Origin of the sequence: Treponema primitia (assembly GCF_046533075.1) — a bacterium.
Lineage (GTDB): Bacteria > Spirochaetota > Spirochaetia > Treponematales > Breznakiellaceae > Termitinema > Termitinema primitia_B.
On the sequence record NZ_JAJQRB010000083.1, the window covers coordinates 1 to 57,671 of the forward strand.

Below are 57,671 nucleotides of genomic sequence, written 5' to 3' on the forward strand. Positions count from 1 at the left end.
CCCTCCATACGTTTCCTTCCTGACACCCCACTCCGTACTAATTGTAGGTGTGCTTCCGTGCCTCGGGGGCGCATGGCTTCACCGGGCCGATGCGCAAAATGAAGCTTCTAACCAAACGCCAAACTGGGATTAACATGAAAACTGTACGACACAAAGGAGCGTAGCGATGATTGATAAAACGGATCAGTATCAGGCACACATTTGCATTCTCTAAATATCAATTGTATGCTGTGAAGTAATAATTTGTACCTTCTTTTTTATTGATAATATAATAAGGTGATACATAGGCTCCACAATATTTACAGTTCAATTCAGTCATTTTGTTTTTCACATTTTGACTTAACCCTGTATTTAGCACCCAAGAAGCATTTATTATTGGGGGGTTAAACAATGAAGGATTTACACCATTGTTTCTCAATGCTTGCTCAAGCCCCTCTACAGTGTTTGAAAAGTAATAATGATACATAAACCCAGTTTCCAAAGCAATATCTACTTCTTGATATTCAGGATCAGGATCAGCCTCCGTCTTACACCCAATAAGTACCATTCCCAATGCTAGTACCATGCCGAACATTCCTAAGTATTTTCTGTAACTTTTCATAAAAAGCTCCAAGTATTAAAAATAGACTCTAAATATAGAGTTGTTTCAAATGTATATCCACTCTAGTTTTAGAGTCAAGGGAAATGGAGCAAGAAACTGAGAAAATTTTAGAAAATATCCGCAAAAAACGGACCGATAAGGAGATTTCTATTATAAATCTGGCAAATGAAGTAGGCATTTCACATAGCCATCTCTATTACATAGAAAGCAAACGGGTCATTCCATCCATTGATGTAGTTATAAAAATTGCCAAATCCCTCAATTTAGCCTTAAAAGACTTTTTGGACTAAAGTCTGTGTGTATCAAAATGACCCAATTAAATAATTATATCATTTAAATTCAAAAGTTTATAATTATGGAAAAGCAAATATTTCTTGGCGCCATGGAGAGCGCTCGCTCTCTTCTTGGGACAAAAAAATTTCGTTTGACGCTATATATGCGCCAAAGACCAAGACCCCAACCCCTAAGTTTGGTGAGCCGCAGAAAAGAATATACCCCCCCTTGTACCACCGGTCCTGCGAACCGGCAGAAAAGAATAGGCCCCTATTACGTTATCGGGGGTGGTGGTGTAAAAAATATCAGGGGGACCCTTTGGGGGTTCCTGATATTTTTTGCAGCCACCAGGACCCCAAACAAAGTATCCAGGGCCTATTCTTTTCTGTATACCTACCTTGTAAATTTTATGAATTCCTTTTATAGTAACCATAGACAAACGGGGGACCATCACAGTGAATGAATTTGTCATTACGGCTACCCGATCAATGCGGAAATACGCCGCCCGGGTGGTTGGGGATCTGACAAAGTTTCCCAGTTTTTCCGCCCAGGCGGATTCTATTAACGGAGTCGAGGCGCTAAAAACCGACCGTTTTGCCGATGGTGAAATGGAGGTAGCGGTTAAGGAATCCCTACGGGGAAAGGACGTGATCCTCTTTACCAGCTGTGCGAGAAATGAAGCGGGTATCAGTGTTGAGGAAGCGAAGATTGAGCTATACCATACAATAGACGCCCTGAAACGTTCCCAGGCGGAACGGATCACCGTCTTTGAACCCTTCGTTTCCTGCTCCCGATCCGATAGGACTACCCGGCGCAGCTCTGTGGGGCTCTGGGTGCACTTCAAGTTCCTTTCAACCATGGGAACCAACCACATTGTTACCTACCAGCTTCATTCGGATAAATCCAAGTCCATGCTGGACCCTACGGTCTGTCTTATCGACGATATACCCGCCCTGACCCTCCTTAAAAAGTACCTTTGCGACACCTATATCCGGGACCTCAAAACCCTGGAAAAGGTAGTGCGCCCTAACTGGGCCTTCTGTTCGGTGGATGCGGGGGGCGAAAAACTGACCAGACAGTTTGCCAATGCCTTTATGGCGCCCCTGGTGGTAGCCCATAAGCAGCGGGATTATTCAAAGTCCAATACCATAGAATCCATCAATATACTTTCCGCAGAGCCCATCGCGGGGAAGGTCCTCTGGGTAGTGGACGATATGATAGACACCGCAGGGTCCGTGGCCAGCCTTATCCGGGCTTTGACGCCCTTCAAACCGGCGGAAATCAATATCATCTCCACCCATGCCCCGTTCTCGCCGCCCGCGGAGGAACGGCTTTCCCAGCTTTCCGCAGAGGGACTCCTCAACCGCATCATCGTTACGGATACGGTGTACTGTTCCTGTGGGGCAGCGCTGAATATCCCCAACCTGGAAGTAGTACCCTCGGCGGGCCTTTCCGCTAAAGTTGTCCGCACCATCGTTACCAATAGTTCCGTGAACCAGCTGATGAAGCCATTTAATGCGGAAGCTTATTTTAAAGAGCCCTACTTATTTAACCAAAACTAAAACAGAAAAAAATATGCCCCTAAATACATTGTTTGGGGTCCTGTCGGCTGGAAAAAAACCGCAAGGTCGCAGAAGGCGAAGAACTACCGGGAAACAGAGGAAACCCCATGCTTTCCCCTTTTTCGCCTTCTGCGACTTCGCGGTTAGAAATTTCTTCATAGGTCGAAGACGGTGTAGTATAAATTTATCATTTTGATATATTATCTATATTTGAATGAAAAAACCTGCTCAATTTGCAATGTATTTCCTTCTGTCCGCAGCCCTGATCGGCGCCGTGCTTTTCTTTGCAAGGCCGAATAATCCCGTGGAAAGCCCCTTCAGGGTAGAGCTGTCCGACTGCCCTATTTATGCAAAAAAAGGCTTTAACTTTCAGGATATAATCCGGGAATTTTCTCCCCATGACTGGGAGGCGGCGGTGCTGCCCAGCCAGGGAAAGCCCTCGCTTATTATTAAGGACATCCTGGGCCTCAAAAGCGGCCGTTCTTACCTTTCTCCATGGGCAGACGCCGATCAGGAATTCACCATAGCCATCCCTTTTGAAGTCGATAACGAAGCGATAAGCGCCCTGAGAAGTTCGCCGCCGGTAACACCGGGCATTTATTTGGCGGGCATTGGGGATAACTGGGAAGTATACCTCAACGGGTTTTTAGTCCATTCAGAAATCTATCTGGACTCAAAGGGCCAAATAACCGAGCACAGAACGCGGCGGGGCGCGGGTATTCCGGTGTACCGGGATATTTTTCATATAGGCACGAACATTCTTGCCATTAGGATCATAAGCCCTCCCGGTTTCGATTATGGCGGGCTTTTTTACAACGCCCCGCATTTTATTGACGATTACCGCATCGTGATGAGATACCGCGCCGACCAAATGACATTGATTTTTTGTACCGTGTATATTTTTGTCGGCCTCTATCATCTTTTGCTTTTCTTCCTGATGCGGAGAGCGGAAAAGTACAATTTCTATTACGGTATCTTTTCGATTATGACGGGGATTTATTTTATTGCGCGGAGCCCTATCATCTATGACCTTATCAGCAATTCCTCAATCACCCAAAAAATTGAATATTCGGCGCTCTATATTCTGGTGTTCTTCCTGGCGTCTTTTATCGAACAGCTCAACTTTAACCGCATTTTATTGCCTTCAAGGATTTACGGCCTTTTCTGTTCCGTCCTGATTGTCCTGCAGTCGTTTTTCTCCCTTGAATTTTCTGACAATGCATTAAATATTTGGCGGGTAGTCTGCATGTTCATGCTGATCTTTGTTTTGGGCCATGATGTAATTTTTACCTTCTGCAAAGACATTCACCGCCAATGGAAAAAACATACCTATGCCAAATGGAATCTCCTGAAAGAGATACGGAATTGCCTTACCAAGACCCTGTTCGGAAATATCGTTACGGTTATTATCTTTTTGAGCCTGACCGCCGTAGTTGACACACTGGACGCAGCATTCATCCATACCGGTATTTTTCTGACCCGCTACAGTTTCTTTTTTGTGACCACCGGTATGACCATCGCTTTGGCAAAACATCTGGCCGATTCGTATAACCAGGTACATCAGCAAAAAGCGGAGCTTGAAATTCTGGTTGGGGAAAGAACCCGGGAACTTGCCGAACAGGTACAGATTGCCGAATCTGCGTCCAGGGCAAAAAGCGAATTCCTGGCGACCATGAGCCACGAAATACGCACGCCCCTAAACGCCATCATAGGCCTTTCAAACATTGTGCTGGAAAAACCCCTGCCCGAAGCCGCCCACAGCAGCATTGAAAAAATCAGCCTTTCGGGAGTTACCCTGCTGGGAATCATAAATGACATTCTGGATATTTCAAAAATTGAAGCGGGCAATTTTGAAATAATCCCGGTAGAATACAGTACCGCTTCCCTGATAAGCGAATCGGTGCGCCTCAATATGGTACGTTTAGGCGAAAAACCGATAACCTTTGAACTTTCAGTGAGCTTCGATTTACCGGAAACTCTTTTTGGCGATGAATTGCGGATTAAGCAGATTCTTAACAACATCCTGTCCAATGCGATTAAATATACCAAGGCCGGAAAGGTGCGGCTTGAAATAACCCACGAGCCTTTTGAAAACGGAATACTTTTGATACTGAAGGTTTCCGACACCGGGGTCGGGATCAGGCAGGAAGACAGGGGAAAACTTTTTTCCGAATACAGCCAGCTTGACACCAAGGCAAACCGGAAAATCGAAGGCACCGGCCTTGGGCTTTCGATCACCAAAAAACTTTTGACCCTTATGAACGGCGCTATCAGCGTGGAAAGCGAATATGGAAAGGGCAGTACTTTTACCATGACACTCCCGCAAAAAACAACGGGAACTGCCGTAATAGGAAAAGAAAAAGCGGAGATGTTCGCGGCCCTTCGCTTTATAGAAAAATACCATAACCCCTCCAGGGATTTGAAAAGAGCCTGGATGCCCTACGGCAGGGTGCTCGTCGTCGATGATGTGGCCATAAACCTTGAAGTAGCCCAGGGCCTGCTTGAACCTTACGGGCTTACGGTTGAATGTGTCTCAAGCGGCAAAAAAGCCATAGAAATGATTAAAGACGAAAAGCACCCCTACGATCTGGTGCTCATGGATCACATGATGCCCGAAATGGACGGCATAGAAGCGGTGCGTCTCATCAGAAATGAAATCGGCACCGAATACGCAAAAAATATCCCGATTACGGCCCTTACCGCCAATGCCCTTACGGGCAACGCAGAGATGTTTCTTGCAAATGGTTTTAACGGCTTTGTGTCAAAACCCATAGACATGATGGAACTTGACGCGACGCTCAATAAATGGGTAAGGACTAAACAGAGCGCCGAAACTTTGGCGCGGGCAGAAAAAGAAAGACCCGGTGCAGACGCTGCGGCGGCTGAAAAAAATGAACCTGAAAAATCCGTACCGGGTTTGGATATGGCAGGGGGTATTAAACGCTACAACAGTGAAAAAATATACAAGCGCATCCTGACGGCTTTCGGTAAAAGCGCCCCGGCAATGCTCGACACAATCCGCGAACCAAACGAAAAAAATCTTTCCGATTATATGATCACGGTTCACGGCCTGAAAGGGGCAATCCGGGGCATTAATGCCGCAGAAATAGGCGACATGGCCGAAGAACTGGAATTCGCCGCCAAGGCAAGCGACTTTCAGAAAGTAGCGGAAAAAAATGGCGCCTTCATAGGGGCAGTAGAAAAATTAATCAGCGATATTCGTATTTACCTGGATAGCCTACAAACAGAATAATCCACTGTTTACACGATTTTCCATAAAATGGTATAATCGTCAATATTATATGCTCAAGGATAAGGAAATTATGTTTAAAAATTTAAGTCTGAGATTTAAAATCTTCTTTCTGGTTTCGGCGGTTGTCATCGTTTCGTTTCTGACCCTTACCATAATCGTTTCCAACAGGTCCATCGGGATGGCGCAAAAAGACGCTTTCAGCCTGGCCCAGGAAACGGCCGATAAATACAAAAATGCAATTATAGCGGAATTGCAGGGCGCCCGGATAACCGCGGAAACATTTTCAACGGTTTTTGAAACCCTAAAGGATTATAACCTTACCGACCGGGATATGATGAATGATATACTCAAGAATGCCCTGGCGAACAAGGAATACATCACCGCTTTTTGCATCGCCTATGACCCAGACGCCCTGGACGGAAAGGACGCCCAATATGCGGGGCTGGGGCCGGCCTATGACGAGACCGGTCGTTATGCCCCCTATTGGAACAAACTGGGGGGCAATATCGACGTTGAATTTCTGCCCGACATTGACAGCGAAGACTGGTATATCGTTCCCAAGGCTGAACGCCATGAATATATCACCGACCCCTACCCGTATGGGCTTCAGGGAAGAACAGTTATGCTGGCCAGTCTGATTTTTCCGATTATTCATAGCGATAAATTTATCGGCATCATCTCTTCCGACATCGTCCTGGACAAGCTCCAGGAAATGGTCGACAAGGTAAACCCCCACGGGCAGGAAGGGTATACGGAAATTATTTCACATTCAGGCGCCGTTATAGCCCATCCCAATAAAGATTATTTAGGAAAGGATTTAGCGGAAACTCTGGTGGAAGGCCAGAGCCGGCTTCAACATATTGATGAGATCAAAAGCGCCATAAAGAGCGGCGAAATGTATATTTCACAGGGCAAAAATTTTTATACCGTATATATGCCTATCCAATTCAGCAAAGTTACGAATCCCTGGTCGGTTGCGGTCAGTATTCCCATGGCAAAAATTATGACCAATGCCGACAGTATTCGTAATTACGTTATCTTGGTTTCAATTATCGCAATATGCGTAATCGGATTTGTTTTATACTTTATTGTAAGAAGCGTTACAAAACCCATACTTATACTCTCGGAAACGGCCAAAACCCTTGGGGAAGGCCATTTTGATACGGAAGTCCCCCTTATAAAGAGCAATGATGAAATCGGAGCGCTGTCAAGGGCATTCAAGTTTATGGTGGAAAAACTGAACGGCGCCATGACAGAAGCCGTGGATGCGAATAAGGCGAAAGGCCTCTTTATGGCTAACATTAGCCATGAGATTCGCACACCCCTGAATGCCGTTATGGGGCTGAATGATCTCCTGCTTAAAACCAATGTGGATGATAAACAGCGGGACTACATCGAAAAAATAAAAGGCGCTTCTGCAACCCTGCTCGGCCTTGTCAACGATATCCTCGATTTTTCCGAAGCCGAAGAAGGGCACATGAAACTGGAAAACGCCCCCTTTGATATCCGGAAAATGTTTGATGAACTTTCGGTATTTTTCCGGGAGAAGAACAAAAGCTCTCCCCTGGAGCTGCGTTTTGAACTGGATTCCGCCCTTCCTGCTTCCATTATGGGTGATGAGCGGCGGCTAAGGCAGATCTTTACCAACCTTACCGGTAACGCATACAAGTTTACCGAAAAAGGTTCCATCACGGTTCGTGTTGCCGTATCCAGTCGTACCAGTAATAGTGTGGCCCTTGACTTTGCGGTATGCGATACGGGTATAGGTATGAGCCGGGAACAGATGGATAAGTTATTCGCCGCTTTTGACCAGGCGGACAATTCCGCAACCCGCAAATACGGCGGGGCAGGCCTCGGGCTTGCGGTCACCCGTGAAATAGTGGAGCTCATGGGCGGGAAGATTTCCGTTACCAGTGAACTGAAAAACGGAACAACATTCATGTTTTCCTGCGCCTTCCCGCTTGTGGAGGAAAAAACCGCGATCCGGGATACGGCGCCTGCGAATATTGAAAATGCCGTATTGCATGGGGTACGCGTTTTACTGGTAGAAGACAATGAAATTAACGCCATGATCGTTCAGGAACTCCTCAGTGCGGTTGGTATGAATGTTACTACGGCACAAAACGGTCAAGACGCTTTGGATATTCTCGCAGATAAAGCTAAATCGCGGCTTCCGCCCTTTGACCTGGTACTGATGGATCTCCAAATGCCGGTTATGGACGGTTACGAGGCTACCCGGCTCATCAAGGAAACCCCCGAATACAAGGGTATGCCGGTTTATGCACTGACAGCCCATGCGTTCCCCGAGGAACGGGAACGCTGCCTTGCGCTGGGCATGGAAGACCACCTGACCAAACCTATTGATGTTGATACGTTTTACGGCGCCCTGCGGCATGCGGCGGCCTCGAAAAAGTAACCGATCAACGCAAGGGGGCCTTTTTATTTTTGGGAGGCTAAAATACGGGTATGCAGCTTATTGATATTGGGATTAACCTGATGCACCGGTCCTTTGACCGGGACCGGGAAGGGGTGATACTCGCCGCGGAAAATGCAGGGGTATCCCCGCTCATCATTACCGGGGCCAGTGAGCAGGACAGCCAAGCTGCGGCCCGGTTTGCCGCCCAATACGGGGTAAAAAACCCGGGAAAGATCTATACCACCGCCGGGGTACACCCCCATGGGGCAAAAAACTGGACCGCCTCTACGGCGGACACGCTGAGGAAATTAGCCGCCGAGGATGCGCTTGTGGCTATCGGGGAGTGCGGCCTGGATTACAACCGGGACTTTTCCCCCCGGCCGGTCCAGCGGAGTTGTTTTGAAGCCCAGGTTAGCCTGGCGGCGGAGCTGGGGATGCCCCTGTTTCTCCACTGCCGGGACGCCTTTGATGATTTTGCCGCTATTTTGCGGAATTCCGGCGCCCCGGTGAAAAACAAGGTGGTCCACTGTTTCACCGGGACCGCTGATGAACTCGCGACCTACCTCGAACTGGGCTGCTTTATCGGCATCACCGGCTGGATCTGCGATGAGCGCCGGGGCAGGCATTTGGCGGATCTGGTAAAGATGATCCCCCCGGACCGTCTTATGGTAGAAACCGACGCCCCCTTCCTCATGCCCCGGGACCTTCCCGCCGACAAATCCGATAGCCGTTTCAGCCGTAACGAGAGCAAATATCTGGTCCACATACTCCGAGCCATCGCCGGCCACCTCGGCCGGGACCCCGAACAACTTGCCCGGGAAACCTACGCCAACACGGTAGCATTTTTCAATCTGCCAAAGCGGTAAACCGGGCTTACTTGCCTAAAAAGGCGGCTTGGTGTAGGGCAATTCCTTCCAGGCGGATGCCATCTTCTCCCGCTGCCGAGGAGATCGGGATTACCTTGGCTAGGACTTCCAGGGGGCGTTCCAGGTTGACGGGAACGGAAAAGTCAAAGACTACCTGGACTATGCCTTCCAGGGTGCTGCGGGTGTCGTAGCCCACCAGGAAATCGAAGGATGTGCTGTCTTGGTCTTCCTTAAGATTCGTAGCCATTCCACGCCAGATGATATAACAGTCCCGGTATAAGAGGGGGTCCTGTTTGACCTCCGCGTAGGGGAAACGATCCTTCAGGGTATCAAAGCCCGGAACTTCCATGTAGGAGATGATGAGCCGGGCCTTGTTTTTAACCGGATCCGAAGCATTGGATTCAATAAGCCGGTTCAGGGAAACTTTGGCGGCCTCATCCCGGTATTCCATAAAGAGTTTGCGGGCGGCTTCATAGATCTCCAAAACCTGGTTCCGGGTGAGGATGTACCGGAAAGTCCCGCCGGTCTGGACCGGTGTTTCCCGGTCTTCCCGTTCCAGGGCAAGACCCGCAAGGCCCCCCCTTTCCGACGAAACCGTCTTGCCCAGGGGAATTACCCCAAGCTTAACCAAAATACCCCCGGCCAGGGCTAAGGCCAGGAGCACCCCAATAGCGGGAAGGAGAATTCGCTCCGCCGTAAGGGGCAGTTTGGGGGCCGGCGGAAAAAGCTGGAGGGCTTTTCCCGAATCTATCCAGTTCTGGATCCCATCGGGACCGCTGTTTTTCCGCAGTACCTGCAGGGCCTTCTTGGCAATCCGGTTCCGGCTTTCCACATCCAGGACTTCCAGGTATAGATCTACCGCTTTTCCCGTATCCCCCCGGTGGAGATAACACACCGCCATTCCCAGCAAAACCGAGGGATCAAGCATTTTGATTTCCCGGGCACGCTTAAAATAGGTAAAGGCTCCCCCCAAATCGCCGGCCCGCAAACAGGCGCTTCCCAATATATAATGATAGTTAAAGGAATCGTGGTACCGGACTACCTCGGGCTGGAGTATGCTTATCACATCCCCATATTTTTTCCGCATTAAAAAACGGACCGCCCTGGTTAAAATCGGATCAAGTCTCATGTTATTCTAAACCCTTTAGCCGCCTTACCAGGGCTCCCTTATCTGCGGCGCTGAAAAAAGCCGATCCGACGACCATGATATCCACTCCCGCCTCCCGGGCAGCGGGGGCGGTAGACTCGTTTATGCCGCCGTCTACGGAAATGAGGTAATCCCCCCTCCCCGCTTCCCTCAGCGTAACCAGGTCCCGGACTTTCCCAAAACATTCCGGAATAATGGGCTGGCCCCCGTAACCGGGGTTGACGGTCATAACCAGGATAAGATCCACAAAGGGAAGCAGGGGTTCTATAAGGGATACCGGTGTGGAGGGTACGATACTGATCCCGGCCTTTTTGCCCTTCTCGTGAATAGCCTGAAGGATACGGTGGGAGTGAACCGCTGCCTCAAGGTGAAAGGTGATATAATCCGCCCCGGCCTGGGCAAAGGAATCGATAAAATTGGCGGGATTTTGGACCATCAAATGAGCATCAAATATTTTGGATGTATGGGGACGGAGATCCGCCACCATTTTAGGGCCAAAGCTTATATTTGGCACAAAACAACCGTCCATCACATCAAGATGGACCCATTCCGCTCCGGAGGAGCCTATAAGGGCCACTCCATCGTCCATAGAAGAAAAATCAGCTGAAAGCACCGAAGGCGCAATTATGGGTATCCGCATATCTTGATGATACCGGCGCGGCCCCCCCTTGTAAAGAACCATATAAATGGTATAATACTAAAGATTCTTTTTATCAGAATGTCATTTATTATACAAGCCTTCAGCTTGGTTTTGTAAGGAAATTATTCACACGCCGCTATGCGGCTGGCGAAGCAAGCCATGAGCGAAGAACAACCAATACAGAGGCTCATTCAGAAGGCCTATGAAAACCTGAAAACCTCTGATGCAGCTTCGGCTATAATGGCGTTGGAGGAAGCGCTTAGGATAGATTATGAGAATCCGGAGGTGGTGTACGCCCTAAAGTGCATCCAATGGTGGCTTGACCGGATTAAGGGCGCCGAAGGTGGGGTTCAGGGCAGTACCCATCTAAAGCAGAGCGATACCTATGCCAGAGGGGAGTTTATCCTCTCCCAGTGGGATGCTTTTTATGGTTTTCTGGATCGTATCGGCGAGGGGGATTCATCCGAATATGATCCCTGCCACTATGCAATAAAGCGGTTTGTGTTTTCCACCGCCTTGCAGTCCTTCGAGGATATCCTGGGGGATGGAATTAACCAGCATGACCCTGAACTGCTGCTGCGGGTGGGCCGCTGTTACAAAGGGGTGGGGAATTATGAAGAAGCCCTGAAGTACCTGGAGCAGGCGGTCCGGTTTAAGCGGGAAGACGGGGAGGCATTGTCCCAGCTGGCGGATGTAAATGCCCTGATGGAGGAGACCCGGAGCGCCAAGGCGCTGTTTCGGGAAGCTTTCTTTATGGATGCACAAAAGGTGGACATCCGGTCCATGGAATCGGAGATGATCCTGCGGCTGCGGGATCGGGTAAAAGCCCAGGGGTATACGGGCAGGGAACTTTTGGAATGGATACCCATATATGGGTGTTTGTATGGGATATTTTCGGTTAAACGCGAACTAAAGCAGGTTGAATTAGGGCGCTTGAAACAGTCAATTTTTACCCTAGAAAACGCCATTCGAGGCAAGCCGGAAGATCTGGACCTCCTTATCCCCCGGCTGATTAACCGGTATTTTTGGTTAATCGACCATTACGAAAATGTTCAGGAGGATCCCGCATTAATAGCGGAAACCCTGTTGAAGATAAAGATTTATGATCCCGCCATATACGAACGGTATATAGGTTAGTTTTGAATGATGGAGTTGTGAGATGTCTGAAGCTCTTTTGAAAAATGTCCAGGAAATGCTCAATGAGGAAAAGTGGACCAGAGCCACCCTCAGTAATTATTCTACCAACCAGTTTAAAGAGCTGGATGTCCTCTTAAAAGAAGCCCGGGATGTACGGGCCTATGATGACTTAAAAAAACTCTGCGATGAGCATCTGGTTCATACTAAAAACAGTATCATCGCCCTCTATCTTTCGGGGATGATCGCCCTTTCCCGGCAGCTCATCGACGATTCCGCCCTGATCAACCTGGTTACCATTTTTGTGGATAACCATAAGTGGAGCATCGTTAAGTACCTCTGCGAACGTATCCTGGATTACGGAGAATCGAAATTCGCCCTCCGTACCCTGGCGGAATGTTACAAAAACGATAACGAAGAAACGGCCATCTACAACATTTGGGAGCGGCTGGTCAAGGTGGACTACGAAGAGGCGGACCTGGCAAAGTCCCTGGGGGAATACTACGAAAAACAGGGAAAGATAGAAGAGGCGGTGGACTACTATAAAAAAGCCCTGCACCGGTATATCAACAAGGCCCTGTTTACCAATGTCCGGGAAATCTGGGCAAAGCTGATCGAATACAATAAAGAGGATATCGACTTTTTCCTCCACGTCCAGAAGAAAATCGCCAAAAATATCAGCAAAGATAAGGCGGTGCTCCTGCTCAATGATGTGTACGTTTACTGCAAAGAGAAGGGTGATATCGAAACCGCCATCAGTATCTGTAAAATAATTTTGCAGTACGATGAACGGGATGAACCGGCCCGGAAAGAAATCACCGACTGTTTCAGGCTAAAGTACGCCGGACACAGCCAGCTGGAAGAATATATCAGGATATCAAACCTTACCCAGAAATACCGCAATGTCCACGAGGCGATCACGGATTTTGAAAAGCATATCGCCTTTGACAAGGGAAACTTTGTATTCCACCGGACCTGGGGAATCGGGCGCATCGCTAAGGTACAGGGAGATGAGATTGTCATCGACTTTGCAAAGAAACGGGAACATTCCATGTCCCTCAAGATGGCGGTAAACGCCCTGCAAACCATATCGAAGGGCCATATATGGGTACTCAAGGCTACCAAGAAGAAGGAAGAGCTCCACGACAAGGTGAAGGAAGATCCCGTTTGGGCCTTAAAAACGGTGATCCGCAGTTTTAATAATACCTGCGACATCAAGCACATGAAGGCGGAATTGGTACCCAGCATCCTTTCTTCCGGCGAGTGGACCACCTGGAGCGGCAAGGCCCGGGACATCCTCAAGGCGGACCCCAGTTTTGGTGTGAGCCCGGATAATATCGACATTTTTACTGTTCGGGACAGGCCTATCAGCATAGAGGAAAAACTCTACAATGAATTTAAGGCGGAACGGAATTTCTTTGATCGGGCCGTTACTATCCGGAACTATGTAGCCCAAAAGGACGTGGAACTTGATTCCGAATACTTTACCGAAATGTTCGCCTACTTTTCGGCTTACCTCCGGTCAAAAAACCAGGTTAGCGAATTTGTGGTAGCCTCCTACCTCCTGATAAAGGATCTGGTAGGCCGGTACCCCTACTTAGGCGCCGGACTATCCCTGAATTTTATTGAGATATTTGAGGGCATCGAAGATGTGCCGACCCTGTTTTTAAGCCTCAAGGATGCTAAGCTAAAGGAAGAATTCATCCATCATATTCAACTCTTTGTCCCCGACTGGCCGGATATTTATATCAAACTTTTCCCCTATGCCCTGACCGCTTCCATTGTTACCAATTTGAAAAAAGAAGGGTATGAGGAAAAGCTTGTTACCCTGACCCAGTATTGTTTTGAAAACTACCGGGATCACCGGGAAATCCGTGATGCGGTGGTATGGATTCTGAAAAACCTCAAGGACGAAAGCTGGTTTGAAAAAGCCGCCCTTACCCTGGAGCGTAAACTTATCGTTCTTATCCATATCCTTAACATCACCTACAGGGAAATTGAGAATCACCGGGATACCGCAGAAAACAGAAAAATTAACAAACAGGTTTATACCCTGCTCTTTAAGGATGATGTTTTAACCAAATTTATCGATGAGGCGGATCCGGATACTATTACCCGTATCTATACGCTTATTGAGGATGTAAAGGATCTGGACCCCGCAGATAAACTAAGCTTACGGAACCGGGTACTCCAGAAAAATCCCACCTTCAAGTTCCTTGGGGATACGGAAAAAACCATTGTTTCCCGGGGGCTCCTGGTTACCATGTCCAGGTTTGAAGATAAACAACGGGAACTGGCCCACATTATGGACGTGGATGTGCCTGCCAACTCAAAGGAAATCGGCTTCGCCCTTTCCCTGGGGGACCTGCGTGAAAATGCGGAATACAAGGCCGCCAAAGAAAAGCAGGACCTCCTCAATTCCACCGCAGCGAAGCTGAAAGACGAAATTGAGCGGGCCCAGCTTTTCGATCCAAGCACAATAAACTTAAACCGTGTTTCCTTCGGGACCAAGGTACTATTGGCCAATGAGTCAAACGGCGAAAACGAAGAATACACCATCCTTGGACCCTGGGAGTCAGACCCGGATAACCGGATCATCTCCTACCTGTCCCCGCTGGGCGGAGCTATTCTGAATAAAAAGATTGGAGAGAAATTCAACTTTTCTATTAATGACGAGAATGTTTCGTACATGGTTAAGGAAATTTCGGCAGTGGCGTTCTAGAGCCGCAGCTTTTCCACAACTACCCGTGATTTGCGGGAAAGGCTGCCGTATTTTTCATCCGTCAATTCCCGTACCTGCTCGGCCAGGGAGCGGAATTCGTTGTTCAATACCATGTCCAGGGCGTAGGATTTCTCCACAACCCCGCCGGAAGAAAAGAAACGGCGGGCCAGATCTTCCAGGGATGCGGTCTTGGCGGAACCCAGTATCCGGAGAAAACCGTTGTATAAGGGAGTCTGGTTCTTTCGCTTTGCTTCGTCCAATTCTTCTATCACCTTGGCGGTGTAGGCACTGGCGTTATTCTGAAGAAGCATCTCTGCAGAAAGGAGCCTTATCTGGTCGGCGTTTTTCCGTTCCGTAAAAAGAGAGGAAAGGAAGTCCAGACTTTCCGGGTTTCCAATGGCGCCAAGGGCTTTGATGGCCTCATCCTTTACCGCTTGAACATCGTCCCGCTCCGCACGGTAGCGCAGATAGGGAACCGCTTCCACTAAACGTCTATCCCGTGCAGCCTGAGCTGCGGCCATGCGGGTTTTGTAATAGGAATCCCGAAACGCTTCCAGGATGGCGCTGTCTATTTCCGGACCGGCGAAGGGACCCAAGGCGGCCACTGCGGTGGAACGCACATTAGGGTCCGTGGACTCCACCGATAGCAATACTGCGTCAATCCCGCCGGTATCGCCGATCTTCGCCAGAGCTTCCAGGGCGGACATTCGGAGCACCGCCCGTTCATCGTTGTTTTCCGCAATTTCCCGTAATAAAGGCACCCCCGCAGGTGACTTCACATCCCCAAGGGCAATGATAAGCTCCCGGCGGTTTTCCTGTCCCGGACTGCGGTTATTATAAAAGTCGATCAGATACTCCGCCACCGCGGCGGCGCTTTCCTGCTCCTTGCGGGTACGGACCGGCGGGGACGATGGTGGCAGCGGCGGTTCGGAAGTATCTTCCGGTTCGGCCTCCGGCGGCGGTTCTGCATCGGCAATAGTATTGCTACCCGCGGGCATACTGCCGCCGATAAGACCCAGGGCTTTAATGCAGGCGCTTATAAAACGCTGCTCCTCTGCATCGAGCAGTTCCTGGATATAAGGAACCGCCGGGGCAAATTTTATTTTCCCCAAATAGCTAAGGGCCGCCAAAACCGTCTCATTGGCCTCGTCGTCCCGCTCCGCAATGGCCTTGAGAGCCCGGTCCTCAAGACCGGCCTGATCCCGGTCTCCAAAGAAGGAAAAAACACCGGAAAGGATATTCCGGTTCCGGGTATTTCTAGCCACCGTAATCAGTTCCGCATCCAGAGCGGTGGCATTTTCATTTTTCAAGCTTTGGATTAGGGCGGCAATCTCCGTTTCCGTACCATAGCGGATAGTTTCCAGCCGCTTAGCGTCCTCCGCCGGAAGCGCCGGTGAAGACGCCGATACGGTGTCCTTTACGGACTGAGCATCCGGCGATTCCTGGGAAAAAGCCGGAAATGAAAACAGTGACAGTAAAACTACGGCAAAGATTATTTTCATTCCGCACCTCCCATGTATTCCTTAAGGAAATCTTCCTTAAAGGATAGGAACCTGTCTTCTTCAATGGCCCTGCGGGCATCCTTAACCAGATTATGGAGAAAGTAGAGATTATGATAGGAAGCCAACATGGAACAGAGTATCTCCTGGGTTTTAAAAAGATGCCGCATATAGGCGCGGCTGTATTGCCGGCAAACCTTACAATCACACTGGGGATCTATGGGGCCGAAATCAAATTCCCGGTCTGCCCGTTTTATCGAAATATCCCCACGGTGAGTAAAAACCCTGCCGGTCCTGCCGGTCCTGGTGGGAAGCACACAGTCAAACATATCAATACCCTGCTCTATGGCAGCAAGGATGTATTGGGGGGTTCCGATGCCCATAACATAGCGGGGCTTTCCACGGGGCAGCAGGACGGCGGTATAGGCTAAATATTCCAGAAAAACTTCCTCCCCCTCCCCCACCGATAATCCCCCTATGGCGATACCCGGGGTATCAGCCTCTATGGCCAGGGCGGCGCTTTTTTCCCGAAGATCCTTATAAAAATTCCCCTGAACTATGGAAAACAGCTTACCCCTGTATCCATTATCGGCCTTTTCTTCCCAAGTCTTCTTAGCTCTTGTAAGCCAATCGGAGGTAATGGTAACGGCTTCAAGGGACTCCTTATAGGATATGCCCCACTTGGTGCAAACATCAAGCTGCATCTGGATATCACTCCCCAGAACTGCCTGAATTTCCACCACCCCCTCGGGGCTAAGGCGGTGGGTTGAACCGTCAATATGGGAGCGGAATTCCACCCCCTCGTCCCGGATCTTTCTGAAAGGCGCCAGGGAAAACACTTGAAACCCCCCGGAGTCGGTAAGGATATTCCGCTGCCAGTTCATAAAGGGATGAAGCCCCCGGGCTGCGGAAATGACATCCATCCCCGGTCTGAGATAGAGGTGATAGGTATTGGAAAGGATAATTTCAAACCCAATAGATACCAGATCGTCCACGGTTACGGCCTTAACGGTCCCGTTGGTTCCCACGGGCATAAAGACCGGGGTACTCACCGGACCGTGAGGTAAGGTCAGGGTTCCTGTCCGAGCGGAGCAGGAAGGATCACTATGGCGGATTTCAAAAAAAGGTTCCAAAATATTTTTAACTATACTCCGGAAAAACTTTTATGTCAAATGACTAAAAGTGTGAAATACGAAACACAATTATTGTTATACAAAAAACACCAGATCGATGTTTCGGTGGTGATAATTCATTTTTTATACGTAATGAATTACGTGCTTTTTTAAAGGTAATAAAGCTAAGTATATCTATGTGCCATCGGGGCCGTATTTTGCGAGTATCGTGTCCAGAGAGCGTTCTACATCAATATTTGCCTTATTAATGAGCAGCTTCACATCTTCGTTGTAGTGCCTTAAAACGTCAAAGGCGGGGTGTTCCTGGGACGGCGATTCCGGCTTAAACAGGTCATAAACCTCGATTTTTAAGCCCTGTGCAATCTTTTCAAGGGTTTCCGGAAAAGGCCATTTTTTGCAAGTCTCTATGTCGCTTAGGAAATTGGTGGAAATGTCCGCCTTTTCCGCAAGTTCTGACTGCGACCAACCATGCCGGTTTCTGTAAAAACGGATATTCGTGCTTAAAACCGACCTAATCTTGAACCCTTTCATTTTCTCTACCACCAGATAGCTTGAATCAATTTATAATCCTATCTGATTGACAAAACAATCAAACATCTATAAGATTGAAAATAATATTCATGCTATTTGTTGTATTTTAAGGTAAATTTCCTTTATAAGGGGGTTGCAGTAGATGGCGAAAGGTAAAGGGGCAGTTTTTGGCGGAAAATTCATTCAAATTTTTCGGAATTTAATAAAAATCCCGGAATTTTTGCTTACATAATAGGGATGGAAACTAAAATGCGCCTACCTGCGGCAACGGCTCTTATTTTTGTATTCATGTACCTGGGCTGCTCCAATAAGAATGAATCCCAGTCGGCATACTCCGCCGAGGCGCAAAGCGGCGAAGCTCTCCCCCAGGAAGAGCCCGGGCAAACAGATCCTGGTTTGTCCGGCTTGGGTGATAGTTTTAAGGACGCTAAACTGGGAAGTAATACCGGAACAATTAGCGGAAAAAATTCATGGGAAGAAGTCCATGACTATTCCGAAGGCAATGAACATTTTAATTATGAATTTAGAACCGAATACTATGCCAATAGAGCCGGCGGGGCTCTGTATGAGCTTGATGCTATTACTCATAAATGGAGTGCGGTTAAAAACTATTAAAAAAGCAGCCGGAGACAGCTTGTATGACTAATAAGGAGGCAAAATATGGCACTGGTCCAATGTAGTTGGTGTGGGACTTTATACAATAAAAAGCTGATTGGTGATAAGGGCTTTTGTTCCAGCCGTTTCAATACGTTATGGGACAAAGAATTTGTAGATGCAAATAATGAAGGCCGGTCATTTAAAACCCAACTGACGAGGAATGTTGAAGAGCTGGAAGCGGAAAAAGCGGCGGAATCTGCAGCAGAAACGAAAGGTTTTGCTTTTAACCGTCAGGGTGGTTTATCCGTCATTGACGATAAAAGGGGGTTCGTTGAATTCCTGAATAGTATCTTTACAAAAGGAGAAAAATTATGGCTTATAGTAAACCCCAGGTTTTGGCGCAGAATAGCGCCCAAGGTTCCTATGCAGCAGGATGCCCTACTAGCAGGGCGGGTAGCGGTAACTCAGGTGGTTACGGCAAATGCTGCCAGACCTGATTTTTTAGGTCTTAAATTTTGGGAACCACTGATTAAATAACATCAACATGAATATCATAATCAGTGGTTCCTATTCAATGCAAAAGGAAGAATGAATGTTATATAGACAAAGACAAAAAACAGCGATTCGAATATACAAAAACGATTACGTCATTGTGGGGTATATCGAAAATTTTCAAAATGGTAACAGCGAAGCTTTTGAAAGTTCCGGTGCGGAGTTTTTAAAAGCTGTATCGCGCAAGGCAAGAAATCTGGAAGATTTAGTAGACGAAATATCGAATTCTTTTGCCGATGTTGATCGCGCCGTTATCCACGATGATGCGCGTGAATTCTACGATTCCCTTACAGATAAAGGTTTACTGGTAAGTGGAGAAACTACCGATGAAATTGACCTCAAAGATACACCTTTTTCGTATTCAAACATACGGCCGGATGAAAAAAAAGACCATATTCCGGGTGAAAAAAAACAGGGGAAAAGCGCCTTGGCACTCGTGGCAGAAAAGTTTGGCGGGAAATCTCGCCTTTGGGAACTGCGTGTTGAAATAACCAACCGGTGTAATGAGCGTTGTGTCCATTGTTATATTCCGATGGGGGAACGCGCAAAAGCGCCTGACTGCGACATTGATACTCAATTGTTTAACGATGTGCTTTCCCAATGCCGGAAAGCAGGCCTCATGCGTTTGACACTTACCGGCGGTGAACCCATGCTGCACCGGAATTTTCTTGATTTTTTAAAAACGGCGTTTGAGTATGATTTTTTTGTTGAAGTTTTCAGTAATCTCACCATGCTAAACAATGAGATAATATCGGCTCTCAAATCTCATCATATTTTAAATGTAAGAGTTTCTCTTTACAGCATCGATCCTGCAATTCATGATGCTATTACTGGGATACATGGTTCATTTGAAAAAACATTTCAGGGAATTCAGCGGCTTATTGAAGCGGACATTCCTGTTCAAATTGGATGCATGGTTATGAGACAGAATAAAGATGTTTTTCTTGATGTAAAAGAATGGGGTAAAGAACACGGCATACCGGTTACGATCGACCCTTTTATCTACGCCCCATTCGACCATTCCGGTGCAAATCTTGGCAGCCGTCTTTTACTTGAAGAACTTGAAAAGGTGCTGTCCGACATCATTTTGGATGATGTAGATTATCTTATCGCTCTTAAATATGCGAACAGCCCTGTAAAGCCAAAATTACATGATGAACGTGTATGCGGAATCTGCACCTTTAGTTTTTCTTTATCTCCTACAGGAGATGTTTATCCATGTGGAGGTTGGCAGAATTGTGTTTTGGGCAATACACAAAAAGAAGAAATTTTGGATATTGTCGAGAATTCGCCTAAAGTAAAATCTCTGCGTAATGTAAAAAGGAAAGATCTTCCCCGATGCTTTGTTTGTGAGCATATAGATTTTTGTCACAGTTGTCTAATGCGAAATGAAGTTGAAAGTCCTGTTGGTAATATGTTCGAAATCAATGAGTATTTTTGCGCAGCAGCAGCGATTAAACACCGTCTTATAATTGAAAAAATTCAAACGAATACTCAAGGAGCGGCTAAATAATGATGTATCGACAAAAATTTGACACTTTTATTCGTCAGTATGGAGATGTAGGATATATTGTTAATAAGAGCGGTTTTGGCGATCGCGTATTCGACGCTTCAGGAGCGGTGTTTATTAAAGCATTATCAAGGACAACGCGTCAGTTGGATGAAATTGTTGATACAATAGCATCATCATTTATTGGCGCCCCTAAAAATATGCTGCGTCAAGATGCAATTGATTTTTACAAAATGCTCGAAGAGGACGGTTTTATTGTATCAGGTGAAACAGAAGAGGATATTGAAAGAAAAGACAGCCGTTTTAGTTATACCGCATTTAAACAAAAAGCTATTAAAAAAGATTTTTTACCTGTTATCCTGCGTACTGAAAGAACAAGTCAGGAATTTCTTGACGAACATTTTAAGGGGGCGCATCATTTAACATCACTGCAAATTGAACTTACCAGCAGGTGTAACGAACGTTGTATACATTGCTATATTCCTCATGAAAATAAAATATGCGATATTGAAAGTTCACTCTTTTATGATACGCTGGATCAATGTCGGGAGATGGGTGTTTTAGACTTAAAACTTTCCGGTGGTGAGCCTATGTTGCACAAAAATTTTATTGATTTTCTTGGCAAGGCCAAAGAATGTGATCTTTCGGTAACAGTACTCTCTAATCTTACACTGTTGAACAGTGATATTATTGCAGAGATGAAGGCAAACCGTCTTGCGTCCATACAAGTTTCACTTTACAGCATGAAAAAAGAAATTCACGAGTATATTACACAACTTCCTGGTTCATTTGAGAAAACAAAAAATGCTATTCTAGAACTTATAAAAAATGATATTATGTTACAGATAAGCTGCCCCGTTATGAAGCAAAATAAAGAAAGTTACGTTGATGTACTTGCTTGGGCAGAGAAACATAATGTCCCTATTGAAACAGACTATATCATGATGGCTCGTTCTGATAAAACAACAGACAATCTGGAGAATCGCCTTTCTCTTGATGAAACAGATGCGTTATTGAGGGACATAATAAGTCATGATACAAATTATCAAATGAATCTTTTAAAAAATGATATTATGGATCTTGAAAAAAAAGATACTGGTAATGACATGTTATGCAGTGTCTGCATAACATCTCTTTGTATGGTCGCCAACGGCAATGTGTATCCCTGCGCGGGCTGGCAGGACTATGTTTGCGGTAATTTACGGGAAACACCCCTGCGGGAGATTTGGGAAAATTCTCCTAAGGTAAAATACCTGCGGGGATTGCGGAAAAAGGACTTTCCCCAATGCCTCAAATGTAAGGATAAGGCTTTCTGCGCCATGTGCATGGTTCGCAACGCCAACGAAAATCCGGAAGGTGACCCGCTCAAGATAAACGAGCATTTTTGCAAAGTGGCGGCATTAAACAGAAATATTGTGCTTAACTGGAAAGAAAAAATCTTGGCGAAAAAATAATAGCAACGCGAGTTGTAATATGTAAAGGAGTCGTTATGGCAAAAATTGCTGACTTGGAAGATACTACTCCAGAAGGCAGCGGATGGAAGAAAATGGCTGCAGCCTGAAACATGTGCCTGAGAAACTAAAGCTGCCTGGCCTATGCCGTCGTACTTCTGGGAATGTTGATTTTTCTGAACAGGAAGACTCAACAGAAAGAAACACGCGAGAACTCACCAGGGAATAGCTTGGCTTTCCACCTATGTTTTTGCGTTCCGCAGAAGCAGGATACCGACAATAATAAAAATAAAAACCGGAAACCAGGCTCCAACAATGGGAGGAATATAGCCCAGCCTGGCCATCATCATGCTGATCATCTCCGAGACATAGAAGATCACCGCCGCTGCCAGACTTGCCAGAAGACTCATGAGAAGAATATTCTTCCTGAACCTGCCCCCCATGGAAATTGACAAAATCATTACCACCAGTGATACTGTGGAAAAAGAATACCGGTGATAAAACTCCGCCAGGGCGCCGATAAAAGGAAGCCCGGCAGCCCGGAGATCCTGCACCAAAAAGCCGGCTTCCTGTACCTGAAGATCCTCCACCGCCACGGCGTTCCGTCTGAAGGTATCCGGATGTTCCCGGTAGACGTCCGAATTTTCAACGGGCCGCACCCGGAGCAGCCCGTTCTCCCATTGGTAAATTAGCGCATTTGACAGGACCCAGTATTCGCCATTCCATGAGGCCTGGGGAGCGCGGAGGAGGGCAATGAATGATCCGGTTGCGGTCTGTTCAACGATACTCAGACCGTTCAAGGTATTATTAACATGATCATAGTAATCTACCGAATAGATCACCTCACCATTTCTGGCTTTAATAACAATATCAGAATTATTCTCCGTCCTCTGCTGATGCAAATAGAGCCTGGACAGATCACTTTTAATTCTGAAAGTAGGAACCACCACCCGATCCTCAAAGAAAAAAGCAAATACCGATGCCAGGAGACCCACCGCAACCAGGGAGACAGAAAAACGCCAGAAGGGTATTCCCGAAGAAAATATGGAGGTAAGTTCATTCCTCGCGTACAGATCTCCCAGGGTATAGGCTGATGCAAAAAGCAGGGATATTGGCATGGCATAGGAAAAACTTTTTGGAAGGTAATAATAACATACCCGGAGAATTTCTTTGAGGGACACCTCGTAGTTAAGGTAACGCCACAGATTTGCGAAGAGATCTATCAATGAAAGGAGCATTACAAACATTGATACTGCCACAATAAACACAGGAAAAAATTGACGAAGAAGATATCGGTCAAGGATCATCGCCGTATCCTTATGATGCCCATGATTACCCCAATAGACAGGGCAAGAATATTGGGGAGCCACATGGACCAGAATGGCGAATATCCCAGGCGCATACCCATGGTCTGGCCGCCCAGAAGCAAGGCCCAGTAGATAACCGCAATAAGCAGGCCGAAGATAAAGCCCACGGTCTGGCCGCTTTTTTTTGCCAAAAGCCCCAGGGATACTGCGAGGAACACAAAGGAAAGGGCGCCGAAGGGTATGGAAAACTTCTTGTAATATTCAAGCCGGTAAATAAGCAGGCTCCGGTCATTTTTCAACGCCTCCGCGGCATTTGCTTCCCGTAAAAAATTCAGGGCGTAATTGGCGCGGCGGTTCCATTCGGTATCCTCCGGACCTTTACGCATGGCCGTTTCCAGGGACAGGGCATGGGTGAGCGCCTTGTTGTAGCGCTGGTCGAGTTTCTCCTTAAGATTTTCTTCCTTATTTTTAATTTCCCGCAGTACATCGGTGGAACTCATCTCCCGGGGACCTATGGAAGATACCGCCTGGATAAGATCCTCCTGGGGGACCCAGTAGCGCAGAAAACCCGATGAGCCATAATCATAATCCCGGCGGGATACTTCCTTTGAGGATTGTATAAAAGCGTCGTCCAAGTCCAGGCTTAAGCCCTGCTTGCCCCCGTCTTTTAACTCAGCAGTCCGGGCCATGATAACCCGCCGCTCACCATCGCTGGTTCTGTCCAGTATAAGCACATCACTGATGGCGTTCCCCGTAACATCGCCGGTTACAACCACCGTATCCTTAAACCGTTTGACCGAGTTTGCTTCCAGTTCAAGCGCCGGGGTGGAAACCAGAATACGCCGGTAGAGCCGGGAAAACTGCACCGTTCCTGCGGGGAGGAGCACGTCATTTGCAAAAAAAGATACAAGGGATATTAAGAGCCCCACCACCAGGGCGGGAAGAAAAATATTTCTGTAGGACAGTCCTGAAGAAAGGAGTACCAATACTTCATTATCGGAACTGAGCCGCCCCACGGTCATCAACGTTCCTACCAGGGATGCAAAGGGCGCCGCCATGGCGACTATGGACGGGAGCGAATAGAGGACCAATAAAGCAACCTGATTGAAGGGAACCCGTTTCGTTAATATTTCCTGGGCCATGAGCAAAAGCTGGTTTACAAAAAAGATAAAAAAGAAAAAGAGAAAGGACACAAAAAAAGAAAACAATGTTTCTGATACGATATAAAAAAAAATGGTACGGGATAGGGAACGTTCACTTTCCACGATATTATTCATCATATTCCTGTGGATCCGAAGCCCCCTTCTCCACGTTGCGTTTCCGACAGAGAAGCAGCTTCAAGCATTCGGGCCCGGATTACCGGGGCGATAACGAGTTGGGCTATCCTATCCCCGTCATGCACCGTAAAAGACTCCTGGCCCAGGTTGATTAATAGTACCGCCAGTTCCCCCCGGTAGTCGGCGTCAATGGTCCCCGGAGAATTCAGCACCGTAAGGCCGTTCCGGGCAGCCAGGCCCGAACGTGGCCGGACCTGGGCTTCATAACCAGGTGGGATTTCCAGGACCAGGGCGGTAGGAACACGGGCGCGGCCCAAGGGCGGGATCACCATAGGTTCGGCAATCCTGGCCCTGAGATCCGCCCCCGCGGCGCCCTTGGTTTCGTACTCCGGAACAAAAGCGCCGGGATCCTTTTTCAGGACCCGTACTACGAGGGCCTGTTCCGAACCATTCACCTTAGTAACGGCGGGGCCTGTCATTGCGGCGGCCATCTCCGCGGCTATCGTTGTGTCCGCCACCGTGTCCGTCGCCGTCTCCGCTGGGAGCGCCGTCGGGATCGATGGCATCGATATAGGAGAGGTTGAGCCGCCCCATCTTATCCACCTCAAGCAGCTTAACCGGTATCTCCTGACCTTCCTTTAGAACATCGGTTACCACGGTGATACGATCGCGGGAAAGTTTGGAAATATGTACCAAACCTTCTTTACCCGGCAGTATCTCTACAAAGGCGCCGAAATCCATAATGCGCTTTACCACACCGTTGTATATCCGGCCTGTCTCGGGGTCCGACACAATGCCGGTTACCGCAAGCTTGGCGGCCTCAGCGTCCTTGGCGTTCTTTCCGTAAATTGTTACGGTTCCGTCGTTGTCGGTGTTGATAGTAACGCTGTACTGCTCGCAGAGGGCCTTGACGTTCTTGCCCCCGGGGCCGATGAGGGCGCCGATCTTGTCGATCTCTATCTTCATGGTTACGATCTTAGGTGCGTATTCGCTGATCTCCGCCACCGGTTTGTTGATGGTCTGGTTCATGATATTCAGGATGTGGAGCCTGCCCCGCTTGGCCTGGTCCAGGGCTTTCCGCATTACCTCGGGGCTGACCCCGGCGATCTTGATATCCATCTGGAAACCGGTGATCCCATCCTGGGTACCGGCAACCTTAAAGTCCATGTCCCCCAGGTGATCCTCGTCACCCAGGATGTCCGAAAGTACGGCGTAGCGGTCAGTGGGGCCGCCCTTGCCTTCGGTGATGAGCCCCATGGCAATACCCGCCACGGGCTTCTTCATGGGAACACCAGCTTGGAGCATGGCCAGGGTGCCTCCGCAGACCGAAGCCATGGAGGAGGAACCGTTGGATTCCATGATCTCCGAAACCACACGAATGGTGTAGGGGAATTCCGCCTTGGATGGCACCATGGCTTCCAGGGAACGGCGGGCCAGGTTGCCGTGACCGATTTCCCGGCGGCCCGTACCCATACGGCCGGTTTCGCCCACCGAATAGGGGGGGAAGTTGTAGTGGAGGAGGAAGTTCTCCCGCTTATCCCCATCGATATCATCGAAGATCTGTTCGTCAAAAACCGTGCCCAGGGTGGTAACCACCAGTGCCTGGGTTTCACCCCGGGTAAAGAGCGCGGAACCGTGGGTCCGCGGTAGTATCCCTACTTCGCAGGTGATGTCCCGAATATCCTCGGTGCCCCGGCCGTCTACCCGGACACCCTTGTTAAGGATACCGGAACGGAGTATCTCGTACTGCATATCTTCAAAGAGGGCATCGAAAAGCTTCTTCTGGTTTTCGTCCTCAAGCTGGGTTTTATACTGGGCGGCAAGATCCGCCTTAACTTCGTTGACCGCCAGATGCCGCTCCTGCTTGCCCTTGAGAAAGCAGGCGGTTTCCAGCCGGGGATAGGCGGCGGAACGGATGGCATCGCCATTCTCCAAAGAGTAGGACACTTCGGTGAGGGGAAGCTTTTCCTTACCCGCAAGTTCCCGGAGCTTGTCCTGCAAATTACAGAGCTCGGTGATCACCTGCTGGGCTTTTTCCAGGGCGGCGATCATCAGGTCCTCATCAACTTCCTTGGCCCCCCCTTCCACCATGGTGATACCTTCTTTGGTACCGGCAACCACGATTTCCAGTTTGGACTTTTCAATTTCCGGGTAGGTTGGATTAACGATGAGCTGACCGTCCACGGAGCAGATCCTGATCCCGGCTACAGGTCCGCCGAAGGGGATGTCCGAAATATGGACCGCCGCAGAAGCGGCGATGATCGCCAGAATGTCCGGGGGGTTAAGCTGGTCCGTAGAAATAGTGGTGGGTACCACCTGGATCTCCCGGCCAAAGCGCTTGTCAAAGAGGGGCCGCATGGGCCGGTCGATGAGCCGGGACACCAGGATTTCTTTATCCTTGGGGCGGCTCTCCCGCTTGATGAAGCCCCCGGGGATCTTCCCGGCGGCGTAGTACTTCTCGTTGTAATCCACCGTGAGGGGGACATAGTCCAGGCCCTCAACCGCATTGGATGATGAACAAACCGTGGCGATTACCACGGAACCCGCATATTGGGCGAACACGGCGCCGCCGGCCTGTTTCGCGATCTTACCGGTCTCAAGGATCAATTCCTTGCCGGCAATTTGATAACTTACTTTTTGAACCATAAACTCCTGTCTTTTTTTCAAAAAACCGGCGCAGCTTTTCTACGAATATAAATTTTAAGCGGCGCCGGGCTGAGACACACCCTATGGGCTGTGAAACTACTTGCGGAGACCTAAGTCCTTGATAAGGACCCGGTATTTCTCCAGATTGGTCCGCTGAAAATACTTCAGCATACGCCGACGTTGTCCGACGAGGATTAGTAAGCCCCGCTGACTGGACTTATCCTTTTTGAATTGCTTACAATGCTCGGTGAGCTGGTTGATCCGCTCCGTGAGCAGGGCAATCTGTACTTCCGAGGTTCCGGTGTCTTTTTCGTTTTTACCGAACTTGTTTACAATGGAAGATACATTTTCTTTGTTTAAAGCCATTTATTTACACTCCTATTGGGAACTACTTAAAAATTCAACGCGAAGAGCGTTGAAGGGCGAGGGAATAAAAAGTCCATCCGGACCAATCTTAATCTCCGTTTCTATTCCTTCCGGGGAATCCTTTTCGAAAAGCAATACCGGGTACCGGTCATAGGGCGGCATGATTCGGTTTTTGGAGGCCAAGTCAAAATAAACCCCGCCGGGTCCGGGGGTAGCGGATAGTCCGGCAAAATCGATTTCAACCCTTCGACCGAGAAGCGCCGCTGCCTCAACGAGACTGCCGGCGGATATCGCGGTGCGGATACGGCTTGAACTTATGCGCTCACCCCCGGACAGCACGGGCTCCACCACTTCCGTGGGGATTCCCGCCGCCAGGTTCATCTCTTTGATGAGCGCCGCATGAGTATCGTGCCGATAACCGCAACGAAAATTGCTGCCAATTACCAAATAACGCAGATTACCCCGATCTTTTAACAGATCGATGAATTCCTTGCCCTTAAGTTTACTGAATTTTTCAGAAAAGTCAATCATGACCGTAAGACCGACCCCCATTTGCTCAAACAAACGGAGCTTTTGGGCTATCCCCATGATATCCCCTTCATGGGTTTCGGGCTGCAGGATGAATTTTGGGCTCCGTTTAAAGCTTATCACCACCGGGTATAGTCCGGAGGAAAGCACCTTTTCCAATAAGGCCCGGTGTCCCCGGTGGATTCCGTCAAAGACGCCGATGGTCATGGCAACGCCATTTATGGCGGCTTCACCAAGGCTGCCTCTGGCGGCAAACTCCGCTAAATCAAGCACCCGCATGGACATACCCATAGGACCAACGGTCATTACCGCTTCCCTGTTTTTTCACGAGTACCGCCACAAAGGCGCCGTCGCAAAACACCCCCAGAGACTCCGCATCGGGGGCATCCCCAAGCAGCCCATCCAGGGGCTTTCCCTGGCGCATACTTTTTGCGGCGTTTTCATCCACGGTAAGACGGGGAATATCCAGGGCGTCGAAGGTATCCGGACCGATGGAACGAAACGCTGCGGCCAAATCCGGAGCATCCATGGGGACCGCCTGGGCGATATCAAACCCCGCTACCCGTTTCCGCTCCAGGGCGGCCAGGTGGGCGCGGGAACCCGCAGCGATGGCTATGTCCCGGGCTAGGGAGCGGATATAGGCGCCCTTGGAACAGTGCACATACACGCAGGCATCGGGGGGATCGTAGGAGCGGAGTTCCAGGGCATGGATAGTCACGGGCCGCTTTTCCATCTTCACCTCCACACCGGACCGGGCAAGCTGGTAGGCCCGCTTCCCATCCAGGTGTATCGCCGAATAGGCCGGCGGGGCCTGCATAATATCGCCCCGGAATTGGGTTAGCGCCTGTTCCAGCGCTTCCCGGCTGGGCGGGTCCGCCTCGGCGATTGGCTCGCCCTCCGGGTCCAGGGTATCGGTTTCCACGCCGAAACGGATAAGCCCTTCGTACCGCTTATCGCAGCGGTCAAACCAGGGGCTCAGTTTTAAAGCCCAGCCTGCCAGTACCACCAGCAGGCCCGAGGCGAATTTGTCCAGGGTACCGGTATGCCCCACCTTGCCGGTTCCCAGAGCTTTTTTTACTGCATTAAGGGAATCAAAGGAGGTATAGCCGGGGCTTTTATTGAGCAGCAATATACCGGCGCTCTTATTGCCCGTCACGTACAAGATCCTCAATTTTCTTTACCAGCTCAAACCCTTCCCGTATACCCTGGTCTTCGTGAAACCGAAGCTTGGGAGTTTGGCGGAGGCGCATCATTTTTGCAAGCTGGGACTGGATAAAGCCGGCAGCGCTCTGTAGGCCCTCGACTCCCGTAGCCAAGCCCTCGGATTTATAGCTTGAAACATAGGCATCGGCGTAAGCAAAATCCCGGGAAACAGTAACCCTGGTTATGGAAAGAAAAGGATCAACCCGGGGGTCCTTCACCTTCCCTTCCACAATGAGAGTCCCAACTTTTTCCTGGATAAGCCGCCCTACCCTTTCCGTTCTATATTCCGACATACCTATTTCACTGAACTTTCAGGAAAACTAACCGCAAAGGCACGGAAAGCGAAGAAGCAAGAAAAATAAATTCATCATCCTTTTTTCGCCTTCCGTGCCTTTGCGGTTTCCCCTCTTTTTCTTTCATTATTAGTTGCTCGTTAATTTTCGGGCCACTTCCACAATCTCGAATACCTCAAACTGGTCGCCGACCTGAATGGCGTCAAAGCCCTCCAGACCGATACCGCACTCGTAACCGGCGGCAACTTCCCGGGCATCGTCCTTAAAGCGCCGCAGGGAGGCGATCTTTCCGGTATGGATTACGATCTCGTCCCGGATAACATTGATACTGGCGCTGCGCTTGACCGTACCGGTAAGGACGTAACAGCCGGCAATGGTTCCAATCTTGGGCACCTTGAAGGTATCCCGAACTTCCACCGAGGCGATAATCTCTTCCTTGGTATCGGGCTTGAGCATACCCTCCATGGCCAGTTGGATTTCCTCCACCGCCTTGTAGATGATATTGTAACGCCGTATGTCTACCTTTTCCTGATCCGCCAGGATCTTCGCCTTAGGTACGGGCCGCACGTTGAAACCAATGATGATGGCGTTTGAGGCGATGGCCAGATCCACGTCCCCTTCGTTGATAGCCCCGGGGAGAGCCTGGATAACGTTAAGCCGCACTTCCTTGTTGGACAGTTTTTCTAAGCTTGCCCGGAGAGCCTCGGCGGAACCCTGAACATCGCTCTTGATGATGATTTTAAGTTCCTGGATGGCCCCGGCGCTGATGGTGTCCGAAAGGTTGTCCAGGGTGATCTTCTTGATATTCTTGGCATCCTCAAAACGCTTTAACTCGTGACGCTTGGCGGAAATACCCCGGGCTACCTTTTCGTCATCAACCACCTGGAGGGGGTCCCCGGCGTCGGGAACGCCCTCAAAGCCCAGGACTTCCACGGGCATGGCGGGAGTGGCTTCCTCAACCTTCGTTCCCTTGTCGTCAAAGAGCGCCCGGACTTTACCGGGCCAGACACCTGCCACAAAGGAATCGCCAATCTTGAGGGTCCCCCGCTCTATCATTACGGTGGCAACAATGCCGCGGCCATGATCGATCCGGGATTCCAAAACCTTTCCTTCGGCGCTGCGTTCAAAGTTTGCCTTGAGGTCAAGGATCTCCGCTTGCAACAGTATAGCGTCGATGAGCTTATCAATGCCCTCTTTTTTAAGGGCCGATAATTCCACAAACATGGTTTGGCCGCCCCAGTCTTCGGGCATGAGCCCCAGATCGGAAAGCTGGCTCTTAACCCGGTCGGGGTTAGCCTCGGGCTTGTCCATCTTGTTCACCGCCACGATGATGGGCACCTTGGCGTCCTTGGCGTGGTTGATGGCCTCGATGGTCTGGGGCATGACCCCGTCGTCGGCGGCAACCACCAGTACCACGATATCCGTGACCTGGGCGCCCCGGGCCCGCATATGGGTAAAGGCTTCGTGTCCCGGCGTATCGAGGAAGGAGATCTTCCCATGGGGGGTGTCCACCGTATAGGCGCCGATATGCTGGGTTATTCCGCCGAATTCGCCGGAAACCACATCGGCGCTGCGGATAGCGTCCAGGAGTTTGGTCTTTCCGTGATCCACATGGCCCATCACCGTAACTACCGGAGGCCGATGGATCAAGGATGCCTCATCATCAGATTCGGTGGTGATCAGCGTTTCATCATAAAGGCTGACGATCTTCACGTCCGCCCCAAATTCCGCCGCCAGAATGGTGGCGGTTTCCGCATCGATCTGCTGGTTGATGGTAACCATCATACCCATACTCATGAGTTTGTGGATCAGGTCCGATGCTTTAAGGTTCATTTTCCTGGCCAACTCGGAAACCGAAATCACTTCCATTATGTCGATGGACTTGGGCACCGGGTTAGCGATCTGGGTAATCTTCTTCTTCGTCTGGAGGAGCTTTTCCTCCATCTCCTGTTCTTTCCGCTGGTAAACCGCCCTCTTGGCTTTAAAGGACTTTTTAATCGGCCCCTTGTTATCAGCCAAAGGAGGCGGAGGGGGAGACATACCGCCGCCGCGCTGTCCGCCGGGACCGCCGGGTCTACCGCCCTGATTAAAGCCTCCGGGCCTGCCGCCCTGGTTAAAACCGCCGGGGCGATTACCTTGAAAGCCGCCGGGACGATTGCCCTGAAAACCGCCGGGACGAGGTCCGCCCTGGTTAAAACCACCGGGACGAGGGCCGCCTTGGTTAAACCCGCCGGGACGAGGTCCGCCCTGGTTAAAACCACCGGGACGAGGTCCGCCCTGGTTAAAGCCACCGGGACGAGGTCCACCTTGACCAGCGCCGCCGTAGGGACGGGGGCTGCCGGAACCGGAACCTGAGCCTTCAGGACGGGGCCCCACAGGGCGTCCGCCAACCCTACCGGCAGCGCCTACAGGCCGCGGGGGGAAGGGCGAGCCGGATCGAGGCGGACCGTTATCGTCCCGGGACGAGTGGTTTCCCACAGGACGGCCGCCAACTCTGCCGGCTGCCGCCACCGGACGCTGGGTATTGGGCATGGACGTTACACGACTTTCACCGTCAGCCGGGACTTTTGCTTCCCGCGGCGTTTCGGAAGCTTCCTGGGCACTTGTTTCAGCCGCCGGGCTCTTCGCTTTAGGAGTCAAAGCAACAGGCTGCCCCTCCGGAACTGTGCTCCGGGAAGTCGCCCCCAAGGGAGTGGTGACCACAATCTTTGGCTGAACTTTCTTTACAGGAACCGGAGCGCCGGAAACGGCAGCCTTTTTCTTGATCACAACCACCTTACGGCGTTGGTCCCCATGCTCCTGCGCGGGGACCTGCGTTGCAAGATGCACCGGACCGCCCTCAGCGGGAAGCTGGGTCGAAGGTACCGAAACCTCCTGCTCGCTCTTCTGATGTTTAATGAGCTCTACCTTTGGTTTTTGTGTAGTGTCTAATTCCTCAGCCATGATCCACCTTTATTCGTCCTCGAATTCAAAACTCAATCCGATACCGCAATTCGGACAATTGGTCATATCCACGGTTATCTTTGCGCCGCACTCGGGACATTCATACTCTTCCGCTTCTTCGTCGGTCTTATCATCAAGATCCTTAGATTCAGCATCTTTGACGGCAAGCTCGGCTTCCCCTTCGGCGGCGGTATCATCGGCAACGCTATCGGCGACGCCAGTTTCGGCATCCCCCGCTTCTTCGGAATTCTCTTCTTCGTAGGATTCCTCACCCGCCTCTTCTTCCACCACTTCCACAAACTCTTCTATGAGCTGGCGAAGGGTGACAACCTGTTCCGCCGTAATCCCCTTGAGCTGTCCCGTTTCCTCTTCCGCCAGGGCAAGGAAATCCTCTATAAAGTCGATATTGTTTTCCAGTAAAGCGGCGGCGACCTGGGCATCCACTCCGGGAAGCTCGGATATCCGGGAAAGTTCTTCCCCATAGCCTTCGGCGTCCCCAAACAATTCCGATACTGCCCGCCGGGATTCTGAGGCGATATCCATTTCCCCAAACTGGGCGTCGGTTTTAACATCAATGTTCCAGTCCACCAGCCGGTTTGCCAGCCGCACGTTGAGCCCCTGTTTGCCGATGGCCAGGGACAACTGGGAATCGTTCACCACAGCCAGGGCCTGATGTTTACCCTCATCCATGATAATAACATCCCGAACTTCCGCCGGGGATAGGGCATTTTTTATAAATCTTCGGGGATCGGGATCGAATTTAAGGATATCGATCTTTTCCCCCTCCAGTTCCCGAATCACCGCCTGGATACGTACACCCTTAAGGCCCACACAGGCCCCCACGGGATCCACATCTTCCCGGTTGGAATACACCGCCAGTTTGGTACGGTACCCCGGTTCCCGGACAATCTTGTGGATTTCCACGGTTTTATCATAAACCTCGGGCACCTCAAGCTCAAAAATTGCCCGCACAAAATCCGTATGGGTCCGGGAAAGTACCACCTGAAGCCCCGCCGGGGTCTTGTTAACCTCGGTAATCAAAGCTTTGATACGATCATTAACGTGGTAAACCTCCCGGGGGGATTGGTATTTCTTGGGGAGTATCCCCTCAACCTTGCCAAGGTCCACATAGATGGTCCCGTTCCGCTCCCGTTGATAGTACCCAATGATGATTTCTCCCACCTTATCCTTGTATTCCGAATACAGGCTGTCCTTCTGGATTTCCCGGATGGACTGGTGGGCGGTCTGTTTGGCGCTCTGAACCGATATACGGTCAAAGTCCCGGGGGTCCACTTCAATAAGCAGTTCATCCCCAATTTCCGCTTCCGGGTCGAGTTCCCTGGCTTCCTCCAGGTCTATCTCCGAAACCGGATCGTACACCCCGTCAACAATCTTTTTTTGAGCATAAATCGATACTTCAGTATTAGTATCGTTAAACCGGACTATGGCGTTTTCCGCATTGCCAAAACGCCGTTTATAGGCCGCCAAAAGGGTATTTTCTATGGTTCTTAGGACAAGCTCCTCGGACATACCCCTGTCCTGGATAAGCTGGTGGATTGCTTCCGACATATCTGTTGCCACGAGCCTAAACCTCCCCTAAATAATCTAATGTATAATCCAGTTTCGCCTTAGCGATAACATCATAAGCAATTTCCGTCATACCATCCTTTCCTTTAAGAACAACCCCTTTTTCATCCGTAGACCGGAGTATACCCCCGGTCCAATCGGAAATATCCGTACGGTAACACCGTACACCACGACCTATATAATGCACAAATTCCGATCCATCCTTGATAACCCGGTCTATACCGGGGGAGCTAAGCTCCATATACAGATCCTGCCCGGGAAAGGCCGATTCCAGGCAGGGAAGCATGGCGCGATGCGCCTTGGAACAATCGTCCACCCCAACTACCGTATTAGCGCCTTTTCCGGCGGTTTTACACACCACCACCCGCAATTGGACGCTGCCTTTATGGCGGGAGAGGGTCAACTCTACCAGGCCCATTCCCAAACCCTGCGCCACGGACTCCAGGGCCTTATAGAGGAGACCTGTCTCATCCCCGGCGTTGGCCTGTCTGGGGGTATACTGCATTCCACACCCTTTTTACCGGAAATGTCAAAAAAAAGGGCCGTTCGGAACGGCCCTTTTGCTAGAAATTCCGAATGTCCTCGTTACTATATCTTTTCCTGAAAATTTTGTCAAGTACACAGTACAAATTCCTTTAAAACAATGCTCGCGCCTTTGCGGTTAAATCTTCTTCAAACCAGTTCCAGCCACGCAGCCCGGTAAGAAAAGATTTCCGGGATGTCGGATTTTGTGACTTCCTGGTATTCAATTTCGAAATCCTTGGATAGCTCTGAAAGTCCCTGACCGGTCAACGCCATCTTGGCGATCATGGCGGCTCCAAAGGCGCTGGCTTCGGCTATATCGGTGAGGAAGACGGAATTGTTCTTTAGGGCCGATGAGAGCAAAATATTGTAGGCTTCGTTTTTTCGGAATCCGCCTTCGGTAAAAACTTCTACACCCGGTAACAGGCCAATCCGTTCAAATGCGGTAAGGGACTGCATCACCAGGGATATCCTCAGCAGGGCAAAGCCTGTTTCGTATTTTTTAAAACAGGCGGGCAGATTCGTTGAAAAATCCGCAAAGTGATAGGTCCTGCCATCCTCCACTACCCGGGGTTTAGATTGGGGGAACTGGCCGGTCCCGGCGGTGAGTTCGGGGGTGAGAAACGCTTTTTTCTCCCGCAGAACCCTAAGGTATAGCTCCTTGTTATAAGGGGGCAGATCTTCCCGTTTATGGATATCCATCAATACTTTGGACCAGGTTTCAAATTCCTGGCCTCCCTGGAAGATAGAGGTCTTTACCGGCTTTCCAAAGGCAGAGATATTAAAAAAAACTACCTTGCCCAATTCATCCGGAGAAAAACGATATTCTTTTACCGGATTCATGCTGACACACCAGGTCCCGGTGGAATTTAATAAAAAACCGGTCTCGCCTTTTTTGGCAAAATGGGGAAGCAGGGAGGAATTGGAATCGTGGATGCCCATGGTAACCATAACATCCCGGCTTAGGCCGGTCTTCCGGGCAAAATCTTCAGTGATGGTTCCCAGGATGTCCCAGGAATGATTGAGCTTAGCGGGCATTAAAGATGCAACCCCCAGTCCCTCGGCCACCGTAGAAAGGCAGCTCCCAAAGGGATCCCAGAGATAGCTGTGGCAGCCCATGTAGGTGCTTTCTGCGCCGGTTTTTCCGGTAAAGCGGTAACCCCAATACTGGGGATACATCAGCAAATGCACCGTATTCTTAAAGCCCTGGGGATATTTATTCTGCGCGAAAAATATACCCTTACCGGGATTGATCATAGCCTTAAAATATGGCGTACCGGTCCTGGCCTGGAGATCAACCGGGGAACCGAAGCGTTCGTAGAATTGGCGATGAAAATCATCCCCCGGTTCATGGGTATAGTAAATACAGGGAAGTGAGGGTTTCCCGTCCTTCCCCACGCAGACAAAGGTTGCTCCGTGGGTACTGATCGCTATTGCTTTTATGGCATATTTTTTCGCAAAATCCCTGAGTTGATCGACAAACCAATCCTCCATGGCCTCCAGGTCATGGGTTTCAAGGCCATCGATCATTTTAGGCGCAAAATTCCGATACCGGGTATCAAGCTGGACTAAGTTACCGTCATAGACGGCCACCTTTTTATTCGTCATTCCAATATCAATTACCGCGATATAATCCATTCCGGACTCCATTATTACCGAAATTTTAGCACATCATTTTCATATTTTTCAACAGTCCCATACCAATCGCTGCCGGTAATATGCTGGCGCAGGAGGTATTCGTCCCACACAGCGCCAAAGGGCAGGGTTTTTAATTCTTCCTGGCAGACAAGCAGTTTGGAAAAATTGCCCGTATCCTGTAGTTTCTTCAGATCCCCGTGGGGCATGAGCAGGGCGTTTAGCAGAGCCTTCTGCATATTCCTGGCGCCGATAACCCATGCGGCAACCCGGTTGATGCTTGCGTCAAAGTAGTCGAGGCCGATGAGCACCCTATCCTCAGCATCATTGCGGATAATTTCCTTGGCAATTTCTTTAACCTCGTCTTCAAACAAAACGACGTGATCCGAATCCCACCGTACCGGACGGGTAACATGGAGGGCTATCTTGTCGAAGCTTAGAAGAAACGAGGAGATTTTATCGGACACCAATTCTGTGGGATGATAGTGGCCATTGTCAAGAAGCACGTTAATACCGGCCTTCGCCGCATAGCCCAGATAAAAGTCCGACGATCCCACGGTATAGCTCTCAAGCCCAATTCCGAAAACCTTGCTTTCCACCACGTCAATAATATGGTTTTTATCATAGTGAACGGAAAATATTTCGTCCAGAGATTCTTTGAGCCGCTGCCGGGGACCAAGCCTATCGGCGGGAACATCCTTTAAACCATCGGGAATCCAAATATTATGCAAACTGGGACTTCCCTGCTTTTCACCAATGTATGCTGCAATTTTTCTGCACGCCTTTACGTGCCTGATCCAGAAGTCCCGTATATTTTTATCCGGAGAAGAAAGGGTAAGCCCGCTTGCGGCCATGGGGTGGGAAAACAGGGTGGGGTTAAAATCTATCCCGATATTCCGCGCCTTTGCCCAGGTAAGCCAGGGGTCAAAATGCCGGCATTCCGGCTGATCCCGCTTAACGGGGCTGTCATTATCGCTTATGGCGTATATCTCATGGAGATTAAGCCGTTTTTTGCCGGGGATAAGGGAAAAGACAAGATCCAAATCCCGCATAAGCTCGTCCTTGTTCCGAGCCTTGCCGGGGTAATTGCCGGTGGCCTGGATTCCGCCGGATAGGGCGGCGCCGGTATTTTCAAAGCCCGCAATATCGTCCCCCTGCCAACAGTGCAGGGATACGCTGATTTCGGCGCATTTTTTGATCGCCGCTTCGGTATCAATCCCCCATTTCTTATACTGTTCCTGCGCTTTCGTATACATATTTACCCCTTTATTTGTTAATCCATCAGGATTACTGTCCATCAGATCCTTCTTCATAGCTTTCGCCATCAATCAAAAAATAAGCGCTAAAGGGACATTAAGCGCCGGCCTTGTCCCTCGTAACGCTCAATTTATCAAAAATTAATACACAGATTTCCAGTCATTGATATTTGACTTCTCAAATTTGAAGGGGGGGCCGAGTAATACTTCGGTACCGCCATCAGGAGCTGCAGTAATGGTGTAGTTTCCAAGCCGGCCGGCGCTGAAGTTTTCTCCGGCCTTGCCGGTGATCTTTCCGCCGCTCAGAGCCGTTGCCACATAGGAGCCCAGGTATCCCACATCAATGGGGTTCCAGAGGTACATGTAGGGGCAGGCGCCGTTATCAATATATTCGGCCATTTCCGATGGGAGTCCAAGCCCGGTAATAAATACCTTGCCCTGGAGCTTACGATCACTGATCACCTTTCCTGCGGCTGCTATACCAACGGTGGTGGGGGCGATGATAACCTTCAGGTTGGGATAACTCAGGAGTAGTCCCTCGGTTTCGGAAACCGATTTGTCCCGGAGGTCGTCCCCGTAGGCTACCTTGACCAGATTCAAACCTGAGTACTTTGGCTTGGCCAATTCTTTCTTCATATAGTCGATCCAGAGGTTCTGGTTTGAAGCCTGGCTCGTGGCGGAAAGGATGGCAATTTCACCGCTGCCCCCCGCAAGGTCATAGGCCGCTTCCACCAGGGTGACACCGATTTTTTCCGAGTCCGCCTGGTTCACATGGGTCAGACGGCTGGCGGGATTCACCGAGGAATCAAGAGAATACACCTTGATACCGGCATTTTTCGCCTTGGTCAGAACCGGCTGGAGCGCGTCAAAGTCGTTCCCCACAATACAAATGGAGGTGACCTTCTGAGCAATAAGCTGCTCGATCATCTGAATCTGAGCTTCCGCAGTGGGAAGATCCGGCGCACGTAATATGGACGTAGCGCCCTGTTCTTTAATGCCCGCCTCAAAGCCGTTCATCTGCCGTTCGCCGTAGGGGTTCCCGGTACTCTTAAACACAAAGGCATGCCGTTCACCGCCGCCCCCGGATGCCGCCTGGCCTCCATTGGCGAACACCATCGCCGAGCCAATAACCGCCATGATTGAAAGAATTAATACTTTCTTTACCATGTTTCCCATCTTATGCCTCCTAATATAAAATCTTTTATAAAATAATCCGCAAAAAATACCATGCGGATATTTAACCACAATGATACTGCTCAGGCGCCCTTGTGGATCCTGAGATTCATCACCAGAACCGAAAAAACCAGCAAGAGACCAAGGATTACCAGAATGACCTGGGCGGATACATTGATAAGCCCCAGACCATAATTCAGGAAACCGATGATAAAAACCGCCAACAGGGGACCGGCAATACGTCCGCTTCCCCCGGAGGTACTTATCCCGCCTAAAACAACCATGGCAATCACATCCAGCTCATAGCCAAGGGCTACGTTTGGCCGGGTACTCCCCATACGGGAAGTAAGGAAAATAGCGCACACCGCCGACATCAGGCCGGTAAGTAATCCGACGATAAGTAATACGCGGTCAGTTTTAACCCCCGAATATTTACAGGCAGTTAAGTTGTTACCCATGCCGTAGATATTGCGGCCCAAAGCTGTTTTGTGGAGCAGGATGCCGAAAACAAGCGCCGCAACAATGAACACAAGCAGGATAAAGGGAAAGGGGCCGATGTATCCCCAGGCAAAAAAGGAAAACCAGGAGGGGAATCCCCCGGAAGCCCGATCTTCCAAAATAACATAGGCTATTCCACGGTAAATAGTCATGGTAGCCAGTGTTACAATCATTGCGGGAAGCTCCTTGAATTTTATCAGGAGCAGACTATTAATTGCGCCGCAAACAGTACCGATGATCAGCGCCGCAACCATCGCCAGGGGCATGGGAAGACCCGCATTAAAGAGAACCGCCATCATTACCGAAGCAAAGGCGACGATGGAACCTACGGATATATCAATGTTACCCAGAATAATTACCAGCATCATGGGCAGTACAATGAAAGCCTTATCCAAAAAAATCATGGGGCCGCTCAGAAAAGTATCAACATTCAGATAATAGGGGGAAATAAAACTGTTGATGATATGAATTACCACGAATATTACCACCAGCAGCCATTCCCATTGGAATAAAAATTTTTTCCAATTCCAGGGCTTTTCAATACTAATCGTTCGTTCGCTCATGACCCGCTCCTATATAACCCGTCTGCGCAGCATGGTTCGATCATTATTCCGCTTAATCAGCACATTGGTAATGATCGCCGCAAGGATGACAAAGCCCTGAATGGCCTGCTGCCAAAAGGGGGAAACATTTATCAGGGGGAGGGCGTTGGCCAGTATCCCGAAAAGAACCACCCCAAGGATAAGGCCTAATACCTTGCCCCGCCCGCCGGAAACGCTTACCCCGCCCAATACACAGGCGGCAATAACATTCATCTCATAGCCCGAAGCGGTATCCCCCTGAGCGGAGGCAAATTTGGCAACCCAGAGTACCCCCGCAAGGCCCGAAAGGGCGCCCATCAAAATATAGACCAGGGTAGTTATCCGCTTTTTCGGAAGCCCGATGATTTCTGCGGCTTCCGGGTTTGAACCCACCGCATAGATCCGCCGGCCGGTCCGGGTAAAGTTGATAAAATAATAATAAACAATATAGGTAACAATGGCGATAACAATAAGATTGTTAATGCCGAATATCTTCCCCGTAGCCAGGGCTTTAAATTTCACCGACATCTGATACGCGCTGACCCATTGTCCGCCGCTTACCAGGAAGGTGCCTCCCCGAATAACATTCATAAGCCCCAATGATGCGATGATGGGCAGAATGGAAAACCGGGCAATCAACACGCCGATGACCAGCCCTATGACGGCGCCAATAACAATCCCTTCAAGGATCATGAATACCGGGGACATTTCCGGATAAACACGCCCTGTCAGGGCGCAAACCATACCGGTAAAAGCCATGGTAGCTCCGATAGAAAGATCAATGCCCCCGGTCAGGAGGACCATCATCATACCCACCGAAAGAATGCTTAAAATCGCCGTATTAGTAAGGATATTATTGATATTTGGGATGGTTAAAAATTCATGATTTCGGACCTGTATCAAGATGCTTACCAGGAGTATGAAAAAAACCAACCCAAGTTCCCGAAATTTTTCGCTGTATTTTATCTTTTTGATTTCTGCCATACCTACTCCCGCATGGCGGCATGGAGGATTTTTTCCTGTGTGGCATCCTTCATATCGAAAGCCGCCGTAACCCTGCCGTCCCGCATTACAACAATACGATTACTCATGCCCAGAACCTCAGGCATCTCCGAAGAAACCATGATGATTCCGTATCCCATGGCCACTAAATCGTTCATGATAGTATAGATAGCCGTCTTGGCCCCAACATCTACCCCCTTGGTCGGTTCATCCAGGATGATAACCTTCATATCCGCGGTAAGCAGTTTTGCTACAATAACCTTCTGTTGATTCCCTCCGGAAAGGGTGGAGACCTTATCAAGAACACTCACCGCCTTCACTTCCAGTTTTTCCGCCAAGTCCCTGGCGATGCTGTTTTCTTTGTTCTGATCAAGCCATCCATTATGGATAAACTTTTTTAACGCGGAAAGGGTAATGTTTTTTGCAATTTCCCAGCGCAGTACCAGGCCCTGCTTTAACCGGTCTTCGGGCAGATACCCAATTCCTTCGGCAATAGATTTGCTAACCGAAAGATGCTGCAGTTCCTTTCCCCCAAGGGTGATGGTCCCCGAATCGTAGGGGGTGATGCCATAGATCGCTTCACACACTTCGGTACGGCCTGCGCCCACAAGCCCCGTAAGGGCAAGGATTTCACCCTTGCGCACAGAAAAACTAACATCTTTAAAAAAACCCGTCCGGGAAAGACCATCGACCCGGAATATTTCTTCCGCCGGAACCGTATCCCGTTTGGGGAAAAACTGAACGATTTCCCTGCCCACCATGGCGAGTACCAGGGCATGTTCGTCCACATCCTTAATATCCCAGGTTTTGATATACCTGCCGTCCCGTAATACGGTTACCCGATCCGCCAGACGGTACATATCTTCAAAGCGGTGGGAAATAAAAATAACCCCCACGCCCTTCTGCTTTAATCCTTCGGTTATACGATAGAGATCCTCGCTTTCCCGGTTTGAAAGGGGGGCGGTAGGTTCATCCATAATAATAATCCGGGCATTGGCGGAAAGGGCTTTGGCGATTTCCACGATCTGCTGCTGCGCCACCGACAGGGTTCCCATGACGGCGTGGCAGTCAAAGTTAGCGTCCAGCTGTTCCAGGAGTTCCGCGGCCCGCTGGTTCATGGTCCGCCAGTCGATACGGTTTACCGCCGAGACGACCTTTTCATGGCCCATAAAAATATTTTCCGCCACCGATAAATCCGGAAAACAGGTTACATGCTGATAGATAGCGGCAATCCCCCGGCTCTGGGCATCTAATGGCCCATTGATATCCACCGGCTTACCGTCAAGCAGCAGATCCCCCGAATCCGGTCTATGCACCCCGGTAATAATTTTAATAAAGGTGGATTTTCCCGCGCCATTCTCCCCCATCAGGGCGTGAATCTCCCCGCTTCTTAAATCAAAACGGACATCGTCAAGCGCCTTGACCCCGGGAAACACCTTTGAGATATGGTGCAGTTCCAGAATACTTTGTGTATCTAACATATTTTGCAAACCCCAATGCCCAAAAGGGCGCTCAGTTTTTCAATCTTCCCGGTAATATGCCCGCAGCCAATAGCACAATGGTGGGCCGGCCCTGCCTTGGACCAGCGGTTTACAAAGTCCCGGGCCGGAATAGGGAAATGATACCTGCTATTGGTATTGCCTATTTCCAGAATCGGGCCCGGAACAGACTCCCCTTCTGCGCAGAGAAGAAAAGTTTTACCCCCCGGTCCCTGTACGACCGACAGTAATGTTACGGGCCCGTGTTTCACGCTCATCTGTATGGAAAGGCCCTTGCCCGGTTTGCCATGGTATATCGGCAGAGGAACCAGGCCTACCGCACCCTCCGCCATTGCCGGATGGGCGGGGCCGTCATGGCCCCAGAGAACCTCGTCCGCAGGAAAATCCATGGCGTATAATTCCGAAAAGGAACCCCCGGCGCCGAAACAATCCAGGATCTTCATGGCCATTACATTTTTTATTTCACACTCCCCCGCCACCGGCACATGATGGGCGGTAAGGAGGGTATTCCCCGCAATCACTGAGCTTACGATATTTTCGTGGTCGTTACCGTTTTCCCCTTCATAGTAGTAGGCCATGCCCCCAAGATCCTTACACTCGACCAGCGCATCCAATGCGCAGGATGTTTTTGCGGCCCGGTCAAGTTCATACTCTTCACATTCCCGGGCAATGGCAAATTCGGCGGCAAACTGTTTCCGTTTTTCCGCTATTTTTTCAGGACTTACCGCATCCCAAAGGGTTTTCAGAAAATCCATTTCCAGAATCTCAAAATGGCTCCCAAACACTGCGGCCAGGGCGGTAATATCGGTGTACACGTCCAACATACCGCAGTAATAGTGCCCAAGAATTCCGATCCGGGTATTCCGTACCTCGGTCCGGACCCGTACCGCATCGTACCAGGCGGCTATCTCCTTCCAGGATTGTTCTTCCTCAAGATAACCCGTAACGATATCGTATTGAATCCCCGCATTATTGAAGACATTGGCAATTTCCGGCGCCGAACAAGCCTGACAATGGGCAAGCCATTCTCCGGTCATGGTTCCCCGGTCCCCCAGGGCGTTAAAGGAAGTATAATCAATGGCCGGGACAGGCTGGAGATTCAGGATGATAACCGGGGCATGAACGTCCTGGGCTACCGGCAGCACCGTATGGGACAGTGCGTAGGTTGAAATGTAAAGAAACACCGCATCCACCCGATTCTCCCGAAATAGTTCCGCTGCCCGGCGGGCCTTTTCGGGATTATCCACCAAACCCGCGTCAAAGAGTTTCGAACCGTAACTTCGGAGCTTCTCCGCAATAAATGTCTGATACCCCTCAAGCCTTTCTTTTAATCCCACAAACTGCGCCCAATACGTATCCAGTCCGATACCCATAAGGCCGATATGGCAAGCTGTTGGTCCCATTTTTGTAGGATAAACCCGGATCTTCCTGCCGTATATGGACTATTCTCTTGCGATTATGGAAAAAACTATGTATTATTGAGAATATGCCAAAACCCTGGGATTCATTCCTTCATTACCTTCCCTATAGCACGGAGGATGAACGGTTTGGGATGGTATGCACCACCGCGGGTTCCGCCAACATCCTGCCAAATACGGTCTATCCCCCCCGGATAACCGATCATCCCCTCATTTTCCGGCAGGTTGCGGTGGGCCGGACCCTGCCGGAATTTCAAATTGTATACATCACCAAGGGTCAGGGTATCCTTACGGTGGACGAAACCTCCTATACGGTAACCCCGGGCTCCCTGTTTTTACTCCTTCCGGGGATAAAACACCGATATAAGCCGGTATATGAGATTGGCTGGCAGGAATACTGGGTTGGTTTTAACGGAGATTATTTTACCAAGTTGTTTCGGGATGGAATCCTGTCCAGGGAACATATTTTTTTTAAAATTGGTCTCCAGGAATATATCCTTTCGTATTTTAACCGCATTTTTGATGAAATCCGGGCGCAGCAGCCCCTCTATCAACTGAGGGCCTGTACCCAGGTCTTCTCCCTGCTGGGGGAAATGCTGGTCCACGAACGACGGAAGGAACAACCGGGCTCCTATCAAAAAATCGTTGAAAAAGCCAAATACCTCATGGAATCGAATATTTACGGCGCCATTAATCTTTCAAACATTTCAGAACAAATCGGAACCAGCACTTCCCGGCTCCATGAAATTTTTAAAAACTATACCTCCATGACACCCTATCAGTATTACATACAAATCAAAATCAACAAGGCGGAAAGCCTCCTGGAGCAGGACATTTCGGTCAAAGAAGTTGCCTACCGCCTTGGGTTTGAGGATCAATCATACTTTTCCCGGCTTTTTAAGAAAAAAACCGGGATAGCGCCTTCGGAATGGAAAAAATACATCTATGCTTAAATAGCAGGGGCATTTGCCAACAGGTAATCTTCCGCTTCCTTGTTCCACAGGCCCTTATGGCGCCCGCAGATTTCTCCCAGCGCCTTGTAGAAGGGATCGGTTTTGCCCTTTTCCGAAAAATCGGCAATGCCGACAAGGTCCAGTTTTTTGCCCGTGTAGACAAGCTTTTTGCCCCCGGGGATCTTGTCCAGATCGATGGTGGTCTGGACTACCGCATTAAGCCCCCCAATATGGGTTACCATAAAGACCGGGTTTAGCTCGCCCTTTGCCATCATGGTCAGGGATTCCCGCATATCCTCGGTATTGCCGCCAGAGGTCCCCACGATATGATGGGATTCATAGTGGACATTGTAGAAATTAAAATTCCCCGAAAAAACGGGGTCCGTGGGGCCCGCAAAGAAGTTCAGGCAGCCGTCACGGCCAAGCAGGGCATCCCCCATTTCAAGAACCGGCTTGACCGGCGCAAAGACAAACACATCATCATAGAGTTTCCCCTTGTTGATCTCCCTAAGATGGGCTACCGGATCCTGGATACTCTTTGTGTTTACATAGGAAAGCTGTATGCCGAATTTTTCCGCTTCGCTGGGGGGCAAAAGCTGGGAAGCCCGGGCGAGCCGTGCATCGTCAATATCGGTTACCACCAGCCGCGAAGGCCGGCGGGGGTTGTGGATGGCATAATCAATGGCGCCTAAGCCCATGGGCCCAACCCCTGCCAGGAGGATAAGCGAGCCCCCTTCAACGATACCCATCTCGTGGACATAGGAACCGTTCTGGGTATGGTATTGGGCGTGGAAAGCGCCGACTATGCAGGATACGGGTTCCGCCAGGGAGCCCATAAAAAAGTTATCCGCCCTATAGTCCAGGAGACAGTTCATCTCCATCACTTCTGCGGGAATAACGATATAGGTGGCGTCCCCGCCTATATGCTGATAGGAATAGCCCGGCGCCCAAAGAGTTTCCTGACCGTTTTCATCGGGGTAATTAAGAGCCGGTTGGATGGCGAACTTGGAGCCGGCCTTGAATTTTCCGTCTAATTTGGCCCCAACTTTTTCAATAACCCCGCAGAATTCGTGGCCGATGATACTTGGAAACTGGGATAAATCGGCGCGTATCCGTTTATGCTTGTTTCCCTGCATGGCCAGTTTATGGCTGGACATACAGATAGAATCCGAAACTACCCGGGCTAATATTTCATCATCCTTAATTTCCGGAAGATCAAATTCCTCCAGCCGGAGATCGTTAACACCGTAAATACGAACAGCTTTTGTCTTCATAGTACCTCCAATATCATTAAAAAATCTTAATGCAACATTACCTGACCGCCGGTAACCGGAACGGCCTGACCGGTTTCATATTCCTGTTCAACAATATAATAGATGGCCCGCATCACATCCGCTCCGGTGCAGCCACGCCCCATGGGAACCTTGCCCTCGTACGAGGCCCGTACATCCGCCACGGTCTTGGCCCCGGGAACTTTACCGGCCTTAAGGTATTGTACAAAAAGCCCCTTCTCCGGATCCGACCACAGGGGACCGTCTAAGAAGTTACCCGGGCAAATGGCGTTAACCTTAATGCCGTATGCCACCAATTCCAGGGCAAAACTTTCCACCAATCCTATGGCGCCGAATTTGCCCCCCGCATAGGCGCCGTTTTTGTTGGAGCCCTCCAATCCGGATTTGGAATTTATCTGGATGATATCGGTTTTCCACCCCGGAGCGGCGAGGTTTTGCCGCCTAAGCAGCCTGCCGCAGTGTTTTGCCATGAGAAAAAATCCCGCATAGTTGATATCCGTTACAAATTTAAACGCAGCCAGCTCCTGCTCCAGGACACTTCCCGCCTTAACTACCCCAGCGTTACTCACGCAGAGATCCAGACCCCCGGCGGTTTTTACAATGGCCTTAAAAAGCGTCTCCACCGAAGCTTCGTCAGCAACATTGACCGGAACCGCCACGGCGGCGATCCGTTTCTCCGCAGCATTAAGGGTTTCCGCCAGTTTTTCTGCGCCCGCCTGGTTCAGATCGGCGATAAACACCAGCGCCCCCGAAGCGGCCAATCCACGGACAATCTCTTCCCCAAAACCCTGGGCGCCGCCGGTTACTAACACTATTTTGTTTTTTACCACATCTGAACGATCCGAGGCGGAAGCGCCGGCTGCCGCTATGCCCGAACCGGTTGTGACATTTGATCTTAATTCCAGGGGCGATCCGTCCCCGTTCTCGCTCCTCTTCCTGGCGGAAGCAAGATCCCGATCGATCCAGTAAACCACCTCTTCATTGGACGACGTCTTTACCTTGATACAGGAAGGCTGTGTTTTTACGTTTCCCTTTTTCGCTGCTTCCCAGGCGGAATATGCTTCCTTAAGGGCCTTCAGCGCCGGCGCTTCGTCAAGACTGTCCGCTGTCCCGGCGGCGCTGAGGTCGGCAAAGACTATCTGGTCCGGAGCTTTAGGAGGAACGCCGGCGGATGGCACAACAACCCTGCTTTCCCCCGAGGCGTTTATCCACAGTCCGCGGATGAGGGGCGCTACAATGAGATGATCCTCAAAACTCATATTTGATACCTTCCTTCCTGTAATTTTTTAATTATCCCCGGAATCGACACTCCGGGATTTTTAGGATCCAGTTCTTTTCCCGCAGAGGCATATACGGAAAGCCGCTTTTGCAGAGAAATACTGCCCAGGGGGTTATCCGGAGAAAAAAGTCCAAAAGCGGGATCTACCGAAGCAAGCCGTTCATGGGCGATGAGAGCCCAGGTGGTGTTCAGGAGATGGCGAAATTCATCCTGCAATACCTCGGGACAGTTAAAGGACTGCCGGGAACTATTGATATCCACTCCGGAAATTTCCATAAACCCCCGCTCCGCGCAGAGACGCTGCACACGGCGAAGCTGCTCCGGGCTATTCCGGGGAGGCATGTAGGTAACGGCCCGGTACCCAAGCCGGGAAAGTTCATCGAACAGTTCTTCTGTGTAATCATCCTCAAATTTTTCCGCTTTTTTATCCCCCGTGGGAGATTCACCAATATCCCCCAGATAGGCGTAGGCCGGTATTGCCCGGATAGAATCCGCAAAGGCCGTAACAGTTTTAGCGCAGATACATTCGTTATCACCGGGCTGGATAAATATCCGGCTTAGGAAACCGGACTTGAGGATACCCAGAAGATCGTAGAGATAGTGTGGGTTAGCCGGGTCCGAAAGGGCCTTTCTCAATTTGTCCGGGGGATTAATGCCAAAATGAAGGGCGAGTTTTTCATTGATCTCCGGGCCCTTCCCGTATTTTTCGATGAACTTTTCCGCAAGGGCCGCCAAAAGATGCCGTTCGGTCAGCCCGCCGCCCTGGTTATACATTGATTTATCGATAACATCCCGCTGAAAATCAATTTCAGGGAGCCCCGCCTCATGGAGAATACCATTGGCGGATTCGGTCATTTTCCGGGTCCGCAGGAGCCGTTCTTTCCGAATGGGGTCCAGGAAATCCCTGACCTTGGGAATTGCCGGGGCGGGTATCCCCTGGACGGTCATATAAGCCGCGCCTATGGAATCCGGGTTATTCAACTTCCGATCCGCAAAAGGCCCCGGCTTCCCGTCTGCCCCGGTTTTAAAGCTAACCCGGACCTCAAAACCGGTACAGCCCCCAATACCGAGTATCCCGCAGGCGGCGATCATCTCCTCCGCAGCTCCGATGGAATCGTGATCCACCGACCCCGCAGCCGCAAGCCCGGCTTCCTTCGATTTGAGTGCGGCCATGCTGGGAGTATAGGGACTAAAACTGTAGATTGTGTGGATATGGTTATTAACTTCCCCATTTTTAATTTCCGGAACCGCCGGTTTTTCCAGTTTCTTAAGCGCATCAAGCCTTTTCTGAGGATCAGAACGGGGATCATTAATTATATCACGGTAATCAATCATGGTTTTTATACCACCTTCTGGGAACGGTACCGTTCCACTTCCCAGTTGTTGATAAAATCTATCTTGTCCTGTGTCATGAATCGTCCGCCGCCAAAACTTTCCGCATAGGCAGCGACTTTAGCAGTATCGGTAAAGAGTTCAAGCGCGAGGGATGCTGTTTTTTCCGAAGTCCCTATGCCAAATATTCCCCTGCCCTGGACTGCGGCGATCTTCGGAGACCGCCCTGTCTTATCAAGATGGTTATTCCACGCATTCCGAATCTGATCCGTCAATGGGCTGTTGTCCTTAAGGGTGATAAAAAGGGGATTACTGCCGGAGTAAACAATATGATCCGGGGTAAAGGCTGAGGCGACGGAAGCAAAAGCAGAACTATCCCCGGTAAGACCGGCGAATTCAGTATTCCTTTCAAAGATAACCCGGTAATCAGGGCCGGCGAAACCCGCTAAGAGGCGCGCAATTTCTTCTGAATCACGGTACACACCGATCTTACCGGAAAAATCCGGCCTTCGTTTTATTTTTTTATCCAGGGTATCTATAAGCCTTGTATAAATTGCCCTTATACCATCGGCGGAATCGGCACTGACAAACACTCCGTGGTTTTGAAGGAAAATAATATCCGCCGGTTTCCCCTTGCGCTCACGATAGGCGTCCAAGGCTTTTTTTACCGCCAGCGACAGAATATAGCCGGGATTGATTATAGGTATCCAGAGATGATCATCACCAAAAATATCCTTCGCCGCTTTTTCACCGTCCTGTGAACAGGTAAGGCCGTTTACCAATGACGGATGGGTATGTACCACAAAGGTAAAGGGCAGTAAATCGTGGAGCAGTGTTTCAACACTGGGCCGCTTCTGTTCCTCCCCCTGCTTTCTCGCGGCCATCATGTCCGCCAGCACCGCCGCTTCCCGCGCGTCTTCATCCTGGGGATACTGTTTTTCCCAGATACGGGCTAATTTTTCCCGATCCATTTTGACAAAACCTTCGGCATGTATACCCCCAAGATTTGTCCCGGAACATTTTACAAACAGGGTTGATCCCTCTTTTAACGAAGTATTCCCCCCGCCTTCAATTACATACTCCGGATTTGATCCGTAGTATCCGGATATATCGATAAGCGCCTGTAAACTCATGGTAATAATTATATACCCCCCTTTTCTAATCTGTATATGGAAAATTAAAAAGAATATATGGACAAAACTCCTATATTGCCAGGAACCCTTCCAGTTCCCGCCGTATCTCCCCCACCGGGTCGCCGGAGGCAGCAATCCATTTAACCTGGGGAATTGACGCAAAAAAGGTGATCTGCCGTTTGGCATAGCGGCGGCTGTTCCGGGCTACCAGGGTTTGGACGCCCTCCATATCCACGGAAATGCGCCATTGGGCTTTTAGTCCGCCGCCGGAGCTTTCTTCCACAAAAAACTCCCGATAACCGATGGCCTTCATGCCCGGGTCGCCGGGGCCGTATCCCGCCGCATGGAGGCGCGCCACTTCTTCCGGCAGGCCCCCGCGGAACATGAGGGCACAGCGCTCGTTGATGCGGCGGTACACATCCTCCCGGTTCCGCTCAATACCAAGGATGAGGAAACGGTATTGGGCGCGGCTTTCGGGGGCGGCCCCTATGGGGGGATAGGAGCTGAGAGGGCGGCCGGAACTGCGGAAGACTTCCAGGGCCCGCTGAAGACGATAGCCGTCGTTGAGGTGGATGCGGGCGGCGCTTACGGGGTCGCAAACGGCAAGTTCCGCCATCAGGGCTTGGGCGCCCAGGCTCTGGAACTCCGCTTGCAGAGTTTCCCGAAAAAGCGGGTCCGAGGGGGGCGTGTCGGGGAGGCCCAGGACAAAGTTACGGAGGTAGAACCCGGTTCCGCCGGAAACCACCGGCAGCTTTCCCTGGCGGGCTATGTCTTCGCAGGCATGGTCGGCCAGACGGACAAAATCACCGGCGTTGAACTGCTCGTTGGGGTTACGGATATCAATAAGATGATGGGGCAGCCGGGCAAGAAGATCCGCCTGGGGTTTTGCGGTACCGATATCCATACCGCGGTAGACCTGCATGGAATCGGCGGAAACAACCTCCGCCGGAAAAGGGGAATTGGGCCCGGAAAAAAGAGCTTCGAGGACCCCGGTTTTACCCGATGCGGTGGGGCCGAAGAGGAGTAGTACCGGTATCCTCACCGCCGGCATGGAGTTTAGTCTTCCAGATGGAAATCGATCTGATCGGTGAAGACCTGACGGGCCGCCAGGGACACCACCTTGCCATCGTTATCCTCGATATCCGGATCCTTCAGCATGGAGAGCTGATAGGAACGCCGGGAGGCGGCGGAGGTGATTTCATACATATTACCGTCGTATTCGATAAGTTCTTCAAGGGGGAATATCATAATTATTTATTATACCTGGTTTTAGGCGATCGTGTAAAGGACCTCCAGAAGCTTCTTTTCAAGACCAGCATGAGGGGAGGAACCATAGGCCCGGTCTTCCGGGGACAGGTCCACCGCTTGGTCAAAAACAATGCCCCCCTTACCCAGAATCAGGATGCGCCGGCCCAGGTAAACCGCTTCCCGGGGATCGTGGGTTACCGCCACGGCAAGCCGCTTCTCCGTGGTCAGCAGGGAAGAAACCATGTCCATAAGCCGGATGCGCAGGGGAATATCCAGGGACTGAAAGGGTTCATCCATGAGGATGAGCGGGGAAGGATAGGCAAAGGCCCGGGCAATGGCTACCCGCCGGCCCTGCCCGCCGGAAAGCTCATCCGGGTAGGAACCAGCCTTTTCTTCCAGGGAGACCCTGCGTAAAAAATACATGGCCCTGTCACGGGCTTCCTTTTTCCCCAAGCTTCCCTCTATGGGGAGGCTGATATTTTCCAGCGCCGTGTACCAGGGAAGGAGGCGGTTTTCCTGAAACACAAATGAAGCCTTCTCCCCAATTTCGATACACCCCTCCTCCGGATGAAGGAGCCCCGCCATGAGCCTGAGCAGGGTGGTTTTACCGCAGCCGGAGGCGCCTAAAATAACCACGGGACTTTCATCCCCAAGCTCCAGGGACATGTTTTTGAAAAGGGGCTTTTCGGTAAAGCCGAAGGAAATATTCCGTATGGATATGCTCATTTCCGGAACCGCCTTTTTTTGCCGGACCTGAGGAGCGTGGAAACGGCCCATTCCGTAAAGGCGGCGGCGATCACCGTGGCCAGGGTCCAGGCGAAAAGCTCCGGTGTTTCAAGCTGGGCCTTTGCTCTTTGCATCCCCGTCCCCAGGGCAAGCAGGGGCTGCACTAATACTTCCGAAGCCACCACCACCTTCCAGCAAAGTGACAGGGAACTCCGCATTCCCCCAAGGATAAAGGGCATGATAGCCGGAATATAGAGGCGCCGAATCGTTTCTTTCCGGGATAATCCGTAGAGGGTAAAAAGTTCCCTAAGCTTATGATCCACCGAACGTATCCCGGCAATGGTATTGGCGGCCATCACCGGAAAGACCATGAGGAAGGCGGTAAACACCGGGGTCCGTTCGGAACCAAAGACCAGGAAGGCAATGAGGATAACCGACATCACCGGTGTGGCGGCGATAACCGAAAACAGGGGCGCTAAAAACGCATTGACCCGCTTGTCCAGCCCCGCCATGATCCCTACCGCCACCCCCAGGGGAGCGGAAAGCAGTATCCCTAACAGGACCCGGAGGAAACTTCCCCCCAGGGCGCCGAGGAAACGCCCGGTTTGTACCAGCGTGAAGAAGCGCCGTATAACCATGGCGGGGCCGGGGAATATAAGGTAGGACCCGGAAATACGGGCGCCGATTTCCCAGACCGCAAGAAAAGTAACAACCCCGGCCAGGCTCCACCAATACTGTTTTCTAGAACCCAAGGTAGAAACTATCCGCCGGCAGGCTGCCCCCGATTGAGACGGGAGAAAATTCCAGGAAGGTTCTATAGAGAGCGTCCAGGGAAGGCCGGGCCTCTTTAACAGGGATAAACACATAATTACTGCGGGGTATGGCGGCGCTAACCACGGCCGCCCGCAGCCCCAGGTCATGTTTTTCCACCAGGGTTCCCGCTTCCCGGGGGTTGGCGGCCACCCATTCAATAGACGCTTGCAGGGCATTGAGGACAGCCCGCACCGCGGCGGGTTCCGCCTTGGCGTAATCGGCGTCCACCACCAGGACCGTCATGGGGTAGTTCCCGGAGGCAGCGCTTCCTGTGGCGGAACGCCACTCAGCCTGGATATCGCTCACCATGCGGAGATCCGGCTTTCCGCTCCGGGCCATGGTGGCGAAGGGTTCCGGCAGCAGGGCTGTGGAGATCCGGCCAGCAATAAGGGACTGGGCAATTTCGGGATAGGCCAGGGCATAGCTCAACTGCAGGTCCCGGTCGGGGTTAAGCCCCTTGGAGAGGAGTATGCGCCGGAAAACATAGTCCGGGGTGGCGCCCTGGCCGGCAACTTCCACAGACTTGCCCCGAAGGTCGCTAACGCTGCGGATAGCGCTGTCGCTGGTCAGGAGGCTCAGCATCCCCGTACCGGTAACCGCAGCAACCTGGATGGGCTTCCCGGTGGAGGCGATCTTGGCCGCCACATTGGGGGGAAGCATCCCCACCTTAGCTTCCCCGGAGATAAACTTAGCCGCCATAAGATCCGCCTGAGCCAGGGTTTCCATCCTTACCGGAACGCCGCCCACCACCGGGGGGCTTTCAAAAAGGCAGATCATGGAAACCCCCGAGGGGCCCTTGATAGCGTAAATCGTCAATGGCAGGGTGGTCTGGGCGCTTACCATGCCTGTTAAGCCCAGGAAGAGGGCGGTAAAAAAGGGTACGATGCGGGTATGTTTATTCATGTGTATAAGTATAGCAGAAAAAAGGGGCGTGAAAAGGCCGTCGAAGATGCATGCAGAATTTAACCACGGACCACACGGACAAAGAAGATTTACCACAGAGGACGCAGAGGAGGCACAGAGGACACAGAGGAAGAAAAAACAGGGCCCATTCCTCCCCTCTGTGTCCTCTGTGTATCCTCTGCGTCCTCTGTGGTTCCTCTTCTCTTTGTCCGTGTGGTCCGCGGGTATTCCCTCTTACGGGATAGCAATCCGGTGACTGACACCTAAACTCGGACAAAGAAGATTTACCACGGAGAACGCAGAGGAGGCACAGAGGACCACAGAGGAAGAAAAAACAGGGCCTCTTCCTCCCCTCTGCGGTTCCTCTTCTCTTTGCCTGTGTGGTCCGTGGGTATTCCCTCTTACGGGATAGCAATCCGGTGACTGACACCTAAACTCGGACAAAGAAGATTTACCACGGAGAACGCAGAGAAGGCACAGAGGACCACAGAGGAAGAAAAAAAAGGACCTCTTCCTCCCCTCTGTGTCCTCTGTGTATCCTCTGCGTCCTCTGTGGTTCCTCTTCTCTTTGTCCGTGTGGTCCGTGGTTCTTCTTCCGCTGGGATGTTAATCTCCAACAACCCAGCGTCCCACAGTCCGCTTATCCACATAGGCGTACTTATTGGTGCGGATGTCATCAAAATCCTGGATGCCTATGGGCATTTTCTTGATTGCCATAGGGATAGTATAGGCGAATTTTGGCGAAAGTTCAACGCATCAGGCGCATCTCCGCAGGCATTTTCATTCCAGCGTCTTTTTCATTATACTTTCCAGACCGCCCTGATTTTTGGCGTCAAACAAAAATTGTATGGCCCTGCGGCTTTCGCTTAACACGGTTGATTCATTTTGGTTTGCGGGGGAAAACACAAAGCCGGTGGTGTCCACAGTTTCGCTGTTTATGCGTTCGCCGGTAATGAGATCGTAGAGCAGGAACTGGGTTTGGGCGGTAATGGTCGGCGGTATTTTGTATTCGGGAAGGCCCGATTCAAGCTTTGTTCCGGTTACGCAAATGACAAGGAAACGCGCGGGAAAGCTTGCTATGTTCTTTTGTATGTGGTCGATGATCCCGTCCTCGTCGGGAGCCTCCGTAAGATATTGCTGGGGAATAGTAAAATTAACGGCGTTTAGACCAAATTGTCTGGCGGCAAGTAATTTGAACTGATTGATAACAAGGTTACCGCTATTAAGCACACGGTTGCCGGGGGTTTCAATTACTTCAACGCCGGTAACAACAATCTTGGAGGAATCTTTCATGTCATCAACATACTTTCTAAAGCCGGCAAGGGCTGAAGCATTCCTTGGAGTTAAAAGTATGGCGCCGTTTTCCTGGCTCACCGTAAAAAGATTTGCATTTGATAATGAGCGGAGGAAGCCGTCGTAATACAGGGCGGAATCGTATACTATACGGGAGGGCAGGCGATCAATGGATGAGGAGAAAACTATGCTGTTCCGGTATAATTTTCTGCTGAACTGGTTTAAAAGTTCAGAATACGAAGCGCCCGCTTCCCCGTTTACGCTTATGGTTATACATACGCTGCGCAGCCAACCGTAATAATCTTCGTAACCCTGGGGTTTGCCTTCACGGTTCAGGGGCGTTATGCCGCGCACCTTTTGGGCAAAAAACCGGTAGGCCAATCCCGAAGCTTCCTCGTTTTCTATATATCGCAGGGCTTTGTTCCAGTCTTCGACACTGATCGATACCAGTATATACACGATAAAAGAGGCGCCCTGCTTTTCACCCTTTCGGTCCAGTTCGCGTACCCCGGTTAAACGAACCTGGGTAGAAAAGGAGGAGTTTTCCAGGGTTAGGGTAAACGCATCGGCTATATCGCTGTCCCGGCTTTCTTCACGCACGGTTATATCGGTCTGGCTCTGAACATTAGTCCCAATGGACGCGGCCAGATTTTGCAGGGCATTCTGCCAGGCGTTCTTTACCGCAGCCTGCTCCGTGGCCTGGGGCGCAGAAATACCGACGCTGTATTTTGTGGCTGCAGTGTCACGGGGCGGGTTTGTCTGCCAGTTTGGGGGAACCTGGGCATTTGCTAAGGCCACAAATGAAAGAAGGATAGGGAAAATAAGCAGGTTTTTCATAAAATACTCCATAATTCGTGATATCTATATTTCCATTGTTCCATACTCTTTTATCGACCCTTTGTACGTTCCTTAAATTCTTGCTCGGTCATTAATGCAAACTCCTGCGCTACATATCTTTATAAACCGGTAAATCATAATATAACGCCATAATTTTTCTGCCTTTCTAATTATTGCCGAAGGCAATGACCTTACGGCGCCATGCGTAATATCATAAACTTAAGGATTTTTAACCGCAAAGTCGCAGAAGGCGAATAAGGTTTTAAAGGAAAACGTCCTCTTTCCCACCTTCCTTCTTCGACTTTTGTGCCTTTGCGGTTCGTTATTCCTCTTAAGTTTACGATGTTGCGCCAAGCGCATCTTAAAAAGCCCGAACCGCACGGACACTGGACGAATTATCCTTGTTGCTGAAGTTGCTCTGCCTGCCATCGCTGAAACTCTGGATCCACGCGTGATAACTACCGTCCTCCGACGAGGACAAGTACCAATTGGAACTAAACCCACCCAACCCCTTTGCTTTCAAGTTTGTATACATCAAATTAAGCTCATCCTTACTCGGTAAAAACCAGTCCTTGAACCCATCATAGTCAAGACTTAAGCACAACTGGGCAGCCTTACCGGTGTGGCCTCCGCTCTTCAACGCGTCGATTATTAGCTGCGTGTTTCTCTTCCCTCCCCCTATTGCAGTACTTGTTCCGCTGACCGAAGGCCCATACGTACCATTATTGTACCAACCCCATTGGGCGGTAAATTCCAGCTCAGCCGGGGCAGCTTCCAAGTAACGCCAGCCGCCGGAAAAAACACCCTTGTCATAAAATACGATTCCCCCGGCAGGGCCAAAATCGCCTACCTTATAATTCCCGCTGCTTCCGGTACGGGCGTTTTGTCCGGTCTGTACCACCCTGTCGCCGCTGGAAGTCATGCCCGCGGTGAACTTCCCCATCAGTGTGTTTATCCCGTTGTACAGGTCCCGGGAACCGCTCCCCATAAAATCGTTCGCACTGTTGGAAAACTGCCCGGTGGATACATCAAGTACCTTCACCGTTATTGCGTAATCCGCATCCATCGCATCCAGGGAACCGGTAACGATGTAATTTATGTTTTGAAGCTGCAATTTTCTTATGTTTTCGCTGCTGGAAATGCTGCTTACCGCTATCTGCTGGTTTTTTAACAGTTTGTCAATCTCGTCGCGGGTGATCATCTGGTACTTCCCGGTTCCTATCATCTGGGACTCTACCAGATTCCGTACCGTGATGGCATCCGCCTGTATCTTACCGTTACTGATATTGGTGCTGAATTCCGCCACCGCCAAACGAGGCAGAGCGGCATCCTGGGCAAAAATATTTAACCCCAAAACAAACAAGGAAAAAACAAACAGTAACTTTTTCATAAACCCTCCAACGACGCCAACCACATCTCAAAAAACCCGCACCGCACGCACACCATAAGCTCTATTTTTGTTGGCGGCGTCCCGGTCGCCGTCGCTGAATCTCTGGAACCATGCGTCATTATTGCCGTACTCCGATGAGGACCAGTAAAGATTGTCACCCATTCCGGCAATATCTATTCGCCTTCCCTTCTTCAGTTTTTCATATACCAGACTAAGCTCGTCCTGTGTCGGTAAGTGCCAGTCCGTAAAATTACCGCCCCGGTAGTTTGCCGCAACTCTCCCCGCCTCGCTCCAATTAGACTCTCCCAGCCGCGGACTCAATTCCATATATACGCCGTCTTCCGAATAGAATATCCATCCGCCTCCCGGTCCCTTATCGCCTATCCTGTAGAGACCGCCACCGTTCTCCCTTTGCGTTACCTGTCCGCCCTGGGATGACATACCGGCCATAAAATTTGTTACCAGCTTATTAACCCCGGTATACAGCTCCCGTGAACCGCCGCCTATAAAGTCATTGGCGCTATGGGTGAACTGCCCGGTACCTACATCGAGTATTTTTAAGGAAACCGCATAATCGCTGCCAAGGGCGTTTACTTCACCGGTTATAATATAATTGATGTTTTGTAATTGCAGCTTTCTGATGTTCTCGGCGCTGGATATACTGCTCAGCTGAATCTGCTGGTTCGACAGCAGTTTATCTATATCAGATCGGGTAACAACCTGATATTTACCGGCGGCTATTACATTCGACTCAACAAGGCTGCGCACCGTTAGTGCATCCTGATTCGTCTTAGTATCCGCGGGGTTAGCGGTAAACTCAACCACCGCAAGCCTCGGGAGTTCCGTGTTTT

At 50.3% G+C, this 57,671-nt stretch carries 48 protein-coding genes (1 of these 48 running past the window's edge); 12 read left to right on the forward strand and 36 right to left on the reverse strand.

Annotated elements, in window-relative coordinates; translation table 11 throughout:
- Positions 1-217 precede the first annotated feature (217 nt).
- A complete protein-coding gene (locus LQZ19_RS16725) occupies positions 218-601 on the reverse strand; it encodes a hypothetical protein (RefSeq protein WP_411048831.1) in 384 nt (127 codons plus the stop codon).
- An 83-nt stretch (positions 602-684) separates the two neighbouring features.
- Here LQZ19_RS16725 and LQZ19_RS16730 point away from each other — a divergent pair, with 83 nt between their 5' ends.
- From LQZ19_RS16730 to LQZ19_RS16750, 5 genes are all read left to right on the forward strand, one after another.
- A complete protein-coding gene (locus LQZ19_RS16730) occupies positions 685-891 on the forward strand; it encodes a helix-turn-helix domain-containing protein (RefSeq protein WP_411048832.1) in 207 nt (68 codons plus the stop codon).
- A gap of 438 nt (positions 892-1,329) precedes the next feature.
- Entirely contained in the window at positions 1,330-2,436 is a 1,107-nt protein-coding gene (locus LQZ19_RS16735) for a ribose-phosphate diphosphokinase (protein ID WP_411048833.1), read from the forward strand.
- Between the two features lie 214 nt (positions 2,437-2,650).
- A complete protein-coding gene (locus LQZ19_RS16740; protein WP_411048834.1) occupies positions 2,651-5,689 on the forward strand; it encodes an ATP-binding protein in 3,039 nt (1,012 codons plus the stop codon).
- Between the two features lie 70 nt (positions 5,690-5,759).
- Positions 5,760-8,105 (forward strand): ATP-binding protein, encoded by a 2,346-nt coding sequence (locus LQZ19_RS16745; protein ID WP_411048835.1) that lies wholly within the window; start codon positions 5,760-5,762, stop codon positions 8,103-8,105.
- A 50-nt stretch (positions 8,106-8,155) separates the two neighbouring features.
- A complete protein-coding gene (locus LQZ19_RS16750; protein WP_411048836.1) occupies positions 8,156-8,971 on the forward strand; it encodes a TatD family hydrolase in 816 nt (271 codons plus the stop codon).
- 7 nt (positions 8,972-8,978) lie between these two features.
- On the opposite strand, the gene LQZ19_RS16755 is transcribed toward LQZ19_RS16750, so the two are convergent.
- Both LQZ19_RS16755 and rpe read right to left on the reverse strand, forming a co-directional pair.
- Positions 8,979-10,100, reverse strand: a complete 1,122-nt coding sequence (locus LQZ19_RS16755) for a tetratricopeptide repeat protein (protein ID WP_411048837.1) — start codon at positions 10,098-10,100, stop codon at positions 8,979-8,981.
- 1 nt (position 10,101) lies between these two features.
- Positions 10,102-10,758, reverse strand: coding sequence for a ribulose-phosphate 3-epimerase (gene rpe / locus LQZ19_RS16760; RefSeq protein ID WP_411048838.1), 657 nt, complete (start codon positions 10,756-10,758; stop codon positions 10,102-10,104).
- 138 nt (positions 10,759-10,896) lie between these two features.
- Between rpe and LQZ19_RS16765 the strand changes: the two genes are divergently transcribed.
- Together LQZ19_RS16765 and greA are read left to right on the forward strand one after the other, a co-directional pair.
- On the forward strand, positions 10,897-11,895 hold the full coding sequence (locus tag LQZ19_RS16765; RefSeq protein WP_411048839.1) for a tetratricopeptide repeat protein: 999 nt from the start codon (positions 10,897-10,899) through the stop codon (positions 11,893-11,895).
- A gap of 22 nt (positions 11,896-11,917) precedes the next feature.
- On the forward strand, positions 11,918-14,614 hold the full coding sequence (greA, locus tag LQZ19_RS16770) for a transcription elongation factor GreA (protein ID WP_411048840.1): 2,697 nt from the start codon (positions 11,918-11,920) through the stop codon (positions 14,612-14,614).
- Here the strand turns inward: greA and LQZ19_RS16775 are convergent.
- The 3 genes from LQZ19_RS16775 to LQZ19_RS16785 all read right to left on the reverse strand — a co-directional run bounded on the left by LQZ19_RS16775 (position 14,611) and on the right by LQZ19_RS16785 (position 17,777).
- On the reverse strand, positions 14,611-16,116 hold the full coding sequence (locus LQZ19_RS16775) for a HEAT repeat domain-containing protein (protein ID WP_411048841.1): 1,506 nt from the start codon (positions 16,114-16,116) through the stop codon (positions 14,611-14,613). The two genes, greA and LQZ19_RS16775, sit on opposite strands and share 4 nt — an antisense overlap.
- Positions 16,113-17,246: a tRNA guanosine(34) transglycosylase Tgt gene (tgt, locus tag LQZ19_RS16780; protein WP_411048842.1), complete on the reverse strand. Its 1,134-nt coding sequence runs from the start codon at positions 17,244-17,246 to the stop codon at positions 16,113-16,115. The genes LQZ19_RS16775 and tgt overlap by 4 nt, the downstream gene beginning before the upstream one ends.
- A 174-nt stretch (positions 17,247-17,420) precedes the next feature.
- Positions 17,421-17,777 carry a helix-turn-helix domain-containing protein gene (locus tag LQZ19_RS16785; RefSeq protein ID WP_411048843.1) on the reverse strand — a complete coding sequence of 119 codons (357 nt, stop codon included), beginning with the start codon at positions 17,775-17,777 and terminating at the stop codon, positions 17,421-17,423.
- Positions 17,778-18,014: 237 nt separating this feature from the next.
- Here LQZ19_RS16785 and LQZ19_RS16790 point away from each other — a divergent pair, with 237 nt between their 5' ends.
- The 4 genes from LQZ19_RS16790 to LQZ19_RS16805 are packed head-to-tail and all read left to right on the forward strand — an operon-like array spanning position 18,015 to position 21,890.
- The gene (locus LQZ19_RS16790; protein WP_411048844.1) at positions 18,015-18,392 is read left to right on the forward strand and encodes a hypothetical protein; all 378 of its coding nucleotides are present in this window, start codon (positions 18,015-18,017) and stop codon (positions 18,390-18,392) included.
- Positions 18,393-18,437: 45 nt separating this feature from the next.
- Entirely contained in the window at positions 18,438-18,911 is a 474-nt protein-coding gene (locus LQZ19_RS16795) for a hypothetical protein (protein WP_411048845.1), read from the forward strand.
- A 55-nt stretch (positions 18,912-18,966) separates the two neighbouring features.
- Positions 18,967-20,439, forward strand: coding sequence for a PqqD family peptide modification chaperone (locus LQZ19_RS16800; protein ID WP_411048846.1), 1,473 nt, complete (start codon positions 18,967-18,969; stop codon positions 20,437-20,439).
- Complete coding sequence (locus LQZ19_RS16805) at positions 20,439-21,890, forward strand: radical SAM protein (RefSeq protein WP_411048847.1); 1,452 nt, start codon at positions 20,439-20,441, stop codon at positions 21,888-21,890. Before LQZ19_RS16800 ends, LQZ19_RS16805 begins: the two co-directional genes overlap by 1 nt.
- Positions 21,891-22,129: 239 nt before the next feature.
- On the opposite strand, the gene LQZ19_RS16810 is transcribed toward LQZ19_RS16805, so the two are convergent.
- The 18 genes from LQZ19_RS16810 to LQZ19_RS16895 all read right to left on the reverse strand — a co-directional run bounded on the left by LQZ19_RS16810 (position 22,130) and on the right by LQZ19_RS16895 (position 43,606).
- Complete coding sequence (locus tag LQZ19_RS16810; protein ID WP_411048848.1) at positions 22,130-23,194, reverse strand: LptF/LptG family permease; 1,065 nt, start codon at positions 23,192-23,194, stop codon at positions 22,130-22,132.
- Positions 23,191-24,474, reverse strand: a complete 1,284-nt coding sequence (locus LQZ19_RS16815; RefSeq protein WP_411048849.1) for an LptF/LptG family permease — start codon at positions 24,472-24,474, stop codon at positions 23,191-23,193. The genes LQZ19_RS16810 and LQZ19_RS16815 overlap by 4 nt, the downstream gene beginning before the upstream one ends.
- On the reverse strand, positions 24,471-24,950 hold the full coding sequence (gene dut / locus LQZ19_RS16820; protein ID WP_411048947.1) for a dUTP diphosphatase: 480 nt from the start codon (positions 24,948-24,950) through the stop codon (positions 24,471-24,473). The genes LQZ19_RS16815 and dut overlap by 4 nt, the downstream gene beginning before the upstream one ends.
- Entirely contained in the window at positions 24,928-27,117 is a 2,190-nt protein-coding gene (pnp, locus tag LQZ19_RS16825; RefSeq protein ID WP_411048850.1) for a polyribonucleotide nucleotidyltransferase, read from the reverse strand. The genes dut and pnp overlap by 23 nt, the downstream gene beginning before the upstream one ends.
- 96 nt (positions 27,118-27,213) lie before the next feature.
- A complete protein-coding gene (gene rpsO / locus LQZ19_RS16830; protein ID WP_010258812.1) occupies positions 27,214-27,483 on the reverse strand; it encodes a 30S ribosomal protein S15 in 270 nt (89 codons plus the stop codon).
- A gap of 12 nt (positions 27,484-27,495) precedes the next feature.
- Positions 27,496-28,317 carry a riboflavin biosynthesis protein RibF gene (locus tag LQZ19_RS16835; protein WP_411048851.1) on the reverse strand — a complete coding sequence of 274 codons (822 nt, stop codon included), beginning with the start codon at positions 28,315-28,317 and terminating at the stop codon, positions 27,496-27,498.
- The gene (truB, locus tag LQZ19_RS16840) at positions 28,277-29,167 is read right to left on the reverse strand and encodes a tRNA pseudouridine(55) synthase TruB (RefSeq protein ID WP_411048852.1); all 891 of its coding nucleotides are present in this window, start codon (positions 29,165-29,167) and stop codon (positions 28,277-28,279) included. The genes LQZ19_RS16835 and truB overlap by 41 nt, the downstream gene beginning before the upstream one ends.
- Positions 29,154-29,507 carry a 30S ribosome-binding factor RbfA gene (rbfA, locus tag LQZ19_RS16845; RefSeq protein WP_411048853.1) on the reverse strand — a complete coding sequence of 118 codons (354 nt, stop codon included), beginning with the start codon at positions 29,505-29,507 and terminating at the stop codon, positions 29,154-29,156. The genes truB and rbfA overlap by 14 nt, the downstream gene beginning before the upstream one ends.
- Positions 29,508-29,636: 129 nt before the next feature.
- A complete protein-coding gene (gene infB, locus LQZ19_RS16850; protein WP_411048854.1) occupies positions 29,637-32,450 on the reverse strand; it encodes a translation initiation factor IF-2 in 2,814 nt (937 codons plus the stop codon).
- A 9-nt stretch (positions 32,451-32,459) separates the two neighbouring features.
- Positions 32,460-34,031: a transcription termination factor NusA gene (gene nusA, locus LQZ19_RS16855; protein WP_411048855.1), complete on the reverse strand. Its 1,572-nt coding sequence runs from the start codon at positions 34,029-34,031 to the stop codon at positions 32,460-32,462.
- A gap of 4 nt (positions 34,032-34,035) precedes the next feature.
- Positions 34,036-34,542: an LSm family protein gene (locus tag LQZ19_RS16860; protein WP_411048856.1), complete on the reverse strand. Its 507-nt coding sequence runs from the start codon at positions 34,540-34,542 to the stop codon at positions 34,036-34,038.
- Between the two features lie 167 nt (positions 34,543-34,709).
- Entirely contained in the window at positions 34,710-36,197 is a 1,488-nt protein-coding gene (locus LQZ19_RS16865) for an FGGY-family carbohydrate kinase (protein ID WP_411048857.1), read from the reverse strand.
- Positions 36,198-36,211: 14 nt separating this feature from the next.
- The gene (locus LQZ19_RS16870; RefSeq protein WP_486401708.1) at positions 36,212-37,519 is read right to left on the reverse strand and encodes an L-rhamnose isomerase; all 1,308 of its coding nucleotides are present in this window, start codon (positions 37,517-37,519) and stop codon (positions 36,212-36,214) included.
- A gap of 72 nt (positions 37,520-37,591) precedes the next feature.
- Positions 37,592-38,626, reverse strand: a complete 1,035-nt coding sequence (rhaS, locus tag LQZ19_RS16875; protein WP_411048858.1) for a rhamnose ABC transporter substrate-binding protein — start codon at positions 38,624-38,626, stop codon at positions 37,592-37,594.
- 80 nt (positions 38,627-38,706) lie between these two features.
- The gene (locus LQZ19_RS16880; RefSeq protein ID WP_411048859.1) at positions 38,707-39,684 is read right to left on the reverse strand and encodes an ABC transporter permease; all 978 of its coding nucleotides are present in this window, start codon (positions 39,682-39,684) and stop codon (positions 38,707-38,709) included.
- 9 nt (positions 39,685-39,693) lie between these two features.
- Entirely contained in the window at positions 39,694-40,686 is a 993-nt protein-coding gene (locus LQZ19_RS16885; protein WP_411048860.1) for an ABC transporter permease, read from the reverse strand.
- 2 nt (positions 40,687-40,688) lie between these two features.
- On the reverse strand, positions 40,689-42,185 hold the full coding sequence (locus LQZ19_RS16890; RefSeq protein WP_411048861.1) for a sugar ABC transporter ATP-binding protein: 1,497 nt from the start codon (positions 42,183-42,185) through the stop codon (positions 40,689-40,691).
- On the reverse strand, positions 42,179-43,606 hold the full coding sequence (locus LQZ19_RS16895; protein WP_411048862.1) for an arabinose isomerase: 1,428 nt from the start codon (positions 43,604-43,606) through the stop codon (positions 42,179-42,181). Before LQZ19_RS16895 ends, LQZ19_RS16890 begins: the two co-directional genes overlap by 7 nt.
- 83 nt (positions 43,607-43,689) lie before the next feature.
- Between LQZ19_RS16895 and LQZ19_RS16900 the strand changes: the two genes are divergently transcribed.
- A complete protein-coding gene (locus tag LQZ19_RS16900) occupies positions 43,690-44,574 on the forward strand; it encodes a helix-turn-helix domain-containing protein (RefSeq protein ID WP_411048863.1) in 885 nt (294 codons plus the stop codon).
- Here LQZ19_RS16900 and LQZ19_RS16905 read toward each other — a convergent pair.
- From LQZ19_RS16905 to LQZ19_RS16960, 12 genes are all read right to left on the reverse strand, one after another.
- The gene (locus tag LQZ19_RS16905) at positions 44,571-45,848 is read right to left on the reverse strand and encodes a zinc-binding dehydrogenase (RefSeq protein WP_411048864.1); all 1,278 of its coding nucleotides are present in this window, start codon (positions 45,846-45,848) and stop codon (positions 44,571-44,573) included. The two genes, LQZ19_RS16900 and LQZ19_RS16905, sit on opposite strands and share 4 nt — an antisense overlap.
- A gap of 26 nt (positions 45,849-45,874) precedes the next feature.
- The gene (locus LQZ19_RS16910; protein ID WP_411048865.1) at positions 45,875-47,125 is read right to left on the reverse strand and encodes an SDR family NAD(P)-dependent oxidoreductase; all 1,251 of its coding nucleotides are present in this window, start codon (positions 47,123-47,125) and stop codon (positions 45,875-45,877) included.
- The gene (locus LQZ19_RS16915) at positions 47,122-48,480 is read right to left on the reverse strand and encodes a PHP domain-containing protein (RefSeq protein ID WP_411048866.1); all 1,359 of its coding nucleotides are present in this window, start codon (positions 48,478-48,480) and stop codon (positions 47,122-47,124) included. The genes LQZ19_RS16910 and LQZ19_RS16915 overlap by 4 nt, the downstream gene beginning before the upstream one ends.
- A gap of 5 nt (positions 48,481-48,485) precedes the next feature.
- On the reverse strand, positions 48,486-49,610 hold the full coding sequence (locus LQZ19_RS16920; RefSeq protein WP_411048867.1) for a class II aldolase/adducin family protein: 1,125 nt from the start codon (positions 49,608-49,610) through the stop codon (positions 48,486-48,488).
- A 70-nt stretch (positions 49,611-49,680) separates the two neighbouring features.
- Positions 49,681-50,661 (reverse strand): tRNA (adenosine(37)-N6)-dimethylallyltransferase MiaA, encoded by a 981-nt coding sequence (gene miaA / locus LQZ19_RS16925; protein ID WP_411048868.1) that lies wholly within the window; start codon positions 50,659-50,661, stop codon positions 49,681-49,683.
- 5 nt (positions 50,662-50,666) lie between these two features.
- Positions 50,667-50,858 (reverse strand): DNA-directed RNA polymerase subunit omega, encoded by a 192-nt coding sequence (locus LQZ19_RS16930; RefSeq protein ID WP_411048869.1) that lies wholly within the window; start codon positions 50,856-50,858, stop codon positions 50,667-50,669.
- Positions 50,859-50,879: 21 nt separating this feature from the next.
- Positions 50,880-51,584, reverse strand: coding sequence for an ABC transporter ATP-binding protein (locus tag LQZ19_RS16935; protein WP_411048870.1), 705 nt, complete (start codon positions 51,582-51,584; stop codon positions 50,880-50,882).
- Positions 51,581-52,336 (reverse strand): ABC transporter permease, encoded by a 756-nt coding sequence (locus tag LQZ19_RS16940; RefSeq protein WP_411048871.1) that lies wholly within the window; start codon positions 52,334-52,336, stop codon positions 51,581-51,583. Before LQZ19_RS16940 ends, LQZ19_RS16935 begins: the two co-directional genes overlap by 4 nt.
- Positions 52,326-53,300 (reverse strand): ABC transporter substrate-binding protein, encoded by a 975-nt coding sequence (locus tag LQZ19_RS16945; RefSeq protein ID WP_411048872.1) that lies wholly within the window; start codon positions 53,298-53,300, stop codon positions 52,326-52,328. The genes LQZ19_RS16940 and LQZ19_RS16945 overlap by 11 nt, the downstream gene beginning before the upstream one ends.
- A 780-nt stretch (positions 53,301-54,080) precedes the next feature.
- The gene (locus LQZ19_RS16950) at positions 54,081-55,430 is read right to left on the reverse strand and encodes a hypothetical protein (protein WP_411048873.1); all 1,350 of its coding nucleotides are present in this window, start codon (positions 55,428-55,430) and stop codon (positions 54,081-54,083) included.
- Between the two features lie 361 nt (positions 55,431-55,791).
- Positions 55,792-56,820, reverse strand: a complete 1,029-nt coding sequence (locus tag LQZ19_RS16955; protein WP_411048874.1) for a hypothetical protein — start codon at positions 56,818-56,820, stop codon at positions 55,792-55,794.
- Positions 56,821-56,847: 27 nt separating this feature from the next.
- A protein-coding gene (locus LQZ19_RS16960) for an Lcl C-terminal domain-containing protein (protein ID WP_411048875.1) crosses the window boundary here: on the reverse strand, positions 56,848-57,671 show its 3' portion. Its footprint extends 55 nt past the window's final position; 824 of the gene's 879 nt are visible here — the last part of the coding sequence; the start codon falls outside the window, past its right edge; the stop codon is at positions 56,848-56,850.

Excerpts from the sequence above, each read along its gene's own strand:
- LQZ19_RS16835 (WP_411048851.1), bottom strand. The coding sequence starts at position 28,317 with ATGACCGTTGGTCCTATGGGTATGTCCATGCGGGTGCTTGATTTAGCG.
- LQZ19_RS16790 (WP_411048844.1), top strand. The coding sequence starts at position 18,015 with ATGGAAACTAAAATGCGCCTACCTGCGGCAACGGCTCTTATTTTTGTA.
- LQZ19_RS16810 (WP_411048848.1), bottom strand. The coding sequence starts at position 23,194 with ATGATCCTTGACCGATATCTTCTTCGTCAATTTTTTCCTGTGTTTATT.
- LQZ19_RS16900 (WP_411048863.1), top strand. The coding sequence starts at position 43,690 with ATGCCAAAACCCTGGGATTCATTCCTTCATTACCTTCCCTATAGCACG.
- rhaS (WP_411048858.1), bottom strand. The coding sequence starts at position 38,626 with ATGGGAAACATGGTAAAGAAAGTATTAATTCTTTCAATCATGGCGGTT.
- LQZ19_RS16880 (WP_411048859.1), bottom strand. The coding sequence starts at position 39,684 with ATGAGCGAACGAACGATTAGTATTGAAAAGCCCTGGAATTGGAAAAAA.
- LQZ19_RS16730 (WP_411048832.1), top strand. The coding sequence starts at position 685 with ATGGAGCAAGAAACTGAGAAAATTTTAGAAAATATCCGCAAAAAACGG.
- LQZ19_RS16885 (WP_411048860.1), bottom strand. The coding sequence starts at position 40,686 with ATGGCAGAAATCAAAAAGATAAAATACAGCGAAAAATTTCGGGAACTT.
- LQZ19_RS16775 (WP_411048841.1), bottom strand. The coding sequence starts at position 16,116 with ATGAAAATAATCTTTGCCGTAGTTTTACTGTCACTGTTTTCATTTCCG.
- LQZ19_RS16800 (WP_411048846.1), top strand. The coding sequence starts at position 18,967 with ATGTTATATAGACAAAGACAAAAAACAGCGATTCGAATATACAAAAAC.
- LQZ19_RS16765 (WP_411048839.1), top strand. The coding sequence starts at position 10,897 with ATGCGGCTGGCGAAGCAAGCCATGAGCGAAGAACAACCAATACAGAGG.
- LQZ19_RS16945 (WP_411048872.1), bottom strand. The coding sequence starts at position 53,300 with ATGAATAAACATACCCGCATCGTACCCTTTTTTACCGCCCTCTTCCTG.
- miaA (WP_411048868.1), bottom strand. The coding sequence starts at position 50,661 with ATGCCGGCGGTGAGGATACCGGTACTACTCCTCTTCGGCCCCACCGCA.
- LQZ19_RS16935 (WP_411048870.1), bottom strand. The coding sequence starts at position 51,584 with ATGAGCATATCCATACGGAATATTTCCTTCGGCTTTACCGAAAAGCCC.
- LQZ19_RS16750 (WP_411048836.1), top strand. The coding sequence starts at position 8,156 with ATGCAGCTTATTGATATTGGGATTAACCTGATGCACCGGTCCTTTGAC.
- LQZ19_RS16915 (WP_411048866.1), bottom strand. The coding sequence starts at position 48,480 with ATGATTGATTACCGTGATATAATTAATGATCCCCGTTCTGATCCTCAG.
- LQZ19_RS16860 (WP_411048856.1), bottom strand. The coding sequence starts at position 34,542 with ATGCAGTATACCCCCAGACAGGCCAACGCCGGGGATGAGACAGGTCTC.
- rbfA (WP_411048853.1), bottom strand. The coding sequence starts at position 29,507 with ATGTCGGAATATAGAACGGAAAGGGTAGGGCGGCTTATCCAGGAAAAA.
- greA (WP_411048840.1), top strand. The coding sequence starts at position 11,918 with ATGTCTGAAGCTCTTTTGAAAAATGTCCAGGAAATGCTCAATGAGGAA.
- rpsO (WP_010258812.1), bottom strand. The coding sequence starts at position 27,483 with ATGGCTTTAAACAAAGAAAATGTATCTTCCATTGTAAACAAGTTCGGT.
- infB (WP_411048854.1), bottom strand. The coding sequence starts at position 32,450 with ATGGCTGAGGAATTAGACACTACACAAAAACCAAAGGTAGAGCTCATT.
- rpe (WP_411048838.1), bottom strand. The coding sequence starts at position 10,758 with ATGCGGATACCCATAATTGCGCCTTCGGTGCTTTCAGCTGATTTTTCT.
- LQZ19_RS16950 (WP_411048873.1), bottom strand. The coding sequence starts at position 55,430 with ATGAAAAACCTGCTTATTTTCCCTATCCTTCTTTCATTTGTGGCCTTA.
- LQZ19_RS16920 (WP_411048867.1), bottom strand. The coding sequence starts at position 49,610 with ATGAGTTTACAGGCGCTTATCGATATATCCGGATACTACGGATCAAAT.
- LQZ19_RS16740 (WP_411048834.1), top strand. The coding sequence starts at position 2,651 with ATGAAAAAACCTGCTCAATTTGCAATGTATTTCCTTCTGTCCGCAGCC.
- LQZ19_RS16890 (WP_411048861.1), bottom strand. The coding sequence starts at position 42,185 with ATGTTAGATACACAAAGTATTCTGGAACTGCACCATATCTCAAAGGTG.
- LQZ19_RS16815 (WP_411048849.1), bottom strand. The coding sequence starts at position 24,474 with ATGATGAATAATATCGTGGAAAGTGAACGTTCCCTATCCCGTACCATT.
- LQZ19_RS16795 (WP_411048845.1), top strand. The coding sequence starts at position 18,438 with ATGGCACTGGTCCAATGTAGTTGGTGTGGGACTTTATACAATAAAAAG.
- pnp (WP_411048850.1), bottom strand. The coding sequence starts at position 27,117 with ATGGTTCAAAAAGTAAGTTATCAAATTGCCGGCAAGGAATTGATCCTT.
- LQZ19_RS16725 (WP_411048831.1), bottom strand. The coding sequence starts at position 601 with ATGAAAAGTTACAGAAAATACTTAGGAATGTTCGGCATGGTACTAGCA.
- LQZ19_RS16755 (WP_411048837.1), bottom strand. The coding sequence starts at position 10,100 with ATGAGACTTGATCCGATTTTAACCAGGGCGGTCCGTTTTTTAATGCGG.
- LQZ19_RS16905 (WP_411048864.1), bottom strand. The coding sequence starts at position 45,848 with ATGAAGACAAAAGCTGTTCGTATTTACGGTGTTAACGATCTCCGGCTG.
- LQZ19_RS16785 (WP_411048843.1), bottom strand. The coding sequence starts at position 17,777 with ATGAAAGGGTTCAAGATTAGGTCGGTTTTAAGCACGAATATCCGTTTT.
- LQZ19_RS16910 (WP_411048865.1), bottom strand. The coding sequence starts at position 47,125 with ATGAGTTTTGAGGATCATCTCATTGTAGCGCCCCTCATCCGCGGACTG.
- LQZ19_RS16745 (WP_411048835.1), top strand. The coding sequence starts at position 5,760 with ATGTTTAAAAATTTAAGTCTGAGATTTAAAATCTTCTTTCTGGTTTCG.
- LQZ19_RS16870 (WP_486401708.1), bottom strand. The coding sequence starts at position 37,519 with ATGGCGAAAGCTATGAAGAAGGATCTGATGGACAGTAATCCTGATGGA.
- LQZ19_RS16955 (WP_411048874.1), bottom strand. The coding sequence starts at position 56,820 with ATGAAAAAGTTACTGTTTGTTTTTTCCTTGTTTGTTTTGGGGTTAAAT.
- dut (WP_411048947.1), bottom strand. The coding sequence starts at position 24,950 with ATGACAGGCCCCGCCGTTACTAAGGTGAATGGTTCGGAACAGGCCCTC.
- LQZ19_RS16930 (WP_411048869.1), bottom strand. The coding sequence starts at position 50,858 with ATGATATTCCCCCTTGAAGAACTTATCGAATACGACGGTAATATGTAT.
- LQZ19_RS16865 (WP_411048857.1), bottom strand. The coding sequence starts at position 36,197 with ATGGATTATATCGCGGTAATTGATATTGGAATGACGAATAAAAAGGTG.
- LQZ19_RS16805 (WP_411048847.1), top strand. The coding sequence starts at position 20,439 with ATGATGTATCGACAAAAATTTGACACTTTTATTCGTCAGTATGGAGAT.
- LQZ19_RS16895 (WP_411048862.1), bottom strand. The coding sequence starts at position 43,606 with ATGGGACCAACAGCTTGCCATATCGGCCTTATGGGTATCGGACTGGAT.